This is a genomic window from Streptomyces sp. NPDC005866 (assembly GCF_040629895.1).
In the GTDB taxonomy this organism is placed as follows: Bacteria; Actinomycetota; Actinomycetes; order Streptomycetales; family Streptomycetaceae; genus Streptomyces.
Genome location: NZ_JBEXWP010000011.1, coordinates 54919 through 111333 on the forward strand (window position 1 = coordinate 54919; position 56415 = coordinate 111333).

Genomic DNA, 56415 nt, shown 5'->3' on the forward strand with positions numbered 1-56415 from the left:
GTGGCCAGGGCGACCGGGCGTCGTTCGTTCTCGTAGGTGTCCAGCAGGCCCTCTCCCGCCCAGCCGCGCAGTACGCCCGCGATCTTCCAGGCGAGGTTGTGCGCGTCCTGGATGCCCGTGTTGGATCCGAAGGCGCCGGTTGGGGGCATCTCGTGGGCCGAGTCACCGATGAGGAAGACGCGTCCCTGCCGGTAGCGGTCGGCGACCCGGTCCGCCGCGTGCCACGGGGCGCGTCCCGTGACCTCGACGTCCAGGTCCCGTACGCCGGCGGCGACCCTGATGTGGTCGGCGATGCGCGTGTCGGTGAAGGACTCGAGCGTCTGGCCGCGCTCGGGGAACCACGGGACGTGGAAGACCCAATTCTCCTCGTTGTCGACGGGCAGCAGGACCCCTTCGCCCTCGGTTCCGTTCAGGTAGCACACGAGGAACCTTTGGTCCCCCACCACCTGACGGAGGAGCTTGCTGCGGAAGGTGACGCTGACGTTGTGGAACAGGTCGCCCCCGCCGCTCTGCCCGATGCCCAGCCGCTCGCGCACGGGGCTGCGCGGCCCGTCGGCCGCCAGGAGGTAGGCCGTTCGCATCGAGTACGTCCGGCCGCTCTCCCGCTCGCGCAGTTCGCACGTCACGCCGTCCCGGTCCTCGGTGAAGGAGATCAGCTCCGTACCGAAGCACACGTCCCCGCCCAGTTGACGGGCGTGTGCCAGCAGGACCGGCTCCAGGTCGTTCTGGCTGCACGCGCACCGCCGGGTGGAGCACACGTTCGTCTCGGGGGCTCCGCCGGTGAGACGGGCCGAGAGCCATCTGCTCTCACCACCCGACAGCTTGTCCGTCTGCATGATGCCGTGATTGCCGGACAGGACGGCCGCGGCCTTTCTGATGTCCGGTTCCAGCCCGGCGGTGCGGAACAACTCCATCGTCCGCATGTTGTTCCCCCGGCCCCGGGGATGTTCGGAAGTGGCGGCCCGGCGCTCGGCGACCATATGGCTGACGCCCAGTCTTCCCAGAAACACCGACGCGGACAGTCCGACAAGCGAACCGCCCACGATCAATACCGGCACCATTTCTTTGTCGCGCGCGTCCACGGCCCGTCCTCCTCCAGTGACCCAGCGGTAGTTCGGGCAGCGATTCGCATTCTTGGCGGCCCTGGGTCCGAACCTGTCACAGGCCCCCGGGGTCGGCAATCGAGCCTTCCGCCGGACGGCGCACTCTGCTTTTCCGCTTCCATACCGTGCCGACGACATGGGTCCGCGTCAGGGTGAATCGCGTTTTCCCGTTCCGAGTGGCGTCAATGCATTCCAGCGTTGCAGCCGACCTGCGCCACCGTGGGAAGAGAAGAGGGGCCGTCGATGACTCAGATGCAGGAGCAGGAGACCGCGGACGAGACAGCACGGGCGGTGGACGCGGCATCCCGTGGTTGCCCGGAGTACCGGGCCAACCCGCACCCCCTCTACCAGCACCTGCGGGAGAACGCGCCGGTGTGCCGCATCACACCGCCCCACGGTGTGCACTCGTACCTGATCACCCGGTTCGAGGACGCGAAGGCCGCCCTTGCCGACCCGAGGATCAGCAAGGACATGTACGCGGCCATCGACGCCTACCGGTCCATCTTCGGCGACTCCTCCATCGCCCTGGACGACAACATGCTGTTCGCCGACCCGCCGAAGCACACGCGGCTGCGCCGGCTCGTCAACCGTGCCTTCGTGCCCCGCCGTATCGAGGCGCTGCGCCCACGGATCCAGGAGCTCACCGACACGCTGCTCGACAACTGCTCCACCCTGCAGGCCGTCGATCTGCTGTCGGCCTTCGCCTTCCCGCTGCCCCTGCAGGTGATCTGCGAGCTCATCGGCGTCCCCGAGGAGGAGCGGCAGGAGGTCCAGCAGTGGTGCAGCGTCGTCGCGCGGACCGGTTTCAGCAAGAAGGACAAGGATCGCCTGGCCGAGGCGGAGAACACCCTCCGGGAGTACTTCGAGGTCCTCATCGCCCGTAAGCGCAAGGCCCCCGAGGACGACTTGCTCAGCGTCCTCATCCAGACGCAGGACGAGCAGGAGTCGCTGACGGACGGTGAGTTGCTGTCCACGCTCTGGGTGCTGCTGTTCGCTGGCCACAAGACGACCGCCTACCTCATCGGCAACGCCGTCTACACCCTGCTCACCCATCCCGAGCAGCTCAGGCAGGTGATCGACTCACCCGACCTCCTCCCGAACGCGATCGAGGAGATCATCCGCTTCGAGGGCTCGGTCGAGAACGCGACCTTCCGCCACGCCCTCGAGGACATCACCATCGCGGGGACGCTCATTCCCAAGGGTTCGCTGGTACAGATCGCGGTCACCTCGGCCAACCGGGACGCCGCTGCGTTCGAGAGCCCCGACACCTTCGACATCACCCGGCCGGGCGTACAGAGCAACCACCTGGGCTTCGGTACGGGGCCGCACTACTGCCTCGGCGCACCGCTGGCGAGGATGGAGATGCAGATCGCCCTGGCCTCGCTCTTCCGCCGCTTCCCGCAACTTTCCCTGGCCCTGCCGACGGACGAGGCCAAGTGGCTCACCGTGCCCTTCCCCGCGTTCCGGGGCCTGACCGAACTGCCCGTCGTCCTGGACCCCTCCAGGGTTCTGGACGACTGGGCGTCCGGGATGGTCGACATCGCGTGACATCACGGGCGTAGCCCGCGACCCCGGCGAAGCACGCTGCCGGTACGGCCGGCGCGACGCCGGGGTCGCGGCGCACTCGGATGTCGCCCGTCCGGGCCACGCACGGGCGGCGATGTCGCGGATCTGGAGCATCGCATCGCAGGGATCCGATCCGGCCGCCGAGCCGCCCAGCCTCTGAGGCGGCGCGGCTCAGGCAGCCAGGGTCTGGCCGGCCCTGGTGGCGGCGTGACGGTCCGCTCGCAGTTGGTCCAGGAGTACGTCGGCGGCGGCGAGGGCGTGCTCCACCGACTGGGTGCCGGTCATGGCGCAGAGCGTGTGAGAGGTGTCTTCCAGCTCCCGGCTGGACTGGCCGGTGGGGTGGAGGTCATGGCGGAACCGGGCATCGGCGAAGCGGGCCAACACCGACCGCAGTTCCTTCTCCACGGGCAGCAGCACAGTGACAACCTCTCTCGAGAGGCGGGCCGCCGTACGCACCGGGCCCGCGGTATCCACCGAGCAGCACGCACTCCTCGGTGACGCCGCCGTCGCGGCGGAGCAGTACGTCCTCTCGCGAGTCGTATGCCCCCGCCTGATCGCCGTATGCGCGCACGCGTCGAGGTTCGCTCGGCAGAAGGGAACGGCGCCCGCCGGGGCGGTGCGCCGGAGCCACTGAGGGCCTGTGGCCTACGTCGGCTGCTCGGAGGAGACCGCCCGATGACCTGCGTCCGCTGCTCGGAGGAGACCGCGGAACCGCTGTCGGCGGCCCTGAGTCTGCGCCACAGCCGCTTTCCCGACCCGGGGGAGACGGCTGTGACCAGGCCGCTGGACTCTCTGGCCCGACATGCCGCCAACGATCGGTGGGCGCCGGCAAGGACCACCGTGCTGTGGCGCGGAGTTGAATGGACGTTGTGCGCGGGCGTCTCCTCGCGGATGGCGCGCTTCTCTTCGAGCTCTGCAGCGGCACGGTGCTCGAACCACTGCACCGAGTAGGCGGCCACCTCTCCCCGCTGGCTCCGTTCACGAGAATGGGGCTCTGGCACAGACCTTGGGGAGCTATTACGGCGAGTGATATTGCCGTTCGATTCGGAGGCGTCGCAGAGCTGTCGGCCGGGAGCCAGCCCGTACTCGGGGGTGCCCCGGTGCGGATGTGCGATCGGCTCCGCTCCCGGACGTGGCAACCGGGCCCGGCGCTCGCCACCGTGCCCGCGCCCCAGGCCGCTCTGGTTCAGCCCAGCGCCGCCATCAGGGCGGTGACATAGGCATCCAGCCGCTCCTCCACCACTCACGTCGTCAGCTCTGTCCTCCCCGCCTCCCGCCATGACTGCGCCACCAACCGCACTTCTTCTGAGCACGCCAGCCCGTTCCGCACCCGCCAGTACAGCCGCTCGCTCGCGGCCGCGGCCAGCACCCCGCCGGCCTCCTCATACACCTGAGGGAGCCGCAGACCCCACGCTGGGCCGTGCAGCAGCGCGAGATTGGTCGAGCAGTGCGCCACATCGAGATCCGCCGGGCCCCAGGAGGTCGCTGCCCAGTCGACGACCCCCGTGATCCGGGCACCCGCTGGCCTTGAGGGCGGCACGTCGAACAGCACGTTGCCGGGTTGGAAGTCCCGGTGCAGGAATCGCTCTTCATAGGGCGGCGCGGGCTTGCGAATCACGTCGATCGCCGCGGCCCATGCCGCCGCGTCGGCGCCCTTCGGAGTGACGACAGTGTCGGCGGTCGTCAACGTCACATACTCCCGGGGCCGCTCGGCGGGTCGCAACGCGTGGATCGCCACGAGTTGACGGGCCAGCAAGGGAACGCGCGTCTCCAATCCCTCAGCACCGGTGCGCCGCCGGATCCGTATCGCGGAGCCGTCCAGCAACACCAACCCACCGCGAGCCGGTCTTAGTCCACAGGGCACGCGCTCGTGCTGCCGGTTACTCAGAGCCAGTCCTTCCGCTTGAAGATGAGGTACAAACTGGCGCATACGATCGCCATCAGGGCGACGGCGAAGGGGTACCCGAGTGCCCAGTGCAACTCCGGCATCTCCCTGAAGTTCATGCCGTAGATCGTCCCGACCAGTGTGGGAGCGAACAGAATGGCCGCCCAAGAAGAGATCTTCTTGATCTCCTCGTTCTGTTCGAAGCCCGCCTCCGCCAACGCCCGCATCTCCGCGTTCTGTTGCTGGGTGACCAGGGTCGCGTTGACCGTGAGGATCTCGGTGAGGGCCTGACGGAAGCCGTCCACGCGTTCGCTGATGTGGGTGACGTGGTCGGCGACGTCGCGGAGGTAGCGCTGGAGTTCCTCGTCGGTCCCGTACTTGGTGAAGCCGGCCATCAGGCCGTGCAGCATGCCCACCAGGGGGCGGGTGGCGCGCTGGAACTCGACCATCTCGCGGGAGAGTTCGTAGGTACGGCGGGAGACTTCCGGGTCGCCGCGGAAGACCTCCGTCTCGATCTCGTCGATGTCGTTCTGGACGCCCTCGACGACCGGGGCGTAGCCGTCGACCACCACGTCGAGTATGGCGTAGAGGACCGCTTCCGGGCCGAGTTTCAGCAGGTCGGGGCTGTCCTCCATGCGGCGGCGTACCGCCGAGAGGTCCGGTGTCGCGCCGTGCCGGACCGTGATCACGAAGTCCGGGCCCACGAAGACGTGCAGCTCGGCGAAGTCGACCTCCTCCGGTGCGTCCAGATAACGGGCCGCGCGCAGGACCACGAAGAGCGTGTCGCCGTACCGTTCCAGCTTCGGGCGCTGGTGGGCCTCCATCGCGTCCTCGACCGCGAGCGGGTGCAGGTCGAACTCGACGGCCAGGGAGAGGAGTTCGTCCGAGGTGGGGCGGCCCAGGCCGATCCACGCCATGCCCGAGGGCTGGTCGTGCAGTTCCCGGTATGTCTCCGCGAGGGTCGCCGGCGTCGACACGCGCACACCGTCGCGGTACAGCGCCGCCTCCACGACGCTCGGCGGCTCGCCCGGCTCCGCGGCCGACGCGGAGTCCGGCTTCGGCTGCTCGGCCGTGTCCTGCTCCCGCGGCAGGGCGCGGCGCCAGACGGACCTTCTGGCACTCCTGCCGTTCCCGGAGTTCTTCGAGGCCGGGCTGGGGCGTCGCTCGGACATCGCGGCCGCCTCTCGGTGGGGCCTGCATCGGCGTGATCTGTGTGATCGTAGTGATCAGGCGTGATCAGTGGGTCTCGGAGCAGGATATACGGGGCATACAGGCCCGGCGGAGAGAATCACGACGGGATTCGGTGAGAGATACGGACAGGAACGGACAGGATCTGTCCGCGATGGGCGTTAGCGTGCCCGATATGGCGAAGACGTCACCGGGCCCGGTTCTCGGTACCCGCGCTCTCAATCGTGCCACCCTCGACCGTCAGCTGCTGCTGCGCCGCTCATCCCGGTCGGCGGAGGAGGCCGTGGCGCATCTCGTCGGCCTCCAGGCGCAGAACGTGAAGCCGCCGTACTACGCCCTCGCGGCCCGCCTCGACGGCTTCGCCCCGGAGCGGCTCTCGCGGCTGATGGCGGACCGGGAGGTCGTCCGTATCGTCACCATGCGGTCGACCATCCACACCCACACCGCCGACGACGCCCTCACCCTGCGCCCGCTCGTCCAGGCCGCCCGGGACCGCGAGCTGACCGCCTTCCGCAAAGGCCTGGCCGGCGTCGGCCTGGACCGGCTCGCCGTACTCGTCCGCGACCTGGTCGAGGCCGAGCCGCGCACCATGGCCGAGCTGCGTACGGCGCTGGGTGCCGAGTGGCCCGATGCCGACCCGCAGTCCCTGGCCGTCGCCGCTCGCTGCACCCTGCCCCTCGTCCAGGTACCCCCGCGCGGCCTGTGGGGCCGGTCCGGGCAGGTCGCCCTCACCACCGCCGAGCACTGGCTGGGCCGCCCCGCCGCACCGGCCCCGGCGCCGGACGACACCGTGCTGCGCTATCTCGCCGCCTTCGGCCCGGCCTCCGTCAAGGACATGCAGAGCTGGGCCGGACTGACGCGGATGCGTGAGGTCTTCGAACGGCTCCGGCCCCGTCTCCTCACCTTCCAAGGCGAGAACGGCGTCGAACTCTTCGACCTGCCCGACGCCCCCCGCCCCGACCCCGAGACCCCCGCCCCGCCTCGCTTCCTCCCCGAGTACGACAACCTCCTCCTCTCCCACGCCGACCGCACCCGCGTCGTCCCGCCCGAGCACCGGGGCCGCCTCTGGCAGGGCAACCAGCCTCACCGCACCCTGCTCGTCGACGGCTTTCTGGCGGGCGTGTGGAAGCCGGTGGACGACGCCCTCGTCATCGAGACCTTCCGCCCGCTGAGCGGCGCCGCCGAGCGGGCCGCCGTAGCAGAAGAGGCCGAGCACATGCTGGCCACCCTGCACCCCGGAACCTCGTACGACATCAGGTTCGGGACGGTCGTATCCCAAGCCGGTCGGTGACAGGTCAGTTCGCCCCATCCGTCGAGAAAGGGTCAGAGCACATTCAAACAGCGCCTCTGGAGTCGGGGCCATGGAACTGCGGCAGCTCACCTACTTCGTCGCCGTCGCCGAGGAGTTGCACTTCGGGAGGGCCGCCGAACGGCTGCACATCGTGCAGTCCGCGGTGAGCATAGAGATACAGCGCCTCGAGCGGGAGCTGGGAGCCGAGCTGTTCGACCGTTCGCCGCGCCGGGTCCGGCTCACGGGCGCGGGGGAGCGGCTGCTGCCCGAGGCACGGGCGGTGCCGGCGGCGGCCCAGAAGGCCCGGGCCGCCGTCGCCCCGCCGGCCGGGCTCAGGATCGGCACCAGCACGGGGCTCGGCGCGCACCTGGACCGGGTACTGGCCCGCGTTCGCCCGCCGTGCGCCGGACGTGCCCGTCGAGCTGTACTCGCTGCCGGTCGCAGAACGCCTCGCCCGGGTCGCGGGCGGGCGGCTGGACGCCGCGTTCGTACGAGCGGTCGAGCCGGTGCCCGGCGTACGGGTCCATCCGCTGTGGCCCGACCCCCTGGTCGCCGCTCTCCCCGCCACCCACCCCCTCGCCGCGCGCACGGAGCTCGGCGAACGCCGACGAGTTCGCTCTCGACCAGCCGGACCCCCTCGCCGCGCGCACGGAGCTCGGCCTCGACGAACTGGCCGGACTGCCCCTCGCGCTCACCGAGCGCCGCAACAATCCGGCCCTTGTCGACCTGGTCGACCTGGTCGTCGGTGCCTGCCGTGACGCCGGCTTGGAACCGCTGCCCGGACCGTCGCCGGATCCCTCCAGGACATCCTCGCCGGCATCGGCACCGGCCCGATGTGGACGGTCGTGTACGCCTCCCACGCGCGCGTGCTGCGCAGCCCGGCGGTGACCTTCGTACCGTTCCGGGCGCCGGGCGTGGCCCTGGCGGCCGGCCTCGTCGTGTCCGCCGTCACCCCGCCCCCGCACCTGAACGCCCTGCTGCCGGCCTGCGGCGATCACGCAAGCTGATCGCCGCGGTCGTGATCTGCCTTTTTGGTCACGGACGGCTGGCGCGATGGACCGGCCCCACCGAACGGGAAGCGCACTCGGAGGAGTTCAGGGCTGGGGTGCGGCGGGCAGGCTCACCGCCGACGAGTAGCCGTGCACGCCGCAGACATGGATAGGGGGCGCTGCGGGCTGCTCGTGGAAGCCCGCAACGCCCCCTGGTCACTCACCTGAGGGGTACTCAGGAGACCTTGGGTTACGAGTTGACCTGCGCGGTCACCAGGTCCGAGAAGGTGGTCAGCCGGCTGTAGACACCCGGGTAACCGGCCTCCGCGCACCCCTCGCCCCAGGAAGTGATCCCTGCCAGGACGCCCCCGATGAGCAGGGGACCGCCGCTGTCGCCCTGGCAGGTGTCTACGCCGCCGGAGGTGTATCCGGCGCACACCATGTCGGTCTGGACGAAGTCCGAACCGTAGGAGCTCTTGCAGCCGGAGTCGGACACGATCGGGACGGTCGCGGTCCGCAGCTGGTTGGAGGAGCTGCCGTTCTCCGAGGTGGTGCCCCAGCCGAGGATGCGGGCCGTGGTGCCGGCCGCGTACAGGCTGGTCTGGGAGGAGCTGACGTACGACGCCGGGGTGTACGACATCGCCGTCGAGAGGGTGAGGACCGACACGTCGTCGCCGTTGGTGGCGTCCGTGTAGTCCGGGTTGATCCAGATCTTGCTGACCTTGCTGACCGTGCCGTTGGTGCCGTTGAGGTACGTGCGGCCCCCGACCACGCGGACGTTGCCGGCGGACTCGCCCTCCATGCAGTGGGCGGCGGTCACCACCTTGGTGGCCGACACCAGGGTGCCGCCGCAGAACTGGCTGCCCGACGCGTCCGTGATCTGCATCATGAACGGGTACGCGGTGGTCGTGGTCGTCGTGCCGCCGACGATGGGCTGGGGGGCGGCTGACGCGGTGGGGGACGCGATCAGCGCGGTCGCTGCGGCGGCAGCCGTCGCCGCCAGGACGGCGGCGGTCTTTCTAGCGCGGTTGAGCCCGAACATGAGTCTCCTCAGTGGGGGTTGCCGGTGGGGGGTCGCGCTGGTGTGGGGGGTGCAGCACGGGGGTCGCGGGACCGACCCCCGTATGCCCGGGCGAGCGGCACATCCATAAGCTAGGACCCGGAACCCCACCCTCCCAATGAGGGAACCCCCTAGGGGGATGGGGGAGGGAAAACCCTCGGTCCGCCTCAGTTAACCGGGAGCGCTCTCACTTCGCGCGCCGCTCCGCCGCCAAACGGACTATGTCCACGCGCGATCGGATGCCCAGCTTGCGGTAGACCCGGGTCAGCGTCGCCTCCACCGTCTTGACGCTGATGAACAGCCGGGCGGCGATCTCCCGGTTGGTGGCGCCCTCCATGACCAGCGCGGCGACCTGACGCTCCATCGCGGCCAGCCCCTCCAGGGCGGCGGCGGGCTCGGCCGGCGCCCCGACCGCCGGCGCGGGCTCGGGCGCCGAGACGGCCTCGTCCACCTGACGCAGCCACGGCAGTGCCCGGCACCGCCGGAACAGCCGGGTGGCCTCGTCGTACGCCGTGGGGGAGCGCCGCTCGCGCAGCGAGGCGAGCGCGAACGCGGCCCGTGCCTCCTCCAGGCCGTAGCCCAGTTTGGCGAACCGGTCCTGGGCCGAGGTCAGCTGGGCGACGGCCGCGTCGTGTTCGCCGTGGGCCGCCCGGACGAGCGCCTCGGCCCGGTCGAGCACGGCGAGAACACTCTCCCGGCGGAGCCTGAGCGCGTGCTCCCGGGTGACGTCGATGACGTCCTGCGCCTCGGCCGGCTCACCCACCCGGACCAGCGCCTCGGCCAGGTCGCCCTGCCAGCGGCCGCGCGCCGGGTCGGTGATGCCGAGGCTCTGCTCCAGCTCCCGCACCCGGCGCAGCGAGCGCACGGTGCCCGCCGGGTCGCCTGCCACCAACTGGGCGTATCCGAGTGCGCCCAGGGCCCGGGACAGATACACCGTGTCGCCGTCCTGTTCGGCGTGGTCCACCGCCTCCCGGGCCAGCGCGAGGCCCCGGTCCACATCACCGCCGGAGGCCTCGGCCAGCGAGGTGAGCATCGCGGAGGCGGTCTCGCCGATCCCGGAGTCGTGCGCGAGGCGCAAACCCTCCTGGGCCAGATCGAGCGCCCGGCCGCAGTGCCCGGAGCGCAGCTCGGTCTCGGCCAGCCCGCGCAGGAAGTGCACCTCGCTCTCCACCTGGCCGCGCCGGCGCACCTCGCGCAGCAGCGCGGTGACCGTGGCCCGTGCCTCGGCCAGCTGGTCGCCCATCACCAGCCAGCGGAACCGGGCGCTGCCGGCCCCGTTGTGATGGCACGACACGTTCGGGTCCTGCGGCTCCGTCAGGGCGCGCTTGATGGTGGCGGGCGCGGCCGGATGGCCCATCAGGGTCTCGACCTGGGCCTGCAGGGACAGCGCGAGCAGCTCGGTGCGCCGGTCGTCGCCGCGCGCCGCGAGATCGGCGGAGTGCGCGGCCGCCTGCCGGGCCTCGGTGAAGTCGCCCCCCACGATCAGCGCCCGCCAGGCCAGCTGGTAGTGGACGAGACCGAGCAGCCGGGGGTCGTCGCCGGCGTCGGCGAGGGCGTGCGGGAAGGCCGCGTCGACCTCCGTCATGGTGTGGCCGGCGGTGTCGATCACGATGATCCAGGCCCGCACCCGGTCCGCGGGGCGGGTGGCCCGGGTGAGCACCTCGCGGGCGATGTCCTGGGCGAGGTCGACCTCGCCCGCGGTGATCGCGTCCTCGGCGGCCCGGAGCCGGCGCTCGTCCGGCGTGGGTGTGGTGTCGGCTGGGGTGTGCCGGGCGGCGAGCAGCCCGAGCTGTGCGGCGACCGAGGGCGCGCCCCGGTCCCGGGCCTGGGTCGCGGCCTCGGCGAGCCGGGCGGCCACCTCCGGGTCGGTGCCGGTGGTGGCCAGGGCCAGGTGCCGGGCCCGCTCGATCGGGTCGGAGGCTGCCGTCGACAGCGCCGCGTGCGCGGCCCGGCGCTCCTGCGCGGGCGCCTCGGCGTACAGCGCGGCGGAGATCAGGGGGTGTGCGAAGCGCACGGCGGGGCCCTCCGGCTCGGTGGCCAGCAGCCCGAGTTCGGCCGCCTGGGCGCACTCGGCCTCGACGTTCTCCCGGCCGGCCGCGTGCAGCAGGGCGGGTGTGGGCCTGGCACCGGCGCTGGCCACCAGGAGGGTGCGGCGGGCCTCGACGGACAGCATGTCGAGGCGGGTGAGGACCAGGGCGCGCAGCGAGGTCGGCACCGGCAGTGGCTCGCCGGGCCGGGGCGGGGTCGGGTTCTCGGCGAGGGCGCGGCCGAGTTCCAGGGCGAACAGCGGGTTGCCGCCGCTGGTGCGGTGGATCTCCCGGACCGCGGCCCGGGTCAGCCCGGAGTGCCCGCGGTGGTCCAGCAACTCGGAGACCTGCTTGCGGGTGAGCGGGCCGAGGCGGACGGCGACGGTGTCCGGGGGTGACGCGCGTAGGTGACGGTCGTACTCCTGGCCCTCCGTGCGGACCGCGCACAGCAGTTGGACCGGGGTGCCGCCGAGGCGGCGGGCGGCGAAGCCGAGGAGTTCGGCGCTGGCCGGATCCAGCCACTGGAGGTCGTCGGCGACGACCAGCACCGGCCCCTCGGCGGCCAGCGCGCGCAGCGCGGACAGGACCGCGAGGCGCAGGGCGAGGCCGTTGCGCTGGAGGGTGGACTCGCCGCGGCCGGTGAGCGCCGACTCCAGGGCGGTGCGCTGGGCGCCGGGCAGCCGGGGCGCGACCTCGTCGAGGACCAGTCCGAAGAGGTCGGCGAGGGCGAGGAAGGGGAGATGGGATTCGGACTCGGTGGCCGAGCAGCGCAACACGGTGCGGGCGGTGCCGGAGTATTCGGCGTCCAAGGCCCGCAGGACGGTCGATTTTCCTATTCCGGCGGGCCCGTGCAGGAGCACGCTGCCGCCCGAGGTGAGCTGTTCACGAGCGGCCGAGAACAGCTCGGCCCGGCCGATGACCAGGTCGGGGCGGCATCTGGCAGACTCCTGGAAGTCCCGTCGCACGGTCACCGCTCCCCTCGTGTGTCGTGTCCGGGCCAAATTCTAGGCAACGAACCCCGAAATTCGGCCGGACGGCGTGGTGAGGGAAATAACAGCGCTCCGGCAGCCGGAAATTCAAAGCGTATCCGCATGAATGGAATGGGTCCCCTCCGCTACGGCAACAACCCCGTCCGACGAGCCGCCGCCACCGCCTCCCCCCGGGTGTGCGCGCCCAGTTTCCGCATCGCCGAGCGCAGATACGCCTTGACCGTCTCGGGCCGCAGCCCGAGCCGCTCGGCCACCGCCGCGTTGGTCGCACCGGCCGCCACCCAGGCCAGCACATCCAGCTCCCGGGGCGCCAGTGTCCCATCGGCCGCCCGTGCCGGGGCGGCCAGCAGCCCACAGGCGGCGAGCAGTTCGGCGCGCAGCCCGGGGTCGGTGATCCGCGGGGCGAGCGCCCGCAGCGCGGCATGCGCCTCCCGCACCTGCTCCCAGGCGGCCCCCGGATCCGGTACGGCGGCGGGTTCCGGCCGTGCCGCCGCCAGCAGCCCCCTGGCCTGGTCCTGCACGACCAGCGCCTGTTCCACGTCCCGCGCCGCCGCCACCGCCGCGCCGAGCGTGCGGTCGCCCAGCGGCTGGGCGGTGCGCAGCGCGCCGTACAGCACGCCCCGCACCCGGCGCCGCACCACCACGGGCACCGCGAGCACCGAGCGGATGCCCTCGGCCGCGACCGGGATGTCGTACTCGTGGCTGATCTGCCGGGAGACGGAGTAGTCGGTGACCGCGCACGGGCGGCCCAGCGCGACCGCCTTGCCGCCCAGGCCGTTTCCCGAGGTGACCGCGAGGGACCGCAGGGCGGCCGTGTGGGCGCCGGTCAGCTCGCTGATCCGCACCTGCGGCCGGCCCGCGTCGACGAGCCCGCCGAAGGCGATCGGGAGCCCGGTGGCGCGCCGGAGTCTGGCCAGCGCACCGAGTATCTCCACCGCCCCCGCGACCTCTGCTGCCACTTGTGCCGCCCCTTCGACCCCGGACCTGTGATGTCCACACCCCCGTTCGGGGGTAGTGAGACCTGCATCACGGATTACACGATGCCAGAGAGCCGCCCGGCAATGGTCCGGTACTGAAGGAGACGCGTATGACGAGTGCGACGGAGGACTTCCGCAGGGCACGGGACTTCCTGCTGGAACACCGTGACGACTATGCCACCGCTTACGAGGGCTTCGACTGGCCGCGGCCGGAGCACTTCAACTGGGCGCTGGACTGGTTCGACGTCATCGCCGAGGGCAACGACCGCACCGCCCTGCACATCGTGGAGGAGGACGGCACCGGGACGAAGCTGTCCTTCGCCGAGCTGTCCGAGCGCTCCGACCGGGTCGCGGGCCATCTGCGGGCGCGGGGCGTCGAGCCGGAGGACCGCATCCTCGTCATGCTCGGCAACCAGGCCGAGCTGTGGGAGACCGCGCTGGCCGCGATGAAGCTGCGTGCCGTCGTCATCCCGGCCACCCCGCTGCTCGGTCCGGCCGACCTGCGCGACCGCGTCGAGCGGGGCCGGGTGAAGCATGTGATCGCGCGGCCCGAGGACGCCGCCAAGTTCGCCGAGGTGCCCGGGACGTACACCCGGATCGCGGTGGGCGGGCTGCCGCCGTCGGAGGAGGGGGCGTGGGAGCCGTACGAGGACGCGTACGCCGCCTCGGCCGACTTCGTGCCGGACGGGCCGACGCTGGCCGACGACCCGCTGATGCTCTACTTCACCTCGGGCACCACCGCACGGCCCAAGCTGGTCGAGCACACCCACACCTCGTACCCGGTCGGGCATCTGGCCACCATGTACTGGATCGGCCTCAAGCCCGGTGATGTGCACCTGAACATCTCCTCGCCGGGCTGGGCGAAGCACGCCTGGTCGAACCTGTTCGCGCCGTGGAACGCGGAGGCGACGGTCTTCATCCACAACTACAGCCGATTCGACCCGGGCCGGCTGATGGCCGAGATGGACCGGCACGGGGTGACCTCCTTCTGCGCCCCGCCGACGGTGTGGCGGATGCTGATCCAGGCGGATCTGACGCAGCTGCGTACCCCGCCCCGTGAGGTGGTGGCGGCCGGTGAGCCGCTCAATCCCGAGGTGATCGAGCAGGTGCGGCGGGCCTGGAACCTCACCATCCGGGACGGGTTCGGGCAGACGGAGACGGCCGTACAGGTCTCCAACAGCCCCGGGCAGCCGCTGAAGACCGGCTCGATGGGCCGCCCGAGTCCGGGGTACCGCATCGAGCTGCTCGACCCGGTGTCGGGGGCGCCGGGGATGACGGAGGGCGAGATCGCGCTCGACCTGTCGGCGCGGCCGGTGGGCCTGATGAGCGGGTACCACGGGGACGCCGACCGTACGGCGGAGGCGATGGCCGGCGGCTACTACCGCACCGGTGACATCGGCTCCCGGGACGAGGACGGCTACATCACCTACGTCGGCCGTGCGGACGACGTGTTCAAGGCGTCCGACTACAAGATCAGCCCGTTCGAGCTGGAGAGCGCGCTCCTTGAGCACGAGGCGGTGGCCGAGGCGGCCGTCGTCCCGGCGCCGGACGAGCTGCGGCTGGCCGTGCCCAAGGCGTACGTCGTGCTGGCGGCGGGCTGGGAGCCGGGCCCGGACACCGCGAAGGTGCTCTTCGAGCACGCCCGTCAGGTCCTCGCGCCGTACAAGCGCATCCGGCGGCTGGAGTTCGCCCCGCTGCCCAAGACCGTGTCCGGAAAGATCCGGCGGATCGAGCTGCGCGAGGCGACGGCGGCGGGCTCGGCCGGGGAGTACCGCGAGGAGGACTTCCGGTGACCTCGGCATCCGCACTCTCGTACACGCACGGCACGAGCGGCACGGCCCTGCTCGGTGACACGATCGGCGCCAACCTCGACCGGGCCGTCGCGGCCTGGCCGGACCGGGAGGCGCTCGTCGACGTGCCGTCCGGGCGACGCTGGACCTACGCCGAATTCGCCGCCGACGTCGACCGGTTGGCCTCCGCGCTGCTCGCGAGCGGGATCGCCAAGGGCGACCGGGTGGGCATCTGGGCGGTCAACTGCGCCGAGTGGGTGCTGGTGCAGTACGCCACCGCCCGGATCGGCGCGATCATGGTCAACATCAATCCGGCCTACCGGACCCACGAGGTCGAGTACGTCCTCAAACAGGCCGGGGTCTCCCTGCTGTTCGCCTCACTCAGCCACAGGACCAGCGACTACCGGGCGATGGTGGAGGAAGTGCGGGGCCGGTGCCCGCAGTTGCGGGAGGCCGTGTACATCGGGGATCCCGGCTGGGAGGCGCTGGTCGCGCGCGGGACGGCCGAGTGGGGCGCCGAACTGGCTGCCCGCACGGCGGAGTTGTCCTGCGACGACCCCATCAACATCCAGTACACCTCGGGGACCACCGGCTTCCCGAAGGGGGCCACGCTGTCCCACCACAACATCCTCAACAACGGCCATTTCGTCGGGGAGTTGGTCGGATACAGCGAGCAGGACCGGATCTGCATCCCGGTTCCCTTCTACCACTGCTTCGGCATGGTGATGGGCAACCTGGCCGCCACCTCGCACGGCGCCTGCATGGTGATCCCGGCCCCGTCCTTCGAGCCGAGGGCGACCCTGGAGGCGGTCCGGCAGGAGCGCTGCACCTCGCTGTACGGGGTACCGACGATGTTCATCGCGGAGCTGAACCTCGCCGACTTCGCGTCGTACGACCTGTCGTCGCTGCGCACCGGCATCATGGCGGGCTCGCCCTGCCCGGTCGAGGTGATGAAACGGGTGGTCGCCGAGATGCACATGGCGGAGGTCTCCATCTGCTACGGCATGACCGAGACGAGTCCGGTGTCGCTCCAGACCCGTATCGACGACGACCTGGAACACCGCACCGGCACGGCCGGCCGGGTGCTGCCGCACCTGGAGGTCAAGGTCGTCGACCCGGCCACCGGGGTCACCCAGCCCCGCGGCACGTCAGGCGAGTTGTGCACCCGGGGCTACAGCGTGATGCTCGGTTACTGGAAGGAGCCGGAGAAGACGGCGGAGGCCGTCGACCCGGGGCGCTGGATGCACACCGGCGATCTGGCGATGATGCGCGAGGACGGGTACGTCGAGATCGTCGGCCGGATCAAGGACATGATCATCCGGGGCGGCGAGAACATCTACCCGCGCGAGATTGAGGAGTTCCTCTACGCCCACCCCAAGATCCGTGACGTCCAGGTGGTCGGGGTGCCGCACGAGAGGTACGGCGAGGAGGTGCTGGCCTGTGTCATCCCCCACGACCCGGCCGAACCGCTCACCCTGGAGGAACTGCGGGCCTTCTGCGAGGGCCGGCTGGCCCACTACAAGGTGCCGAGCCGGATGCAGATCCTGGAGACCTTCCCGATGACGGTGTCGGGCAAGGTACGCAAGATCGAGCTGCGGGAGACCTACGGAGGCTGAGCCTCTTCGTTCGCCGGGCGCCGTCCGGGACACCTGAGGTGTCTCAGACGGCGCCGGTTGCGTCCAGGCCGTCCGCGGGGTCGTTGACCGGCTGCGGTGTGCCCGTGAGGTCCAGGACGAACAGCGGGATGCCGAGGGCGTCGGCGCGGTCGCGGGCGTCCTCGGTGTATCCGGCGAGGGAGAAGTAGACGCAGCCGGAGTCCTCCGTCATCGCCGTCAGCCACAGGCACTCCACGTCCCGCAGCGAGGCCGGGCGCACGGTCGGGTCCACCTGGGCGACCAGACCGGGCGCGGCCAGGCCGATGCCGGACGGCGGCTGCTGGTCGGCGCGGCGGATGTCCCGGTAGCCGAGCCACCGCAGATAGAGCGCGGCGGCGGTGACCACGTCCCGGGCGGTACGGATGGTGACCGGATGGAAAGGGGGCCGCGGCTCGGGACCCGGCGCGGGCGCGGGCGCGGACACGTTCCCGGCGACCGGGACGCGCAGTACCGCCCCGCAGGGGCAGCCCAGCTCCGGCTGCGGCCACTGGTCCCGGCGGCCGCAGGAGCCGCAGCTCACCGTCAGCCACTCCTCGTCCCAGGCGCGGTGCGCCACCGGCGTCGGCGCGGCCGTGCCGTCGAGGGACGGGGTGATCGGGGCACCGCAGGCGTAGGGGTACGACGGCGCGGTGTAGACGTGCTCGCGCCGACAGGCCGGACAGCACACCGGCACGCTCTCGGACATGGCCCCACCTCAGGCGTCGTGTCGCTTCACGGTCCCATGCTGCTCCCGCCGGGGCCCGGTTGTCCGTCCCTTGACGACGTTCATCCCCGCACCTACATTGATTTCAGATAGCAGAAGTTATTTTCCGCAATGTGGAAACCGTAAGGGATCTACCGCGGAAGCATCCGGAAGATTTCAGATCTGGAGACTGTGCTCACCGCGGGGCGCGACGGGAGCAGGCATCCGACAGCCGAAGCAGGAGTACTCGATGGCTCGAATGACCGCTGCCCGCGCGGCAGTTGAGATCCTCAAGCGCGAGGGCGTCAGCGCCGCGTTCGGGGTGCCGGGCGCGGCGATCAACCCGTTCTACGCGGCGCTGAAGGCCTCCGGCGGCATCAACCACACCCTCGCCCGCCATGTCGAGGGCGCCTCGCACATGGCCGAGGGCTACACCCGGACCCACGCCGGCAACATCGGCGTCTGTATCGGCACGTCCGGCCCGGCCGGCACCGACATGATCACCGGCCTGTACTCGGCCACCGGGGACTCCATCCCGATCCTCTGCATCACCGGCCAGGCGCCGACCGCGGTGATCCACAAGGAGGACTTCCAGGCCGTCGACATCGCCTCGATCGCCAAGCCCGTGACCAAGATGGCGGTCACCGTGCTGGAGGCGGCCCAGGTCCCCGGCGTCTTCCAGCAGGCCTTCCACCTGATGCGCTCCGGCCGCCCGGGCCCGGTCCTGATCGACCTGCCGATCGACGTCCAGCTCACCGAGATCGAGTTCGACCCGGAGACGTACGAGCCGCTCCCGGTCTACAAGCCGGCCGCGACCCGCCCCCAGATCGAGAAGGCGATCGGCCTGCTGAACGCCGCCGAGCGCCCGCTGATCGTCGCGGGCGGCGGTGTCATCAACGCGGATGCCGCCGAACTGCTGGTGGAGTTCGCGGAGCTGACGGGAACGCCGGTCGTCCCCACCCTCATGGGCTGGGGCGTGCTGCCCGACGACCACGAGCTGAACGCCGGCATGGTCGGCCTGCAGACCTCGCACCGCTACGGCAACGCGACCTTCCTGGAGTCCGACTTCGTCCTCGGCATCGGCAACCGCTGGGCCAACCGCCACACCGGCAAGCTGGACGTCTACACGGCGGGCCGGAAGTTCGTCCACGTCGACATCGAGCCGACCCAGATCGGCAAGATCTTCGCCCCCGACTACGGCATCGCCTCCGACGCCAAGGCGGCTCTGGAGCTCTTCGTCGAGGTGGCAAGGGAGTTGAAGGCCGCGGGCAGGCTGCCCGACCGCTCCGCCTGGGCCGCGGCCGCGCAGGAGAGGAAGGCGACCCTCCAGCGCCGTACGCACTTCGACGACATCCCGATCAAGCCGCAGCGCGTCTACGAGGAGATGAACAAGGCCTTCGGCCCGGAGACCCGGTATGTCTCCACGATCGGTCTCTCACAGATCGCCGGCGCCCAGATGCTGCACGTCTTCAGGCCGCGGCACTGGATCAACTGCGGCCAGGCGGGCCCTCTCGGCTGGACCATCCCGGCCGCGCTGGGCGTGGCCAAGGCCGACCCGGAGGCCTCCGTGGTGGCCCTCTCCGGCGACTACGACTTCCAGTTCATGCTGGAGGAGCTGGCGGTCGGCGCGCAGCACAAGATCCCGTACGTCCACGTCCTCGTCAACAACTCCTACCTGGGGCTGATCCGCCAGGCGCAGCGGGCGTTCGAGATCGACTTCCAGGTCAATCTCGAGTTCGAGAACATCAACTCGCCCGAGCTGGGCGTCTACGGAGTCGACCACGTCAAGGTCGCCGAGGGCCTGGGCTGCAAGGCCATCCGGGTGACCGACCCGAACGAGCTGGGCGCGGCCTTCGAGCGGGCCAAGAAGCTGGCGCAGGAGCACCAGGTGCCGGTGGTGGTGGAGGCGATCCTGGAGCGGGTCACGAACATCTCGATGTCCACGACCAACGACATCGGCAACGTCGTCGAGTTCGAGGAGATCGCGACCGAGCCCGGTCATGCGCCGACGTCGATCAGGACGCTGAAGGTCTGAGCCGGCCGAGACGAGAGCGGGCGGCCCATCCCCCGGGGATGGACCGCCCGCTTCGCGCTGTCGGTACACGGAGCCCGCCGCCCCCGTGCCGACGGGCTCCGTGTGACGTGGATATGCCCGCCCACGTGGGCGGTTGAAGCATCCTGGACGAGGTTCTGAGCCTTCTTTGAGGATCTGGGGAGCGGTTCGCCCGGGTGTATGGCTTTTCGGATCGGTTTCGTCAGCCCTCGGGGTACTCGGCCAGCCCCGGCCAGTCGTCCGGCCCGCCGCCCTGCCACTCGATGAGGTCACTCTCCTCGACCTCGATCCGGTCCAGATCGGCCATCCGCAGGATTTCGACCACGTCGTCGAGGTGCGAGGCGATCCCCAGGGTCACATCCCGCTCGGTGACCCGCCGGGAGCCGTCCAGGGCGGGAGCGTGCACGACGATGTGGGGGAACTCCGTCGGTGGGTGTGCTGTCATGCCTTCAGCGTGCTGCGGCAGGGGCGGATACGCACGCCGAAGCGCCGGACGCGGACGGTTCCGCGTCCGGCGCTCCGGCGCTCGGTGAGGCTTCTTCGGCTGTGGCCGTCCGACGGCACGAGGCTGGGCGCGACAGGTCGTTCGCGCCGCCGGACGGGGCCTGGAACGGCTGGGACCGCGGCGGGTGCGACGGAGCCGGGGCGGCCTTCCCTCTGGTCGAGAAGGGCGCTCGGTTCCTTCACCACCGCACTGGCTCGCACGCCGCCGCGGTCCTTGCCACGCCCGCGCACATCCGGCCGGCCACCCCTCATCCGGGCCGTCCGGCGGTGCGCGGGCCGTCTGTGTCAGTCCTCGCGCAGGGCGCGGACCGCCTCCTCCACGCGCTTGCCGTACTCCGGGTCGGCGGCGTGGAAGTGGGCCAGGTTCCGGGCGGCGCCGGCGCCTGGGCGCGACAGGACAGTTGTCAGCGCCGGCGCCGCCCGGAGGTCATGGGTTCGGCTCAGAACTGGGCGCCCGAGAGGCGCTCGACCGCGCGCAGCAGCGCGGAGTGGTCGAGGCCGCCGTCGCCCTGCGCGCGCAGGGAGGCGACCAGCTGAGCCACCACGGCACCGACCGGCAGGGCGGCGCCGACATTGCGGGCCGCGTCGGTCACGATGCCCATGTCCTTGTGGTGCAGGTCGATCCGGAAGCCCGGCTTGAAGTCGCGGTTGAGGAAGTTGTCCTTCTTCCGCGTCAGCACGGTCGAGCCGGCCAGGCCGCCGCCCAGCACGTCCAGCGCGGCCGTCAGGTCCACGCCGGACTTCTCCAGGAAGACCACGGCCTCCGCGCACGCCTGGATGTTCACGGCGACGATCAGCTGGTTGGCCGCCTTCACGGTCTGGCCGGAGCCGTGCGGACCGCACAGCACGATGGTCCTGCCCAGCGCCTCGAAGATCGGCTTGGCCTGGTCGAAGTCGGCCTGCTCGCCGCCGACCATGATCGACAGCACGGCCTCGATGGCGCCGGCCTCACCGCCGGAGACGGGGGCGTCGAGGACGCGGATGCCCTTGTCCTTGGCGGCGGCGGCCAGGTCGACGGAGGTCTGCGGGGTGATCGAGGACATGTCGATCAGCAGACAGCCCTGCCTGGCGTTCTCCAGGATGCCGTCCGGGCCGTAGGCGATGGCCTCGACGTGCGGCGACGCGGGCACCATCGTGATGACCACGTCGGCGTCACGCACGGCCTCGGCGATCGAGGAGGCGGCCGTGCCGCCTGCCGCGGCCAGACGGTCCAGCTTCTCCTGCTCCAGGGTGTAGCCGGTGACCTCGTAACCCGCCTTGATCAGGTTCTCGGACATGGGCGAGCCCATGATGCCGAGGCCGATCCACGCGATCGCCGGGCGGGTCGGGCGGGAGGAGGGGGGAAGGGTGCTCATGATGGGGGTGCCTCTCTCAACTGCTCTGCGAAGTCGGGGGGTTCAGCGGGCGGCGCGCGCTTCGCGCGGGAGCCACTCGAAGGCCTCGGCGCTCGGCTGGTCGCCCGGCTTGTACTCCAGGCCGACCCAGCCGTCGTAACCGGCCTTCCTCAGTTGGTCGAGCAGCTCCTCAAGAGGGAGCGAACCCGTGCCCGGGGCGCCGCGGCCCGGGTTGTCGGCGATCTGTACGTGGCCGGTCTTCGAGGTGTACCGCTCGATCACCGACGGCAGGTCCTCGCCGTTCATGGACAGGTGGTAGAGGTCCATGAGGAAGCGCGCGTTGCCGAGCCCCGTGGCCTCGTTGACCTTGTCGACCACGCCGACGCCGGCCGGTGCGCTCACCAGCGGGTACAGCGGCGACTCGGGCCGGTTGAGGGTCTCGATCAGAAGGACCGCGCCGATCCGGTCGGCCGCGCGGGCCGCGAGGGCCAGGTTCTCCAGGGCCAGCGCGTCCTGCTCGGCCGGGTCCACGCCGTCGACGCGGTTGCCGTACAGCGCGTTGAGCGCCTTGCAGCCGAGCGACTGCGCGAAGCCGGCGGCCACGTCGATGTTGGCGCGGAACTTCTCCGACTCCGCACCGGGGATCGACAGGGCGCCCCGGTCGGGGCCGGGCAGCTGCCCGGCGTAGAAGTTCAGGCCCGTCAGACGGACGCCCGCGTCCTCGATCGCGTTCTTCAGCGCGTCGAGTTCGGACCGCTCGGGGGTGGGGGAGTCGACCCAGGGCCACCACAGCTCGACCGCGCCGAAGCCGGCCGCGGCGGCGGCCGCGGGGCGCTCCAGGAGCGGGAGTTCCGTGAAGAGGATCGACAGGTTGACGTTGAAGCGCTGCTCTGCGGCTGCGCTCAATTCAAAACCTGGCATGGGGGTCGGCGCTCCCTTCCGCTGTCTCTGTTTCCATAATGTGGAAGTTTATTTCTGCTTAATGGAAGACTGCCTGTGGCCGGGGAGAGCTGTCAAGAGCGCCCGCGCAAATCCCGCGCCCTACCCTGAAGGCATGGCACGGTCCAACGACGAGGTCGCCGCTCTGCTCCAGGAGTACGCGGACCTGATCTCGATCACCGGCGGAGACGCCTTCAAGGCGCGGGTCTACGAGAAGGCCGCCCGGTCGGTCGGCGGTCACCACGACGATGTCGCCACGCTCGACCTCAAAGAGCTCCAGGAGATCCCGAACGTCGGGAAGTCGATCGCCCAGAAGGTCCTGGAGTTCTACGACAGAGGCAGCGTGTCCGCCGTGGAGGAGTTGCGGGCGAAGATCCCCGCCGGGGTACGGCGGCTGACCGCCATCCCCACCCTCGGCCCGAAGAAGGCGATGGCCGTCTACGAGGAGCTGGGCATCTCCTCGGTCGAGGAACTGGCCGAAGCCATCCACCAGGAGCGGCTGCGCGATCTCAAGGGCTTCGGGCCGAAGACCGAGGAGAACATCCGCCACGGCATCGAGCTGCTCCAGTCGGCCGGGGGCCGGGTGCAGCTCGACGTGGCCCTGGACCTGGCGGAGGGCATCGTCGACGCGCTGTCCGCGGTGACCGGCTGCGCGAAGTGCACCTACGCCGGGTCACTGCGCCGGTTCCGCGAGACGATCGGCGACATCGACATCCTCGTCGCTGCGAAGAAGTCGGCGCCGGTCATGCGGGCTTTCACCGAGCTGCCGTACGTCACCGAGGTCATCGGCCAGGGCGATACCAAGACCTCCGTCCGCACCAGCAAGGGCCTCAACGTCGACCTGCGGGTCGTACCGCCGGACTCCTGGGGCGCGGCGCTGCAGTACTTCACCGGCTCCAAGGCCCACAACATCCGCACCCGCGAACGGGCCGTGCACCAGAAGCTCAAGCTCTCCGAGTACGGGCTCTTCGACGTCGAGAGCGGCGAGAAGATCGTCTCCGAGACCGAGGAGGAGGTGTACGCCCGTCTCGGCCTGCCCTGGATCCCACCACCCCTGCGCGAGGACCGCGGCGAGATCGAGGCGGGGCTGCGGGACGAGCTGCCGGAGCTGGTCACCGAGGCCGACCTCCGCGGTGACCTGCACACCCACACCGATCTCACCGACGGGCTCGCCCCGCTGGAGGAGATGGTGGAAGCGGCCGCCCGGCGCGGCTACACCTACTACGCGATCACCGACCACGCCCCGGACCTGGCCATGCAGCGCATGACCGACGAGCGGATGCTGGCCCAGCGGGAGCGGGTGCGCGAACTCGACGGCACCTACCCCACCCGGGGCCGGCGCGGCGGGCTACGGCTGCTGCACGGCACCGAGCTGAACATCGGCCCCGACGGCGAGGTGGACTGGCCGGACGACTTCCTCGCCGGCTTCGACCTGTGCGTGGCCTCGGTCCACTCGCACTTCAACCAGAGCCGCGACGCCCTGACCCGGCGGCTCGTCCGGGCCTGCGAGAACCCGTACGTCCACATCATCGGCCACCCCACCACCCGCCTCATCGGCAAGCGGCCCGGCATCGACGCCGACCTCGACGCGGTCTTCGCCGCCTGCGCCCGCACCGGTACGGCCCTGGAGATCAACGCCCACCCGGACCGTCTCGACCTGCGCGACGAGGACATCCTGCGGGCCCGGCGGCACGGCGTGAATTTCGCCGTGAACAGCGACGCCCACGCCGTCCCCCATCTGGACGCCATGCGCTACGGCATCGGCACCGCACAGCGCGGCTGGCTCACCAAGGACGATGTGATCAACACCTGGCCCGAGCGACGGCTGCGGAGCTTCCTGCGCAAGAACGGCTGAGCCGGGAGGCCGCCCGGAGACCGGTGCCGCGCGGCAGGGCCTGTCCGGCGGACCACGCCGGCGCCCAGCAGTTCCGCCTCAACTCCAGCAAGGACCTGATCAATCCGCAGGCAACAAGTGCGCCGAATGATGCCGGTCGGTGCCGGTCGGTGCCGGCCGCAGCCGTCGTGGGCGTTCTTACGGATCGTGAGTGCGGGCGGAGGGACGCGCCGGTCGGTTAGGGTCGCCTCGTGACGGACGCAGCGGCTCCGTCACGGTGAATTGACTGGCCCGGGGTGTATCGCGGCTGCGCGGCAGTCGGCCGATGCGCCCCTGTTGTGCCCCGATGTGCCCCGCGGTGGGTGATCTGGGTAAAAGCGCAGGTCAAAGACGCGTTTTCTGGGGGCGCAATGCGATTGAGAGTGGAGTTCACGACCGAGCCCTTCGACCTCGACGAGGCACCCGCACACGCGCTGGTCGCCCGTGAGGTCATCGAGGGGGCGCAGCTGGACGCGGTGGACGTCGGGCCGTTCGGGAACACGGCGGAGGGCGGCGCCGACGCCGTGCTCACCGCCGTGGACGCGCTGCTGCGCAGGACCCTGGAGGCCGGCGCCACCCGGGTCTCGCTCCAGGTCAACGTGGTGGGGGAGGGCGGCGACAAGTGACCGGAAACGCGGACGAGCCCTTCATCACGGCAGTGAAGCCGCTGGTCGACGCCATGGGCGGGGAGATGCTCCCGCCCGACGAGGCCGGCCCCGACGACGTGGTGCTCGCCTGGGAGGGCACCGACGTGGTCGCCGTACGGCTGCCGCAGCTCGCCGACTCCCTCGACCACATCCTGGTCGCCATGGAGCGCAAGCAGGGCAAGCCGCTGGCCGACCTGGACCGCAAGGCGAAGCAGGAGGTCGTGCGGATACTGGAGGCGCGGGGCGCCTTCTCCGTGCGGCACGGCGTGGAGACCGTGGCGAGCGCGCTCGGCGTGAGCCGCTTCACCGTCTACAACTACCTCAACCGCGACAAGGAGAGCTGACCGGAGGGTTCCGCGCGGGGGTTGTTACGCGGAATTTTCAACAAAGTGTTGACGTCGGGTTTCGGAGGGCGTTAGCTGACGGCAGCCCGTTCAGCACGAAGGCCGCTTACGGCCACGGAGGCTCCCGTGACGTCGACTCCCACGCCCCCGGGTCTGGCCCGGTTCAATGTTCTGGAGGAGCACGCGGCCTTCGCCGCCCTCCACGAGGCCTGTGCCTCCACGGCGTGGGCCCGGCGGCTGCTCGCCGCCCGCCCCTACGCCACCCCCGAGGCCCTCTACTCCGCCAGCGACGCCGCCATGGCCGGGCTGAACGCGGCGGACCTGGCGGAGGCCATGGCCGGACACCCGCCGATCGGCCGTCCCAGGCCCGGCGACCCGGCCTCGGCCCGCGAGCAGTCCGGCATGGCCGGCGCCGCCGAAGGGCTCAAGGCGGAGATGCTCGAACTCAACCTGGCGTACCAGGAGAAGTTCGGCCATGTCTTCCTGATCTGTGCCACCGGCCGCAGCGGCGAGGAGATGCGGGACGCGGTCAAGGAGCGGATCGGCAACGCGGCCGAGTATGAGCGGGAGATCGTCCGCACCGAACTGGGCAAGATCAACCGCATCCGGCTCGCCCGACTCGTCGAAGAGGACGCCTGAGACCATGAGCACCAGCACCACCGCCTCCGTGTCCACCCACATCCTGGACACCTCGCTCGGCCGCCCCGCCGAGGGCGTCGCCGTCCAACTGTCCGCCCGGCAGGGCCGGTCCGCCCATTACGGGCAAGGAGGCGACTGGCAGGCGCTCGGCGGCAGCGCGACCGACACGGACGGCCGGTGCAAGGACCTGCCGGCGCTGCCGGAGGGGACCACACACGTACGGCTCGACTTCGCCGTGGAGCCGTATTTCGAGAAAAAGCAAGCCGATGCGCAGCAGGACGCCCCCGCGAATCGGGACAGCGGTGCGTTTTTCCCGGAGGTGGCGATCACTTTCGCCGTCACGCCCGGAGAGCACTATCACGTACCGCTGCTGCTCAACCCGTTCGGCTACTCCGTTTACCGAGGGAGCTAGCTAATGCCCACCATCCTGGGACAGAACCAGTACGGCAAGGCCGAGAACCGGGTCGTAAAGATCACGCGGGACGGTGCCACCCACCACATCAAGGACCTGAACGTCTCGGTCGCGCTCTCCGGCGACATGGACGAGGTCCACTACTCCGGCTCCAACGCCAACGTCCTGCCGACCGACACCACCAAGAACACGGTGTTCGCGTTCGCCAAGGAGCACGGCATCGAGTCGGCCGAGCAGTTCGGCATCCATCTGGCCCGGCACTTCGTGACCAGCCAGGAGCCGATCAAGACGGCCCGGATCCGGATCGAGGAGTACGCCTGGGAGCGCATCGAGGCCTCCGACGCCAACTCCAAGTTCATCGGCGCGGACGAGGTCAAGCACTCCTTCGTCAGGAAGGGCCAGGAGACCCGGCTGACCCAGATCACCTACGACGGCTCGTCGTGGGAGGTCATCTCCGGCCTCAAGGACCTCGTCGTGATGAACTCGACCAACTCCGAGTTCTGGGGCTACGTCAAGGACAAGTACACGACCCTCCCCGAGGCGTACGACCGCATCCTGGCCACCCAGGTCTCCGCCCGCTGGCGGTTCAACTGGACTGACGACGAGCAGAAGATGCCCAACTGGGAGGAGTCCTACGAGCAGACCAGGAAGCACATGCTCCAGGCCTTCGCCGAGACGTACTCCCTCTCGCTGCAGCAGACGCTGTACCAGATGGGCTCGCGCATCATCAACAACCGCGAAGAGATCGACGAGGTCCGCTTCTCGCTGCCGAACAAGCACCACTTCCTCGTGGACCTGGAGCCGTTCGGCCTCAAGAACGCCACCGAAGACGGTGCCGTGTACTACGCCGCCGACCGGCCCTACGGCCTGATCGAGGCGACTGTCCTCCGGGACGGCTGCGAGGCGAAGATCCCGGTGGACCTGACCAACCTCTGATCGACTCCCCACTCTCGGCACCCGCGGCCGGTGACGCCCTGCGATCCGGCCGCGGCACTCAAACCCCCGGGGTCCTGCCGTGCCCTCACCCCAAGTCCATTGAGCGAAAAGGACGAATCATGGCAGCAGCCCAGCGCATCGTCATCGAGAACTGTTCGATCGCGACCGTCGACGCCCACGACACGGAGTACGCGCACGGGTATGTCGTCATCGCCGGCAACCGCATCGAGTCGCTCGGCGCGGGCAAGGCCCCCGAGGGCCTGGAGAACGTCGTACGCCGTATCGACGCCACCGGCCACCTGGTGACCCCCGGCCTGGTCAACACCCACCACCACTACTACCAGTGGATCACCCGGGGCCTGGCCACCGACCACAACCTCTTCAACTGGCTGGTCGCGCTGTATCCGACCTGGGCGCGCATCGACGAGCCGATGGTGTACGCGGCCGCCCAGGGCTCGCTCGCGATGATGGCCCGTGGCGGTGTCACCACCGCGATGGACCATCACTACGTCTACCCGAAGGACTCCGGCGACCCCTCCGGCGCGATCATCCGCGCCGCCCGCGAGATGGGCGTCCGCTTCACCCTCGCCCGCGGCTCCATGGACCGCAGCGAGAAGGACGGCGGACTGCCCCCGGACTTCGCCGTCGAGACCCTCGAAGGCGCCCTCGCCGCCACCGAGACGACCGTCAAGGAGCACCACGACCCCTCCTTCGACGCCATGACCCAGGTGGCCGTGGCCCCCTGCTCGCCCTTCTCCGTCTCCACCGAACTCCTGCGTCAGGGAGCCGAGTTGGCACGCCGACTCGGCGTACGCCTGCACACCCACGGCTCGGAGACCGTCGAGGAGGAGCAGTTCTGCAAGGAGCTGTTCGGGATGGGCCCGACCGACTACTTCGAGTCCACCGGCTGGCTCGGCGAGGACGTGTGGATGGCGCACTGCGTCCACATGAACGACTCCGACATCGCCGCCTTCGCCCGTACGAAGACCGGTGTCGCCCACTGTCCTTCGTCCAACGCCCGTCTGGCGGCCGGCATCGCCCGCGTCCCCGAGATGCTGGCGGCCGGCGTCCCGGTCGGCCTCGGCGTCGACGGCACGGCGTCCAACGAGTCCGGCGAACTCCACACCGAGCTGCGCAACGCGCTGCTGATCAACCGCCTCGGCGCACACAAGGAGGCCGCCCTCAACGCCCGCCAGGCGCTGCGCCTCGGCACCTACGGCGGCGCCCAGGTCCTGGGCCGCGCGAGCCAGATCGGCTCGCTGGAGCCCGGCAAGCTCGCCGACCTGGTGCTCTGGAAGCTGGACACCCTCGCGCACGCCTCCATCGCCGACCCGGTGACCGCCCTGGTCTTCGGCGCGGCCGCCCCGGTCACGGCCTCCTTAGTGAACGGCCGTCAGATCGTCGAGGGCAACCGCCTGCTGCACGTCGACGAGGACGCGATCGCCCGCTCCACGCGGGCCGAGGCCCAGCGGCTGGCACACATCGCCGCGCAGTAACTTTTCTTCGCCGTACGGCACTTGCGGTACGGCATCTGAGCTCCGGCTGGGAGGGACGGCTTCCGGCCGGCAGCCGTGGACCCGAGCGGGGTCCATGGCGGCCGTCTCCTGGGCGCGTGCTTCCCAGCGCGCGCCCGGGAACGGTCACCGTCCCCCCTCGGTCCCTCCGCCACTCCCGGCTTCGCTCGAGCGGGAGGTGCCCCCATGACCGACAACGCACCACCTCCCTGAAACCCGCGCCAGAGCCGCCGTGTACCCGACCGGAGGAGAGCCGCCGTGTCCCCGCACCCTGTCGACGAGAAACTTCCGCCCCTGAAAATGGCCACCACGGGCCTTCAGCACGTGGCCGCCATGTACGCCGGTGTCGTCGCCCCGCCCCTGATCGTCGGCGCGGCCATCGGTCTGTCCGGCACCGAACTGACCTTCCTCACCGGCGCCTGCCTCTTCACCGCGGGCCTCGCCACCTTCCTCCAGACCCTCGGCGTCTGGAAGATCGGCGCCCGGCTGCCCTTCGTCAACGGCGTCACCTTCGCCGGGGTTGCCCCGATGACCGCGATCGCCGCCTCCACCCACGACAGGTCCGACGCCCTGCCGGTCATCTTCGGCGCGGTGATCGTCGCCGGCCTCCTCGGCTTCCTCGCCGCCCCCTTCTTCAGCAGGGCGGTCCGGTTCTTCCCGCCCGTCGTCACCGGTACGGTCATCACCCTCATCGGCGTCTCGCTGCTCCCGGTGGCCTTCGGCTGGGCGCAGGGCCCCGCTCCGGCGGCCGACGACTACGGTTCGGCCAAGTACCTGGGCCTGGCAGCCCTGACCCTCCTCATGGTCCTGCTCCTGCGCCGCTTCACCCGGGGCTTCGTCAAACAGATCGCCGTGCTGATCGGCCTGGTCGCCGGCACGCTCGTCGCCCTCCCGTTCGGCGTCACGGACTTCGGCCCGGTCGTGGACGCGGACGTCATCGGCTTCCCGACCCCCTTCCACTTCGGTGCCCCGCAGTTCCAGGTCGCCGCGATCCTCTCCATGTGCGTGGTGATGGTGGTCTCGATGACCGAGTCGACCGCGGACATGCTGGCGCTGGGCGAGATCGTCGAACGCCCCGCCGACGAGCGGACGATCGCGGCCGGGCTGCGCGCCGACACCCTCGGCTCCGCGATCAGCCCGCTCTTCAACGGGTTCATGTGCAGCGCCTTCGCGCAGAACATCGGCCTGGTCGCGATGACCCGCATCCGCAGCCGCTTCGTGGTCGCGGCCGGCGGCGGCTTCCTGGTGCTGATGGGCCTGTGCCCGATGGCCGCCTCGCTGATCGCCGTCGTACCCCGCCCGGTGCTCGGAGGCGCGGGCGTGGTCCTCTTCGGCTCGGTGGCGGCCAGCGGCATCCAGACGCTGGTCAAGGCCGGCCTGGAGGAGGACGAGAACGTCCTGATCGTCGCCGTGTCCCTCGCCGTCGGCATCGTCCCGATCACCGCGCCGGACTTCTACCACGCCTTCCCGGAGACCGCCCGGATCGTCCTGGACTCGGGCATCTCGACGGGCTGCGTGGCCGCCGTACTGCTCAACCTCGTCTTCAACCACCTCGGTCGGCGGCCCGCTGAAGCGACGGGCACGGTCCCCGAAGCCGCAGGGGCGGCGCCCCTCGCGTCACCTCAGTCCATCTCGTAACTGCCCCAGTGCACCGTCCACTTGCCGCCGAAGCCGACGTGAGACCGGCGGGCCGATTTGGGAATGCCGTCGGATGCCGGTAGGAAGTCACTGTGAGTCGACGGGGGAGTGCGCATGAACGAGTCGGGCCGCGTGGAGGCCTTCAGCGACGGCGTCTTCGCGATCGCGGTCACCCTTCTCGTTCTGGACATCAAGGTACCCAAGGTCGGTGAACACGACAGTCTCTGGCGGGCGGTGGGCGAGCAGTGGCCCTCGTACGCCGCCTACGCGGTGAGCTTCCTGGTCATCGGGATCATGTGGGTCAACCATCACCAGGTGTTCAGCTATGTGGCCCGGGTCGACCGGACACTGATGTTCCTGAACCTGCTGGTGCTGATGGTGGTGGCCGCGGTGCCCTGGCCGACGGCGATGCTCGCCGAGTACCTGCGCGAGGACGCGTCCTCGCACACGGCGGCGGCCGTCTACAGCCTGGTGATGGTGCTGATGGCGGCCGCCTTCCAGGCCCTGTGGTGGCATCTCACCCGTACGGGGCATCTCTTCGACGCCCGCGTCGACGCCGAGGCCGCGCGAGCGACCCGGGCCCGCTTCGCCCTCGGCTCACTGGGCTACCCGATCACGGTCGGCCTGGCCTTCGTCTCCGCGCCGGTCACCCTGGCCGCACACGGCCTGCTGGCCATCTACTACGGCTTCAACCAGGTACCGGTCCCGACCCGCCGGGACCCGGCCACGCCATGAGGCCGGCGAGCAGACCCGCGCCGACGCAGACGTAGCGGCTGGGCCTGACTCAGCCGGCGGCCCGGAACGCCTGGCAGGGGCTGAGCGCGGGGAGCCGGCCGGTCATGTACGAGCGGGGTGGGACGCCCATCAGCGCACGGAAGTCGGTCGTCATGTGCGACTGGTCGAAGTAGCCGGTGGCGGCGGCCAGTTCGGACCAGCCCGCGCTGCCCGCCCGGGCGGCGAGCGTGCGGACGCGGTCGATACGGGCGTAGTGCTTCGGGGAGACACCGATCCCGTCGGTGAACAGGTTCCGCAACTGACGTTCGCTGACGGCAAGTTCCCGGGCCACGTCCCGCACCTGTGCGGGCGCCCCGTCCAGCCGCACCGACAACGCCTCGACGCCCGCCCGCAGCAGCGCCGTCCGGGCCGGGTCCGTCTGCTCCGACAGCATCCCGGGCAGCACCTCGGTGATGTGCGGCAGCGCCTCCCGCGGGTCCAGCCACCGCACCTCACGCGCGAACCGGCGGGCCACCCCGCCCGGCAGACCGTCCAGCGGCACCACCCGGCCGACCAGCCGCGCCGCCGGAACACCCAGCAGGGGCCGGGCGGTACCCGGAGCGAGGCGCAGCTCCACACACGAGATATGGGACTTCCCCGCGTGGTAGGTCGCCCGCACCCGCGGCCCGACGGCCAGGACGTCACGCCGTCCGTCCCCCGTCACCCGCAGCACCACCTTGGTCACCGCGTCCGGCAACTGGACGAACGTTCCCTCGGGCGGCTCGGTGAAGGACATCGTCCGCACCTCGGCGACCCACGGGCGCAGTCCCTCGGGCGGGTCCGGAAGCGACTGGGCGATGGTCATCGGCACGCTTCCACGGTAAGCGACCCGCGCCAGGGTCCGGGCGGGCCGGCCGTGCCGGAATTTCCAAGAGCCGGCCACCCGGGCGGGCCGACCGTGGACCACATGATTCTGGTGACGGGTGCCACGGGCACCATCGGTAGTGACGTCGTACGACAGTTGGCCGAGCGCGGTGCGAAGGTGCGCGCGCTCACCCGCGACCCGGCGAAGGCGCGGGTGCCCGCCGGGGTGGAGGTGGTGCGCGGGGACTACGGCGACCCCGCGTCCCTGGACGCAGCGCTGGCCGGCGCGAGGGCCGCGTTCCTGCTCCGGCCGCCCGGCCCCGACGAGGGAGAGGACGCGGCGCTGGTCGCCGCGGCGCGGACCGCGGGCGTGGACCGGCTGGTGAAGCTCTCCGCCATCGCCACCGGCGATCCCGCTTCCGGCCCCTCCGCGCAGTGGCATGCCGACGGCGAGCGGGCGGTGCGGGACAGCGGGCTCGCCTGGACGGTGCTCCAGCCGTCGTCGTTCGCCTCCAACACGCTGACCTGGAGGGAAGCGCTCCGGGTGGGCCGGCCGGTGCCCAACATGACCGGGGACGGCGCGTCGGGCGTGATCGACCCGCGCGACATCGCGGAGGTGGCGGTCCGGGCCCTGCTCGACGCCGGGCACGCCGGGCGGACGTACGTCCTGACCGGTCCCGAGGCGATCACTGTGCCCGGCCAGGCCACCGTACTCGCCGAGGTCCTCGGCCGCCCGGTCCCGACCCGGGACCTGTCCCCGCACGAGACCCGCGACTTCCTCCGCACGGCCTGGGGCATGGACGAGACCCGGGCGGAAGGCGCCCTGACCGGCGTGGCGTTCATCCGCGCCGGAGGCAACGCGACGGTCACCGAGGACGTGGCCGAGGTGCTGGGCCGCCCGGCCCGGACCTTCCGCACCTGGGCCGAGGACAACAAGGAGCTTTTCGAGGCGAGTTGAGAGGTAGTCGGCCAAGGCCCGCGGTGGCCGTGGTCCGGCTCACCGGTTCCGCGGCCGCAGTACCGCCGCCGCCAGCACCAGGGTGGCCACAGCGATCCCGGTGGCCGCCCGGAACGCCAGCCGGTAGCCCTCCGCCGTGGCGGCAATCAACTCCGCGCCCCCGTCGAGCAGTCCGCCGGTGCGGCTCGCCGCCAGTGTGCTCAGTACCGCAAGGCCCAGCGAACCGCCCACCACCTGTGTGGTGCTGAACAGCCCGGACGCCAGACCCGCGTCCTCCTCGCGCGCCCCGGACATCGCGAGCCCGGTCAGCGCCGGCATCCCCGCGGCGAACCCCGCGGCGAGCAACAGCAGCGGCGGCAGCACGTCGACGACGTAGGAGGCACCGACCGGCGTCCGGCTCAACAGGGCCATCCCGGCGGCGATCAGCACCAGACCGCAGAGCAGGACCCGGTACGCGCCGCAGCGGGCGATCGTCCGCGCGGACAGGCCCAGCATCAGCAGCCCGATCGCGACCGGAGCGGGCAGAAAGGCCATGCCGGTCGCCAACTCGCCGTATCCCAGCACACGTTGGAGATAGAGCGCACCGAGGAACTGGAAGCCGTACATCGTCGCGATCATCAGCACCTGTACGGCGTTGGCACCGGCGAGCAGCCGGGAGCGCAGCAGCCGCAGGCGGAGCAGTGGGCGCCGGGCACGTGCCTGGCGGAGGGCGAAGCCCGTCGACAGGGCGACGGCCAGGGCCGTCAGGAGGAGGGTGGCGAGCGGGCCTCGGTCGCCGGCGCCGACGATGACGTAGACCGTGAGCATCAGGGCTCCGGTGACCAGCGCGGCGCCCGGGAAGTCGGCGCCCTGGCGGAGGCCGGCGCCCCGCTCCGGGGCGAGGATCCGGGCGGCCGCGAACCAGGCGGCCAGTCCCGTCGGCAGGTTGATCAGAAAGATCCAGTGCCAGCTCAGCGCCTGGGTGAGCGCCCCGCCGAGGAAGGTGCCGAGCGCCCCGCCCGCCGCACCGACCGCGCTGAACACCGCGATGGCGCGGCCCTGTTCACGCGGCTCCGGGAAGAGGGCGACCAGCATGCCGAGCACCACCGCCGAGGTCATCGCCCCGCCCGCGCCCTGCGTCGCCCGCGCCGCGATCAGCACGCCCTGCCCGGTCGCCACCGCGCACAGCACGGAGGCGACCGTGAACAGGGCGAGGCCCGTCGTGAACATCCGCTTGCGGCCCAGCAGGTCGCCGAGACGGCCCGCCAGCAGGAGCAGCCCGCCGAACGGGATCAGATACGCGTTGACGACCCAGGCCAGCCCGGGGCCGCTGAAACCCAGGTCGCGCTGGATGGCCGGCATCGCCACCGTGACGATGGTGCCGTCGAGGACCGTCATCAGCGCCCCCGCGCACAGAACGGCGAGGGACGCCCAACGGGGGTATGTTCGTGAGAGTGCCACCGGGGCCGTCGGCGTCGGTGGCGGTGTTCCGGTCGTGGTCGACATGGCCTTGGCCTCCGCAATCGCCGTAGAAACTCACCAGGCAGATGAACAGGAACCGATCGTGTACAAGGTGCACGACTTGTAACGGAGTTCATGGTGAGTGACCATGGGGGGAGACGTAAGGAGGCAGCTCGATGTCCCAGAGGAACACCGGTGTGACCGTCCAGGTGGTGAACGCGGGCACCTGCCCGGTCCGTGAGGTTCTTGACAGGGTCGCCGGCAAATGGAGCGTCCAGATCCTGGTCGCGGCCTCGCACGGCCCCATCCGCTTCACCGAGCTGGAGCGCAGTATCGAGGGCATCAGCCGCCGGATGCTGACCCTCACCCTGCGCAACCTGGAGCGCGACGGGCTGGTGACCCGCACCGTGTATCCGACGGTGCCCCCGAAGGTGGAGTACGGACTCACCCCGGTGGCCCAGGAGCTGCACGAGACTTTGCAGCGGCTGACCGACTGGGCCGAGCGCAACCGCGGCTACATCGCGCAGGCGCGGGCGGCCTACGACGCCGAGCACCAGCCCGAACTGCTCGACGCGTAGAAGGCGTTGGACGCAGAGCTTCGGCGGGACCACTCAGCCGGTGTGGCTTCGATGCCGGTGCTCGCCGACCGGATGGGCGTCGCCCTGGCCACGCCGCGCGCCGCGATCGTTGGCTTTGTCTGGCGTTCAGTCATCGATCCGCCCGCCGGTGCCCACGGACGGGATCGGTGGGCACCGGCGGGCGCTGAGCCCGTCCGGAGGCGGTGGGAATCGTCAGGCTGCGAGACCAGGAAGCGGCGCCCTGGCCGGCCGCAGCCAACTTGCGCGGTCAGTTCCGGCCGGCCGCCGGCGCGTGTGTCAGCCCGATAGGTGAGGACGGTGGAAACCGGCACCGTTCGCCCGGACCTGCTCTGTCTCGATCATGGCGGCAGCCATGAGCTCGGGATCCAGGGCGGATACGTCCGCAAGGCGTGCGGCAGCGGCATAGGAGTTGAACAGTGACTTCGTGACCCGTAGAGCGGTGGCTGGTCTTCGGAGGAGAGGATTGATCCACCCCTCGACCGCTGCGTCGAGGCTGGATGCGGGGACGACCTTCTGCAGGAGAGACAGCGAAAGGGCCTCCGCGGCGTCGAAGGATCGTCCGGTGAGGATGAGCTCGCGGGCGCAGGCGGGCCCGATTTCGCTGAGGAGGCGCGGCAGGAGGCCGCCCCAGGCTGCGGGAAGGCCGAACGCGAGCTCGGGGAGCCGAAAGGTTGCCGTGTCGGCAGCGACGCGCAGGTCGCAGGCAAGGGCGAGGGCCAGGCCCGCTCCGATCGCCTTGCCGTGAATGCGGGCGATGGTGACCGCGGGGTTGCTCGCAAGGCTCTCGCAGACGCGGCGGGCCTTGTGCCCGGAGGCGCGGACGCCTCCGCCGGCAGGGTCCAGGAGCAGGGACTCTGCGTGCTCGGTGCGGTCCCCGCCGACACAGAAGTCTTCTCCTGCCCCGGCGAGTACGACGGCCCGGATGTCCGGCTCCTGTCGGTCGAGGACGGCTTGGAGGTCGTCCAGCATGGCATCGGTGACAACGTTGCCCTGCCCAGGCATGTTGAGCTCGATGGCCAGGACGGTCCCGAGCTCACGCACACGCAACGTCTTCAGCTCGACAGGAGGCTTGAGGACGGTGGGCTTTGTCATGTGCTCACTTTCAGGGAGGTCACTCTCCGAAAGACCATCCGGGGAGCGTAAACCGGGGCAGAGGTGGGACGCAGGGTCTCGAACCGTCGAAGGAGTTCGGTCAGCAGCGTGCGGGCCTCCAGACGGGCAAGTGCAGCGCCGAGGCAGTAGTGGATGCCCCCTCCGAACGTCATGTGCGCGCCGTTGCGCAGGATGTCGAAGCGTTCCGGGTTCTCGTTGCGTCTCGGGTCGTGGGCGGCAGCGCCGTACATCACGTGGACCATCTGGTCCTGGGCGATCGGGGTGCCGGCCAGGACGCTGGGCTCGGCGGCGATGCGGGTGTTGAAGTGGACGGGCGGGTCGTAGCGCAGGGCCTCCTCGACGGCGTCGTCGACGTGATCGGGATGGTGGCGCAGCCATGCCCACTGGTCGCTGTCCTGGGAGACGAACCAGACGGCGTTGGCCATCAATGTCGCTGAGGTCTCCAGGGAGGCGATGGTGATGAACATGACCAGGTCGTAGACGGTCTGGTCGGCGGCGGCCTGATCGTCTGGATACTGCGCGTCCCAGTACCGGATCCAGCCCGATATGACGTCACTGCCTGGGGCGGCACGGCGTTCTTGGATGAGCCCGGTGAAATAGCTGCGCATGTCCAAGGTGGCCTGGGCGGAGATGGCCAGTTCGCTCTTGGTGGGGAGCAGTTCCTGGGAGTACACCTGGCGGTGGGTGAAGTCGAGGATGTGCGCGTGGTCCCGGGCGGGGATGTCGAGCCATTCGCCGACGGTCAGGACCGGGAGTTGGTCGCCGACGAGGGTGACGAAGTCTGCCTCGCCGTCGCGGCGTATTCGATCGGCCAGTTCGTCGACGATCCGGGTGACGTGGTCGGCGATGCGGGGCTCTAGCGTGGCGAGGGTGCCGTGGTCGAAGAGATTGCCGAGGCCGCGACGCTGACTCGTGTGAGCGGGCGGGTTGAGCCGGAACAGGGCTCGGCTGATCGCCTGGGTGGCGGGGGCCTGCCAGCGTGCCGTGTTCGGCTGCCGTGCTTGCCAGGCGAGGTCCGGTGCGAGCCAGGTCCTGCCGCGCAGGACCTGGTTGCACGCGTCGTAACCGGTGACCAGGTAGCCACCCCAGGGGGCGGCTACGACGTCCCCGAGGGAGCGCAGTTGGTGCCAGACAAGCTGGGGGTTGCTCCGGCCTGCGGGGGAACGCAGGCGCCGGAGAAGGGAGATGACGGATCGGCGGTCTGGGGTGGTGCCGATTATGTCGCCGACGGCGGTCACGCGTAGCTCCTTTTGACCGAGCGCTTCCGTTACCGGCGGAACCTACCCTTCCCCCCTCACTTGTCATGCGCCTGTGCGTGTTGCCCCTGTCACATGTCGTGCTTCACGCCGAGAAGATGTCGAGGAAACTCCGCCAGAGTCCTTTCCTGGTCTGCTGCTGTGGCAGGGGGGCGCTGCCCGCTGCCGCAGGGGCGGGTTGAGCAGAGCGAGCGGGCCGATGGGACGGGGATGACGAAGCCCGCCGACTGGCCGGTACAGGGCTGAACTTCGCGGGGAAGTCGAAGAGGGCGCGGTGGAAGGGACCGGGGCGCCAGCGCAGTTCGTGGGCCGGGACGGCGAGGGAGACATCGGGCAGTGCGTTGAGCAGCTGTTCGATGGCAGTGCTCGCGATGACCCGGGCCGTGCCTTTGACCGGACAGGCGTGCGCTCCTGCGCCCCAGGCCAGGTGGGCGCCCCTGGCCTGCGCGTGGCTGGCCTGCGTGAGGACGGGATCGCCGTTGGCGCCTGCGAAGCTGATGACGACCGGGCTGTTCGCCTCCGCCACGTATCCGCCGAGGTCGATGTCCTGCAACGGATAGTGCGTGGCGTAGTTGGCGATGGGCGTCATGCGTAGGAGCACGTGATCGAGGGCGTCCTCGACCTGCATGCTCGATCCGCCCTCATGTCCAAGGAGCACCAGGAGGGCGTTGGCGATGAGGTTGCGTTCGGGTTCGGCGCCGGCCCCCATCAGCATCACCAGCTGGTCGGAGAGTTCTTGGTCGGTGAGGCCGGCGGGATGCTGGATGAGCCAGGAGGTGACATCGTCGGCGGGCTCACGACGCTTGAGAGCGATCAGCTCCATGAGCGCGGCGGTGAGGTCCTCGCTGGCGCGCAGCGCGTCCTTGCCGTCGAAAATGTCAGAGAGCGCACTCGTGACGGTGTCACCGATGTCGGCCGGGCAGCCGAAGAGCTTGTTGAACAGCAGCAACGGCAACAGCTTCGCGTAGTCGTTGATCAGGTCTGCCTGGCCCTGCTCGCTGAACCTGTCGATGAGGTAGGCCGTGATCGGCTCGACGTCGCGCCGGATCCGCGTGGTGTTGAGACGGTCGAGACTCTCGGTGACAGCCGTACGGAGCCGCTGGTGCACGGCGCCGTCAGTGAACAGGCAGTTGGGCCGGAAGGCCATCATGGCCAGGACAGGGCTGTCGAGGGGAACGCGGCCGTCGTTGAGCGCGGCCCAGCGGCGAGCGTCCCGCACGAACAGCCCGGAACTCTGCAGCACGCGCAGCGCCATCTCGTGGCCTACGACCAGGGTCGCGTCTACGCCGGGAGCGAGTTCGACCGGCCCTGCAGGCGCGTGCGCCCGGATCTGGTCGTAGACCTTCTGCGGGTTGTCGGCGAAGGCGCCGTCGTACATGGGGCATCTGGCTGCGCCGGTGGCAGCCGTGTGGCGAACATCCATGTGAGTGTCCTTTGCATGCCCGAACGGTGCAGTCCGGGCCGGAAGGCGGGTCAGGCGGAGTGGTCGAGCAGATGACGGACCAGTTCGATCAAGGCGCTTGCGGACGATCGCTGGTCACGGGCATCGCAGTAGACGACGGGGGTATCCGGGAGAAGGTCCAGTGCCTCACGGATCTCCGCCTCCTCGAACCGCTGGTCGGCATGGAAGGCGTTGACGGCGATCGCGTACCGGAGTCCGTAATCGTCGATCAGGTCGATGACGGGGAACGACTCTTCCAGCCGGGCAGGATCGACCAGGAGCAGGGCTCCGAGTGCTCCGCGGGCCATGTCGTCCCACAGTTGCATGAAGCGCTGTTGTCCGGGCGTGCCGAACAGGTACAGCACCAGATCCTCGCTCAAGGTGAGCCTGCCGAAGTCCAGGGCCACGGTGGTGGTGACCTTGTCCGGCGCTCCGCGCAGGTCGTCGACGTGCACGGACGCCTGCGTCATCTTCTCCTCGGTACGTAGTGGAGTGATCTCTGACAGAGATCCGATGAAGGTGGTCTTGCCGACGGCGAAATGCCCCACGACCAAGATCTTCGCTGCGGTGGTCACCGCGCCGGAGACGTAGACGGAGCCATTCGCGCGGCGATCATCCGGTGTTGAGGTTTTCGAGTCCATGCAGAACCTTTACGAGGATCTCTCGGTCGGTGGGCAGGGCGGGGGCAGGTTCAGCGCGGCGCAGGAGGTGCCCCTGCTCGAATAAATCCGTCAGTAGTAGTCGGGCCACGCCAACTGGTAGACCCACGTGGCCGGCGACTTCGGCGACGGCCAGAAACCCGCCCGCGAGGAGGTCCCAGATGGCCGTCACCTCCGGGCTGGCCCCTAACGGCATGCTTCTGCCGGGCGCCAGGGTGACCAGCATGTGGAGGGACAAGGTGTCGTCGGACGGGATACGCCGCCCGCCGGTGATGACGTAGGCGCGGACGAACTCGCTGGTGACCGGAAGGTCCTCCCCGCCAGCCGTGGTCATGCCTCGACGCCGGTGTTCTGGCGCGGTGCCGCACTCAGCGCCGCGGCCAGTGCACCCACGGTCTTCTGCATGCGGATCGACAGCGCCTCCATGTCGACGTCCAGCGATGCCGAGACGGCCAGGTAGGAGTCGCTGCCCGCGGAACAGAGGACGATCCAGCCACCGTCGAACTCGATGAGCGTCTGCCTCCAGGTTCCCCTTCCACCGCCGCTGAAGGGGGCGATGGCTTTGCAGAGAGACTGCAAGGAACTCATTGCGGCGGCGTTCGTCTCGGCATCGTCGCGACCAATGTCGTCGGACTTTTCCATCAGGAGGCCGTCGGACGAGACGAGGATGGCGTGACGCCCTCCCCGGATACCGAGCACGTCGTTCAGCGCCCACGACAGATCGGGATTCACTGGTTCTGAGTTCCTTCCGTGTTGTCCGAGTCGTACCCGTGCGTCGCGGTGCGGGGGAATCCCAGACGCGGCGAAGATGCCGGGGCGGCGGTCCCGTCCGTCCCTGCGGAGTCCCGGCCGAGTCGGGTTCCGCGGGCGAAGGCTCCCAGACTCCGAGCTCTGTTCTCGTCCGAGGCCTCCGATGGCTCAGGCGTCGTTGCATCCGCCGGGGCGACGATGGCCACCGTGCTCCGGTCGCGCCTGCGGCGTCTGGGAAGGCCACCGGCCGTCGTCCCCACGACACGTGAGGGCATCACAACGGGGCCACCGGGTGCGGAGCGCTCGTCGGCAGCACCGTCCTGCGCGGCATCTGCTGGGTCGGGGATGTCCGCGGAAAGAAGATCACTCGGAACACGCACTACGGCACGCACACCCCCGTAGGGGGACACCGCATCAACCGAGACAAAGAACTTGTTACGCTCGGCCAGAGTCCCGCAGAGAGCGAACCCGAACTGGGGCGGATCGCCAAGACTCGTGATGTCCACAGGTCCAGTCGCGGACAGCAGCGCCGCCGCCCGACTCTTGGTCTCCTGGTCCATTCCCAGGCCTGCATCATCGACGATCAGGCAAATGCCCGTGGGTACCTGCTGGATGTTGACTTCCACAGGCGTGCCCGGGGCGCTGTATTTCGTTGCATTGTCCAGCAACTCAGCCAAGGCCATGGCGATCGGTTCGACCGCTGTGCTCGTGATGAACGCATTGACCTGCGAGTTCACCCTGACCCGGCCGAAGTCCCGGATCCGCCCCTGAGCATTGCGGGCTACGTCGTACACGGAGGCAGGGTCGTCACGCCGGCCCAACCACCCACCGCAGAGCAGCGAGATGCCCTTGGCGCGGCGGCTGAACTGGTTGCCAAGGTGATCCGCCTGCATCAGGTCCGCGAGGACTTCGCTGTCCGCGCCGTACTTGTTCTGCAGCGCATCCAGGAGCGCCAGAAGCTCCTCGGCGAGTCCCGACTGTATGCCCATCGCCGACTTCAGAGTCGCCTTGGTCGCGGACGCGGCATCCTTGCGTACCTCCTCGAGCTCGTCGGCGTGTCGGGCGTTCAGAGAGGCATGGGACGTGTCAAGCTTGGCGAGATAACTCTCCTTCGACGCAAGGTTGCCCTCCAGGCCTTTGATGTTCGCGCGGAGCTGGATGTTGGTTCTCCGCGCCCGCCACACTGCGAGAACCGCAGCGGCGAGCACACCTAGCGAGATCCACAGGAGTGGATCATCGATGAATGACGTCATGAGACTCTCTTCACGTCGCCTCGCGTGAGGAGCTGTAGGCGAGTCCCTCGGCGTTCCCCGGCCTGATGGGGCCGAAGAGCGAGCCGACGGACCACCAGCTACTCCTTCGCGATGGGGCCCTAGAGACTGTCCCCCGTACGCGTACGCGACGCGCCGTCAGCCTACTGAAACGTGGGATGATCTTATCATTCGTCACACAGCCAACAGCCCTACTCGCTAGGCCACTTGGAGACCTTCACAAAGGTCACGCAGTGGGGCTCACGGCCATGGATCTTTTGAGCGTCGGCGACGTCAGACCGTCGCACGGAAGCCCGTGTATGCGGCCGGGGCGTCGAGGATCGCCGTGGCCATGGTGCCGTGACCGTGACCGTGACCGTGACCGCGGCCTCGCGCACGCGGATGCGAGCGTACGCGACGACCAGCGCCGGCTCGGCCCTTCTCGCCCATCTCCGCAACGGTCATTGTCGGCGTACGGACTTGTCTCCCCAGCCCGTGGGTTCGGCGTAGTCGAGGTGCACCGCCTGGTTCAGATGGCCCCGCACATCGGACGGCATCCTGACACGCCCGTCACACCCGGCGTGGCGATGCCAGCAGATAGCGGGTTCTGGTCCGCGGCTCCGTGTACTCGCCGGTCTGCCACCCCGCCCGCTCCAGGGTGGCCGCGCACGCCCTCAGGGGCTCGCCCTCCGGTGCGTACACGGCGACCGCCTGCGGCTGCGGGGTCGCACGCACCCGGTAGCCGGCGGCAGCCGGCCCCTCGGGCCGGTGCCCGGCCGCCTCCAGGGCGAGCGCGGCGGCCCGCACCAGATGCGTACGCTCCCAGCCGCACGGCCGGTCCGTGGCGCCGTCGGGATTGGTCATCCGGCGCAACTCAAGGAGCCCCTGCCAGGCGCTGTGCACCTCACGCACGCGCGCGGGCCCGTCATCGGCGGCCTCCTCACCGCCGACCCGCGCGGCGAACACCCGGTCGGGCTCGGCCGGGGCCACTGCCTGGGGCTGCGGAGCCGCCTCCCGTATCCGATGCCCCGCCGGCGTCAGAAAGTGGTCGTGCGGCGGGCGCGGGTGCCGGAAGGCGAGCCCCCGCTTCACCAGCGCCGCCAACTGCGCCTCCGTGCCCCGCAGCCGCCCGGTGACCGGATCGGCGGCGTCGATGAGCCGCCGCTGCGCGGCGGTGGGCGGTCGGGTCACGGTGTGCTCCTCTCGGGCGTCGATCCGTACGGGCGCGTATCGATCCGTGCTTCGAAGGCTACGACCGTGCACTGACACTCGACCGGACGAAGATCACGGGCCGCCGATCGCGGCTACTGGCTCGGCTCGCCCGGCCGGATGTTCCATCCCGCGATCACCGGCCGTGCGTGCTCCGTGCTCAGCCGGCACAGTGTCCCGGTCGCCAGTTGGAAGAGGGCCCCGTCGGACGGTGGCAGGCCGAGGCGGCGGGCGGTCAGGACGCGCAGGAAGTGGCCGTGGGCCACCAGCAGCACGACCCCTTCCGTATCGGCGAGGGCCGCGTCGACCTTGGACAGCATCCGGTCGGCCCGCTCCCCGACCTGTTCGGGGGTCTCCCCGGGGTGCTCCGGCGGACCGGGTGCGACCCCGTCGGTGAAGAGGAACCAGCCGGGCCGGGTGCGCTGGATCTCCGCGGTGGTCACGCCCTCGTAGCCGCCGTAGTCCCATTCCCGCAGGTCCGCGTCGACCCGGGCATCGGGCACGCCGATCAGCTCGGCTGTTTCGCGCGCCCGTTGCAGCGGGCTGACGAAGGCGGCGCCGATGCGATGCGAGCGGATCAACGGCACCAGCCGCCGCGTCTCCTCCCGCCCGTGCTCGGTGAGGGGCACGTCGGTCCGACCGGTATGCCGTCCGGACCGCGACCACTCGGTCTCACCGTGCCGGACGAGAAAGACATCAGCCATACGTCAGAGGCTAAGAGCCCAGCGTTCCAGTTCGGCGAACTCACGCGCCCGCAGGCCGTGGCGTGGATCGACCGGAAGGAGTAGCGCCGGCCCGTCCTGCTGCTCGGCGACATGGCGGACGTCGAGCTCGGTGACCATGTCGTCCACCCACACGAACGGCCGCCCCGCCGCCCACGCCACGACGGTCCGCGTCTTCCAGTACAGCCCCTCCGGATCCTTGGCGAACAGCTCGGGCCACTCGATGACGGGCAGCTCGGGCAGCCCGATGACCGGACCGATCATCTCGTTGGCCTGATGCGTCCACGTGGTGGCCCGCGCCAGTTCGTACGGAAGCGCGAGCAGCCGTGCCCCGTGACCCGGGTGCAGCCGCACCCGCAGCCCGCGGCGCAACTCGCGGGAGCCGGGTTTCTGACGGGCGGACCAGTTCGCCGGACGCAGCCTGCGGGTCACGTACCCGCGATGCCACAACAGCCTGGCCCGGAACGGGTTGAGGGGTCCGTCGACGTCGAGGAGAAGCAGTGGACGCTGGGTCATGGGGATGGCTTACCCGGCCCGGGCACGGACCTACTGCCGGTACCCGCTCAGGAACCGCCCGATCCGGCCGATCGCCGTCTCCAGGTCGTCCGCGTACGGGAGGGTGAGGATGCGGAAGTGGTCGGGGGTGGGCCAGTTGAACCCGGTGCCCTGGACGACCTGGATCTTCTCCCGGAGGAGCAGGTCCAGGACGAACTTCTCGTCGTCGTGGATCCGGTGGACCTTGGGGTCGATGCGCGGGAACGCGTACAGGGCGCCCCTGGGCTTGACGCAGCTCACGCCGGGGATCTCGTTGAGCTTCTCCCAGGCCACCGTGCGCTGCTCGTGCAACCGGCCGCCCGGGGCGACGAGTCCGCGGATGGACTGGCGGCCGCCGAGCGCGGCCTGGATGGCGTACTGGGCGGGCGCGTTGGCGCACAGTCGCATGGAGGCCAGCATGGTCAGGCCCTCCAGGTAGTCCTTCGCGTGCTGCCTGGGGCCGCTGACCACCAGCCAGCCCGAGCGGAAGCCGGCTACCCGGTAGGTCTTCGACAGGCCACAGAAGGTGAGGACGACCAGGTCGGGGGCGAGGGCCGCGGCCGAGTGGTGGACGGCGTCGTCGTACAGGATCTGGTCGTAGATCTCGTCCGCGAAGACCATCAGGCCGTGCCGGCGGGCCAGGTCGAGGATGCCCTCGACGATCTCCTTCGGGTAGACGGCGCCAGTGGGGTTGTTGGGGTTGATGAGGACGACGGCCTTGGTACGGTCCGTGATCTTCGACTCCATGTCGGCCAGGTCCGGGTACCAGTCCGCCTGTTCGTCGCAGAGGTAGTGCACCGCCTTGCCGCCGGCGAGGGTGGTCACCGCCGTCCAGAGGGGGAAGTCCGGGGCTGGGATCAGGATCTCGTCGCCGTCCTCCACCAGCGCCTGTACGGCCATGGAGACCAGCTCCGAGACGCCGTTGCCGAGGAAGACATCGTCGACGCCGACCTCCAGGCCCAGCGCCTGGTAGCGCTGGGCCACGGCCCGGCGGGCGGAGAGGATGCCGCGCGAGTCCGTGTAGCCGTGTGCCTGGGGGAGCATTCGGATCATGTCCTGGAGGATCTCCTCCGGCGCCTCGAAGCCGAACAGCGCGGGGTTGCCGGTGTTCAGGCGCAGCACACTGTGGCCCGCCTCCTCCAGCGCGTTGGCGTGCTCGATCACCGGTCCGCGGATCTCGTAACAGACCTCGCTGAGCTTGTTGGACTGCCGGAACTCCATGCGCCCCTCCGGAAACTCGTGTTGCTTGGTTTTACCAAGTAGAAGCTTGGAAAGTCCAACATCTTGTCTAGACTGCGTCGCATGTCACCTCGCCGAAGCTACGACCAGTACTGTTCCGCAGCCCGTGCCCTCGACGTCGTGGGCGACCGCTGGACCCTGCTGATCGTCCGGGAGCTGCTCGCCGGTCCCCGCCGCTACACGGACCTGCACGCGGATCTGCCGGGGGTCAGCACGGACGTCCTCGCCTCGCGGCTGAAGGACATGGAGCGCGACGGGGTCACGACCAGGCGGCGGCTGCCCCCGCCGGCTGCGGCGTACGTCTACGAACTCACCGGGCGCGGGCGGGAGTTGCTACCGGTGCTCCAGGCTTTGGGGAGCTGGGGTGAGCCCGAGCTGGGCGAGCGCCGGCCCACCGACGCGGTACGCGCCCACTGGTTCGCGCTGCCGCTGCTGCGGGCCCTGGACGGCGAGGGGCTCGTGGAAGTCCACCTCGAGGAAGGGGACTTCCATCTGTACGCCGGCGCGGAGGACGGCCCGGTGTACGGCGCCGGCCACGCACCGCGCGAACCCGACGCGCGGTTCGTCCTAGACGCCGGGACGTGCGCGGCCCTGGCGCGGGGGGAGTTGAGCCTGGCGGACGCCGTACGGGCCGGGCGGGCGACGGTGACCGGGGACGGCGCGCTGGCCAAGGGGCTGCGAAACGCCTGAAAACGGCCACCGGGCCCGCCGCGAACGGGGGCCCGGTCGCCGGGGTCGGCCGGATCAGGCGCCCGGCGGCACCCGGTACGGCCGCCCGGATCCCCGCGTCAGCGCGTACCCGCCGATACCGGCCAGCGCGGCCAGCACTCCGCCGACCCCGGTCCACACCCAACGGTCGGTCCACCAGCCGGAGGACCAGCCGTCGTTGGGCTCGATGCTGGACAGCACGGCCGACTTCGTGTCCGAACCACCCGCGTTCGTAGCGGACTTGACGGCTATGCCCGGCACAAGCGGCTTGGCCAGCGAACCGTCCACTGCCGCCGAACCGCCGATGTCCTTCGAGTCCGCCTCGACCTCGGCGCTCACCGGCTGACCGAGGTCCGCGGAGCCGAGATCCACCACCGTCAACCGGATGTAGTACGTGCCGGGCAGCGGGTCGTTGGCCCACGGCTCCGACCAGGCCCGGACGGTACGCGTGACACAGGCCAGCTCCACGGACGCGGCGCCCTGCGCGGCCGTGCGGGTCTGCGCGCCGTACTGGCAGGACTGGCGGCGCCGCAGACCGTCGTACACGTCGATCTGCCAGGTCTGCGCCGCGTGCGAGCCGGGCAGTTTCACGGTCGCCTTGACGTCGGGGCGCTGGCCGGCGTCGGCGGGGAACGACCAGTACAGGTAATCACCCGTCGAGCCGCTGGCGGTCGCCCGCTGTCCCTGGTCGATCTCCGTCGCCGTACGGAAGGACGTGCCCGCCTGGGTGGGCGCCCCGCTGTCCTCCGAGGCACTGGGGGACGGTGAGGCGTCGTCGGCGGCCGCCGTTCCCGCGGCCAGTCCCACCGCCAGCAGGGCGGCGCTCAACACTCGTGTGATCGACATCAGTTGCTCCTCCAGACCGCTACCCGCCAGCGCGACACCCAGCCCCACACCAGACCGGCGAGGAAGCCGGTCAGCACCAGCGCCCCGAGCAGCCACCAGCCCCGGCCGAGGCCGAAGGAGGCGACGTCGGACGCCTTCGACGGCCCGTCCGCCACGTCGACCGTCAGTTCCACGGGCAGGCCCGGGCTTGTCTTCACACCGGAAGCGGCCGAGAAGGAGTTGGTCACCTGGAGACAGACGGTCTTCGGGGTCGTGTCCTGGTCGTCGCTCTCGGCCCTCGGGTAACGCAGGCCGGTCGAGACGACATCCGTACGGCCCGTGCCCGACGCCTCGCCGCGCACGATCTCGCGTCCGTGCACGGTCACCGCCCGCAGCAGCAGCCCGTAGTCCGGGTTGACGGCCCGGTCCGCGGCGACGCTGACCGAAGCCCGCAGCTCCTGGCCGGGGTTGACGTCGACCTTGTACCAGCGCTGCTGCCCGAACACCTCGCGGTCGGTGTACAGCCCGGACTTCAGCGCGGGCGCCGAGGAGCACTGGTCCGTGCCCTCCGTGGCCACCGGCGTCACCACCGGATCGGCGGCCCGGTCCACCAACTGCCCGACCCGGTCGGTCAGTTGGTCCTTGTGCTGCACGGAGGTGTACGTGCCACCGGTGGCGTCCGCGATGCAGCTCAGCTGGTCCCGGGTCTTGGCGTCCGGCACCAGGCCGAGCGTGTCGATGGTCAGCCCGATGCCCTTGGCGGCGATCTCCCGGGCCACCTCGCACGGGTCCAGCGGCTGGCAGGTGTCCTCGCCGTCGCTGATCAGGACGATACGGCGGGTACCGTCACCGCCTTCGAGGTCGCCGGCCGCCTTGAGCAGCGCGGGGCCGATCGGGGTCCACCCGGTCGGCGTGAGTGTGGCGACGGCGGTCTTCGCCTCGGTGCGGTCCAGCGTGCTGACCGGGTAGAGCTGCGCGGTGTCCTTGCAGCCCTCCTTGCGGTCGTTTCCGCGGTAGTTGGCGCCGAGCGTGCGGATACCGAGCTGGACCCCCTCGGGCGTCGCGTCCAGCACCTCGTTGAAGGCCTGCTTGGCCGCGGCCATCCGCGTCCCGCCGTCGATGTCCGCCGCCCGCATGGAGCCGCTGACGTCGAGCACGAGCTCCACCTTGGGAGCGGCCTGGTCGGTCTCGTCGGCGACCGCTCCGCCGGGGAACGCGATCCCGGCCGCCAGGGCGGCGAGCAGAGCGCAGACGCCTGCCGCCAACCGTTGTGTTCTGATCATCGGCGGATCCTATTGATCAGAGGCGCCGGGCTCCAAAACGAGGTCCGGACATCGAAACGAGAGCGGCCGGCAGGCCAACGGCGGGTGGCGAACGGGCAGGTGAGCGCTCACCGCGTGCCGGCCAGCGGATTCGGCAGGGCGGCCCACTGGTCCCCGGGCACCTCCGGCGTAAGCCGCATCAGCGTCAACGCCTTCGCCGGCAGCGGGCCTTCGAGGAGGGCCGTCAGGTCGGGGGCGGCGGGAAGGTCACGTACGGCCGTCTCCAGAGCCGTCGCCAGGGCCGGACCCGACCCCGCCGTGCCCGCCAGGGCGCCCGCGATCAGCGAGCCGAACAGCTTGCGGCGCAGAGTCGTTTCGTCGTCCGTGACCAGGCGGCCCCTCAGCTCGGGCGGGGTGATGCCGTGCCGGATCAGACGGGCGGGGCTGAGGCGGATGTCGGCCAGGTCGCGGTAGACCAGCCGCAGCGGGGCGCCGGTCTCGGACAGCACCACCAGGAGGTTCTGGCCGTGCGCCTCCAGGGCCACGCCCAGGTCCAGCAGCCGCAGCCCCACCGTCAGGACAAGACGGGTGAACTCGGCCAGCCAGGAGTGCGATTCGGGGAGGACGGTGGTGGCCAGGGCGGCCACCGGGAGGACCTGCTCGCCCGGCGCCGCGTACATCTCGGGCGACTCGCGCAACACGGCTGCCAGGTCGGGGGATTCGGCGGTCGCCGCGCCCAGGGTGCGGGTGATGTGCAGGAGCCCGTCCGTGCGGGACGCCAGGTCCGCGGCGAAGGACGACAGCGTCACCGCCGCGCCGATCGAGTACGTCGAGATGTCCCGCACCGACGAGGTCAGCCGGGCGCTGAGCGCGGTCTTCACATGCGGCCCGTCGGGGAGGGCCAGGGTGCGCAGGGACATCAGCGGGTGCGCCGCACGCCAGGGCTCGCCGGGACCCTCCTTGAGGACATGGGCGGTCTGCCAGGGGTGCACCGGGATCAACAGCCGCCCCGCGTGCCGGAGTTCGTCCGGCCAGTCGCCGGCCAGCAGACAGTCCCCGGCCGCCACCGGGACCGTCTCCAGCCGAACCACCGGCCGGTGCTCCGGCCCGTACGCGAGCTGCTCGGCCGCCGAGAAACCGGGCCGGGAACGGCAGTTGGGGTGGAAGGGATGCCCGTCGACCACCCGCTGTTCCCACTCCCAGTCCCGCCCGGGCCACTCCTTCGGGGAAAGATCCCGGTCCGCCCGCGAGAGCGCCAACGAGGCCGCGCTGTGCCCGAGTTCGGCCGCGAACCCGGCCGAGTGCGGCCACCCGAGATCGGTCATCAGCCGCGCCGGATCGTCGTACGACACCCCGTCCAGCCGTACGGCGGTCACATACGCGTCGGTGGCGTACGGATCCGCGTGCGGGCCGTGCAGCGCGCGCCCGTCGGCCAGCCACAGGGCCAGGCTGTGCGCTCCCCGCACCCTGCGCGCCACCCACGGCAGCGGCTCGTGCGCCAGCGCCCGCCACAGCCGGGTCAGCACCGCCGCCCGCGCACCGGGCAGCTCGGCCGTGTACCCGGACACCAGGTCCGGCCGCGCCTCGGCCAGCTCCGTGGCGAGCTGGGTCTCGATGGGGGAGGGACGGTGCACGTGGGGGCTCCTCGGGAACGGGTGCGACAGCCATCATCGCTGTTGACGAGAGACATACTGATCGAGATCGGACTGTGTGGACGTAGAGAGCGAATGGAACGCGTGGACCTCATGCACCCCAGTGACGCCGTGGGAGAGCGCGCCGACGCGTACGCTGCCGCGCCCCTGCTCAACTGCCTGCTGCGGGAGGTGGCCGAGCCGCTCACGGACGCCGGGCAAGGGGAGCCGCGGGTCTACCGGCTGCCCGGCGGCGGACGCCTGCTGCGGGTGCGCGGTGAGCGCCGGCCCACCGCGCCGGAGGTGTACGCGGCCGGCCGCTGGCACCGCATCGGCCAGGCCGAGTTGGTGAAACTGGTCGCCGAGGAGCTGCGCGGGCACACCGGGCTGTCCAACGCCGACCTGCCGGCCGAGATGATCGACAGCCGGGACGCGGTCGCCGCGCTGCTCACGGCCCGCGCCCGGGCGACGGCACCCGACGACCCGTATCTGCGCTCGGAGCAGTCCCTCATCACCGGGCATCCCTACCACCCCGCCCCCAAGGCACGCGGCGGTGGCCCGGTCACCGCCTGGTTGCCGTACGCGCCCGAGGCGCACGCCCGGTTTCCGCTGGTGCTGCTCGGGGTGCGCGAGGACGAGGTGGCGGAGGAGGGCGACACGTCGACGCTGGACGCGCTGGCCGCCGTACCGCAGGGGTACCGGCTGCTGCCGGTCCACCCCTGGCAGCTGGACCTGGTCGCCCATGACCTGGCCCCGGCCTTCGCGGACGGACGGCTGCTGCGCCTCGGCGAGACGGCGTTCACGACCTGGCCGACGGCCGCGATCCGCACGGTGTACGAGCCGGTGCGCGATCTCTTCCTGAAGTTCAGCCTGGACGTCCGGATCACCAACGACATCCGCCGGCTGTGGGCGCACGACCTGCGGAAGCTGCGCCGCACGGACACGGCCGTGACCGCCGCGTTCGCGGCGATGGACGGACCCGCGGCCTGGCTCGGCGACCGCGGCTACCGCACCGCCCGCTTCGCCTTCGAGGAACTCGCGGTCCTGGTGCGGGACGGGTTGCGCGGCTCGCTGCTGCCGGGGGCGACCCCGCTGCTCGCCGCCGGCCTGGTGGAGGGCTTCGACGGCAGCCCCCTGGCCTCGGCGGCGGACCCGGAGGCCTGGTGGGAGGCGTACCTGTGTGCGGTCGTACCGCCGGCCCTCACGGCCTTCGCCGACCACGGCGTCGTACTCGAAGCGCATCTGCAGAACACCCTGGTCGCCGTCGACGCGGACGGTACGCCGGTGCAGGCGCTGTACCGGGACGCCGAGGGCGTCAAGCTGCTGGCCGACGTGGAGCGTGCCGCCGGGTGGGAGCGGCTGGTGTACTGCCTGGTCGTCAACCATCTGAGCGAGGTCGCCGCCGCGCTCGCCGAGCGCCACGCCGGGTTCGATCCCTGGCCCGCGGCGCGGCGGGAGCTGGCACGGCATCCGCTCCCGGAGGTGGCCGGGCTGCTGTCGTCGCCGACCCTGCCGGGCAAGACGAACCTGCTGCTGCGCTGGACCGGGGCGGACGGCGCCGACGCGCGCTACCTCCCGTTGCCCAACCCCTTGGCCTGAATCCGTGGCGGTCGACGGGCGGTCCGGCGGACTCGCTCAGGATCGCAGCGCCCGTTCCCCCGCTGGTGAGGGAGCCCAGGCCAACGGCCATGGCCGAAGCACACGTTGTCGTCATCACGGGGGGCTGTACCGGCATCGGTGCCGCCACCGCCCGGTCGCTGCGGGCCGCCGGGTACCAGGTCGTCATCGGCGGGGCGGCGGCCCGAGCCGCTGCGGCGACTGGCCGACGAGACCGGCGCCCTGACGCACCCCGGCGACCTCTCGGACCCGTCGGCGATCCGGGGCCTGATCGACACCGCGGTCGCCCGCTACGGCAGGCTCGACGGACTGGTCCTCAACGCGGGCATCGGCCGCAGCGGCGCGGTCGGGGACCTCTTCGACGAGACCTGGAACGAGGTGCTGCGCACCAACCTGACCGGCCCGTTCCTGACCCCCCGCGCGGCCCTCCCGGACCTGCTCAAGGCTCGCGGCGCGGTCGTCGCGGTCGCCTCCGTCGCGGCGCTGCGCAGCGGGTGGGGCAATGCCGCGTACGCCACCTCCAAGGCCGCGCTCCTCCAGCTGTGCCGCTCGGTGGCCGTCGACTACGGAAGACAGGGGGTGCGGGCGATCCGGGTGATCGCCTTGGGGCCGAGGCTGACCCACGCAGAGCCTTGAAGGTGACCTTGAGCAGGGCGTTGGCGCGCTCGGCCACGCCGCGGATGGCGGCGTTGAACGTGCGCTGCTCTTCGGTGACTTCGCCGCCCTGGGGCTTCTTGACGGGGTGTCGGAGGACCCGCGCCGGCGCGGGTCCGCATCCGCGCCAAGATGGCCCGCGCGGCTCGAGCTGGCCACCGTCCTGGGCAACGACCGAGTCGACCAGGCCCACGGACTGGCAGCCACGGCCGGGCGCTTCGCCGGCGACGACCTGCTCTCGATCCTGGGGCACATCGCGGACAGCAAGCCCGCCGACGAGGTCGTCCGCGCTGACGAGGCCCACTCCGTCCAGAACGGAACCATCGGCTGGCAGGCCCTGGACCAGTAGGCAACGGCTTCACGGAAGTCGACGCACGAGTCCCCGGTCAGTCGCCGACAAACCACAGATACCGGTGGGACCCCCGCTCGACGACCTGGCACAACTCGCGAGCCTGCCCGACCCAGTCACCGCCGCAAGCGGCCAAGTACGGGGCCTAGGAAGAACTAGGTGGACGACCAGCCGGGCCGACAGGGACAGGGCGTGAGGCGGGCTTGCCGCCCGATCGATCGGAAGCGATCGGGCCCGGGGGGTTAGCACATCCCACCCGCCTCACTGTGGAGTTAGAGATCAACTCCAGCGTGGTCGAACAGCTTCATGATCCCCGCCCACAGGACTTTCGCCCCGAGCGCGATGACCAACCGAGAAGCCGCCTTACGTAACCACCCAGATCTCACCTGGCCGGTGTCCGTAGTGACCATCCCTGCCACCTCATCTCATCGGACCGGGACCTACGCGGACGACGTAGGCCCCCCCGGGGCGCACGGTATCCGCTCGTCCAAAGGTCCCGGTCCCGCCTTGAGATGAGGCCCCTTCAGGGTAGCGGCGTCGCTCTGCATCCGTCATCCCCTGATTGCCGAACTCACCTGTACACCGGTTCACTTGAGTGCCCTCGGTGTCCGGACGGTAGCTCTGTGCAGCGTGACGTCTAGGCAGGACCATCACCAACGCAACGCGTTTTCCAACTGTGTTGGTGTCCCTCGGGGTTCCGTACAGGTGCGTTCACCTGGGTTCACGGGCGGCTGACTCCTGGAGCTGTGCGGCCGTCTGGTCTTGCCTGAACGTCGGCGAACGGTGGTGAATGAGACGGAAACTGACGGCCAGCCGGTGACCCGGCGGCTCATCTTCACGGGCCCCCACGGTGGGCACATCTGGCGTACGTCCCTGAACGAGGACCATTGGAAGCCCGCGCTCGCGAAGGCGGGCGTCATCCCCAAGGCGAAGAGCCGTGAGCACGCCGCCGCGCGGGAGTACGGCATGCACGCCCTGCGGCACTTCTACGCGTCCGTGCTCCTGGATGCGGGAGAGAGCATCAAGGCACTCGCGGAGTACCTCGGGCACTACGATCCGGGGCTGACGCTGAAGGTGTACGCGCACCTCATGCCGAGCAGCCGGGACCGGGCTCGGAAAGCTCTCGGCAGGGCACTCAAGCCACAAGATCCCATGGGCTGAGGTTCCAGAGAGGTTCCAGGGCACGAAAATGCCTCCCATCCGCGCCGTTCGCGCAGGTGGGAGGCATGATCACAGACCCTACTTCTTCTTGCCCTGGGTGTTGTCGGGGATCTTGGTGAGCTGGGTTTTTGCTGTTCAGAGGCAGTGGGCTCGGGCGCCTGGTGGTCGTCGTTGGTCGTCATTGGCCACTGTCGAGCGACCTCGGACGGCCCAGGGACGGCCCAGCGTGGACGGCTCACCAGGCCGTGGATCCCCGTTGATCGGCCAGACATTCGGCCGACTGGGGTGCCTCCGGGCCGCCTTTGGTTCGGGGCTCCGGCCTGACTCCCTTTCAACGGACGACGAGGCTAGATGACCCCCATCCCGCGCTTGGCGAGGCGTTGAAACTCTCGTGTGTAAGTTTCGATAAGTTCCTTGGCGTCCTGATAGAGCTCGCGTATCGCAGCGTGCACGTCGGGCAGAAGCAGGTCAGCGGTGCGGGACTGGTGTAGTCGTACTTCATCGTCAACGTAGTCGGCCTTGCGGCGCACGATCCCGGGCATCTCCCACAGCCGGAGCGGATCGGTAACCATGGATGTCCAGCGTGGTGCGGTCCGGGACATCTGGGGAGCCAAATCGCGCCACGGCTCGACCGGCGTCCGGCCGGTGAGGGCCGGGAGCAACTGGACTCTCGCCTCGACGAATGGTGCACAGAACGTCGTCAGCTCATCCTGAAGGCCATCCACCTTTGCGATCAACGCTGCCTGGACGCTGTGACGCCCTGTGAGGCGACCTACCGTGACTGTGGCTGCTGCTCCAGCAACTGCGCCGCCCAGGCCGATCAACGCCACCGGTATCTCTGACTGAGCCACCCGCCCCCCTTAACGCGTGCTGCTGCAATCAGAATGATTGTTGTAGTGGTGTAGGTGTGACTAGACCTCTGTGCAGAGCAGTGGCATGGGCTGTAGCCGTCGTGGTGGGCCCTCACGCAGATCGGGGCAAGTACCAGAAGGCCGGAGGAACGCCTCCTGACCTGCCGTGAAGGCCTCCAAGATCAACACGCTATTACAACGTGATCACTGGCAAACGGCTGCTTCCGGCGGCATCCGCCTGCACATGCAAGAAGACCCCGCACTCAGCTAACGTGCTGATGGCGGGGTCTTTGGGCACTTCCTGCGAAGTGCCCCCGGCAGGATTCGAACCTGCGCACACGGCTCCGGAGGCCCTTTGGGCCTGTGGCGTCGCCGCTGGTCACAGTGTCGTTTCTGCGTACTCGACGACTGCCTGTCCACGGATAGTCCACGGGCGCTGATGCCTATCCGCATGTGCCGGACCGGTGCTGCGGGAGGAGTCCGGGCGGGGGCTGCTGCTGGTGGCGGTACTCGCGCAGAGGTGGGTCGTAGGGGAGTGCGAGCTCGGCGGGATCGTGAGGTGCAAGTTCACCTGGTGGACGGGGAAGCCACCCCTACGCGCGCGTGACGCCGACACGCCAGGCGTCGGTTCCCGGTTCAACGTTTTTTCGTTATATGAGGTGCCTTTGACGGCGAGTCGGTCATAACGGTGCATTGCGGACGTCAACATGAATACGTCCGACCCAGGCAGGCGCATTGGGCACCTGCCGTGAAAGGAGTACGGAATGCGGGTTTCCCGTTTTGCCGCCGCGCTGGGCGTCGCGGCCGCCATCCTGGTGGGCGGCGCCACTGGTGCCAGCGCCGCCGCCGCGCCTTCGGTGGTACCTCATGCCACGCACGACCGTGGTCACGACCACGGTGACGACCACAGGCGCGGCGACCGCGACCGCCGCTGGGGTCACGACCGCCGCGACCACGACGGCCGCTGGGGTCACGACCGCCGCGACCGCGACGGCCGCTGGGGTCACGACCGCGACGACCGCGACGGCCGCTGGGGTCACGACCGCGACGACCGGGACGGTCGCTGGGGTCACGACCGCGACGACCGGGACGGTCGCTGGGGTCACGACCGATACGACCACCGCTGACCGTCCTTGGGGGTGCCCTTCCGCCGTTGGGGAGGGCACCCCTTCCGCGTGCTCCGCATACCCCGCCTAGACACCCGCGGCCGGCCGAGATCCACGAACCGCTCGACTCCGACCGCAGGGATCTGGGGGCGTCGCGGTTGGAACGTGGTTGGAGGGCGGGCCGGTAGTTGGTATCGGTGGGTTTTGGGTGCTGAGGCGTTCGAGTTGACGGCGTTGGCCGTCAGGACGTGCTGGACGTGGGCTTTGACCGTGCCTCGGTAGCGATAGCGGCGCATCTCGTGGCCGTTGACGATCTCGTTCACGGTGCCCTCGACGCCCGAGTGGTAGGCGTGGAGACGATGCGCCGGCGAGATCGCCAGGAGTGCAAAGGAAGTTCTCCCTGCTACTGACCACACGATTCGGCAACGCAATTGCGGTCAACACGTGGAACACCTCCACATGGAAGCCCCCGTTGGCCAAGGCCGAGTCATCCCGCCACGCGCCGATGGGGCGAAGAACTGGAAGTGGGAGGCGGCGCCGAAGGACGGTTTCCACATGCTGCGGCATGCCCACGCCTCCATCACGCTGGAGGCGGGAGAGTCCGTAGTGACCGTGGCGCGGTGGCTCGGGCACTCTTCGCCAGCGATCACGCCCGGTTACTATGCTCACTTCATGCCGGAGGCCGGAAGTAAGGGGCGGACGGCCACTGACGGGCTGCTGGGGAGGCAGGGTGATCTGGATGCCGGTCGAAACTCCCCAGATTCTCCCCAGGGCTGCTGACGGGCAATTTCCGCTGCTTGGCACCCCCGGGGGTCGGCTGTGGATTGCAAGGCTGAAGAGGGAGGTGGCCTGAGGAAATGCTGAGAGAGGTCGCTGCGACCCGCTACATCGAGCCCCTGCGATCCGGCGGATCCGTCCCCGGCATCGTAGAGGCCGACGACCTGGGCACCTACGTCGTCAAGTTCACCGGATCCGCGCAGGGCCGCAAGGCGCTGGTCGCCGAGGTGATCGTGGGGGAGCTGGCGCGGGCGCTCGGGTTGCGGTTCCCCGAGTTGGTGCTTGTGCACTTCGACCCGGCGATCGCCGGGCACGAGCCGCACCAGGAGGTACGCGAGCTGCACGCGGCCAGCGGCGGGGTCAACCTCGGGATGGACTTCCTGCCAGGGGCGAAGGACTTCACCCCGGAGATCGCCGAGGTCTTCCCGGTGCACCCGCTGGAGGCCGGCCGCATCGTCTGGCTGGACGCGCTCACCGTCAACGTCGACCGGACGGTCCACAGCTCCAACCTCATGGTCTGGCCGACGTTCGGCACCGCGCCCCCGCACCTGTGGCTCATCGACCACGGCGCCGCCCTCGTCTTCCACCACCGCTGGGACACCTCGGCACCCGGGAAGGCGTACGACTTCCGCCACCACGCCCTCGGCCGGTACGGGCCCGACACCCGGGCCGCCGACGCCGAACTCGCGCC

51 protein-coding genes and 4 pseudogenes (2 of these 55 cut by a window edge) are annotated in these 56415 nt (G+C 70.3%); 25 read left to right on the forward strand and 30 right to left on the reverse strand.

The genetic code is table 11. The features are described from left to right. Nucleotides 1-1061, reverse strand: the 5' portion of a protein-coding gene (locus tag ABZ396_RS18135) for an FAD-dependent monooxygenase (RefSeq protein ID WP_358924073.1). Its footprint begins 559 nt before the window's first position; only the first 1061 of its 1620 coding nucleotides appear in the window; the start codon lies at nt 1059-1061; the stop codon falls past the left edge of the window. A gap of 285 nt (nt 1062-1346) precedes the next feature. On the opposite strand from ABZ396_RS18135, the gene ABZ396_RS18140 reads away from it, so the two are divergent. Then, nucleotides 1347-2651 (forward strand): cytochrome P450, encoded by a 1305-nt coding sequence (locus ABZ396_RS18140; protein ID WP_358924050.1) that lies wholly within the window; start codon nt 1347-1349, stop codon nt 2649-2651. Nucleotides 2652-2840: 189 nt separating this feature from the next. Here the strand turns inward: ABZ396_RS18140 and ABZ396_RS18145 are convergent, their stop codons facing one another. The 3 genes from ABZ396_RS18145 to ABZ396_RS18155 all read right to left on the reverse strand — a co-directional run bounded on the left by ABZ396_RS18145 (nt 2841) and on the right by ABZ396_RS18155 (nt 5726). Continuing rightward, nucleotides 2841-3086: a DUF5133 domain-containing protein gene (locus ABZ396_RS18145; RefSeq protein WP_358924052.1), complete on the reverse strand. Its 246-nt coding sequence runs from the start codon at nt 3084-3086 to the stop codon at nt 2841-2843. Nucleotides 3087-3912: 826 nt separating this feature from the next. Then, nucleotides 3913-4599, reverse strand: coding sequence for a phosphotransferase (locus ABZ396_RS18150; RefSeq protein ID WP_358924054.1), 687 nt, complete (start codon nt 4597-4599; stop codon nt 3913-3915). Then, entirely contained in the window at nt 4554-5726 is a 1173-nt protein-coding gene (locus ABZ396_RS18155; protein ID WP_358924056.1) for a magnesium and cobalt transport protein CorA, read from the reverse strand. Before ABZ396_RS18155 ends, ABZ396_RS18150 begins: the two co-directional genes overlap by 46 nt. Before the next feature lie 191 nt (nt 5727-5917). Here ABZ396_RS18155 and ABZ396_RS18160 point away from each other — a divergent pair, with 191 nt between their 5' ends. Both ABZ396_RS18160 and ABZ396_RS18165 read left to right on the forward strand, forming a co-directional pair. Next, complete coding sequence (locus tag ABZ396_RS18160; RefSeq protein ID WP_358924058.1) at nt 5918-7033, forward strand: winged helix DNA-binding domain-containing protein; 1116 nt, start codon at nt 5918-5920, stop codon at nt 7031-7033. A gap of 70 nt (nt 7034-7103) precedes the next feature. Further along, nucleotides 7104-8040 (forward strand): annotated as a pseudogene (locus ABZ396_RS18165) (LysR substrate-binding domain-containing protein). Between the two features lie 232 nt (nt 8041-8272). Here ABZ396_RS18165 and ABZ396_RS18170 read toward each other — a convergent pair. The 3 genes from ABZ396_RS18170 to ABZ396_RS18180 all read right to left on the reverse strand — a co-directional run bounded on the left by ABZ396_RS18170 (nt 8273) and on the right by ABZ396_RS18180 (nt 13057). After that, nucleotides 8273-9064, reverse strand: a complete 792-nt coding sequence (locus ABZ396_RS18170) for a serine protease (RefSeq protein ID WP_358924060.1) — start codon at nt 9062-9064, stop codon at nt 8273-8275. Nucleotides 9065-9269: 205 nt separating this feature from the next. Continuing rightward, the gene (locus ABZ396_RS18175; protein WP_358924062.1) at nt 9270-12080 is read right to left on the reverse strand and encodes an AAA family ATPase; all 2811 of its coding nucleotides are present in this window, start codon (nt 12078-12080) and stop codon (nt 9270-9272) included. A gap of 143 nt (nt 12081-12223) precedes the next feature. Next, nucleotides 12224-13057, reverse strand: a complete 834-nt coding sequence (locus ABZ396_RS18180; protein WP_358924063.1) for a helix-turn-helix transcriptional regulator — start codon at nt 13055-13057, stop codon at nt 12224-12226. Nucleotides 13058-13185: 128 nt separating this feature from the next. Here ABZ396_RS18180 and ABZ396_RS18185 point away from each other — a divergent pair, with 128 nt between their 5' ends. Both ABZ396_RS18185 and ABZ396_RS18190 read left to right on the forward strand, forming a co-directional pair. Next, nucleotides 13186-14868, forward strand: a complete 1683-nt coding sequence (locus ABZ396_RS18185; RefSeq protein WP_358924065.1) for an AMP-binding protein — start codon at nt 13186-13188, stop codon at nt 14866-14868. After that, a complete protein-coding gene (locus tag ABZ396_RS18190; protein WP_358924066.1) occupies nt 14865-16481 on the forward strand; it encodes an AMP-binding protein in 1617 nt (538 codons plus the stop codon). Before ABZ396_RS18185 ends, ABZ396_RS18190 begins: the two co-directional genes overlap by 4 nt. Nucleotides 16482-16524: 43 nt before the next feature. Here the strand turns inward: ABZ396_RS18190 and ABZ396_RS18195 are convergent, their stop codons facing one another. Beyond that, nucleotides 16525-17205 carry a hypothetical protein gene (locus ABZ396_RS18195; RefSeq protein WP_358924067.1) on the reverse strand — a complete coding sequence of 227 codons (681 nt, stop codon included), beginning with the start codon at nt 17203-17205 and terminating at the stop codon, nt 16525-16527. Nucleotides 17206-17452: 247 nt separating this feature from the next. Here ABZ396_RS18195 and gcl point away from each other — a divergent pair, with 247 nt between their 5' ends. Continuing rightward, entirely contained in the window at nt 17453-19237 is a 1785-nt protein-coding gene (gene gcl, locus ABZ396_RS18200; RefSeq protein ID WP_358924068.1) for a glyoxylate carboligase, read from the forward strand. 220 nt (nt 19238-19457) lie between these two features. Here the strand turns inward: gcl and ABZ396_RS18205 are convergent, their stop codons facing one another. From ABZ396_RS18205 to ABZ396_RS18215, 3 genes are all read right to left on the reverse strand, one after another. Then, the gene (locus ABZ396_RS18205) at nt 19458-19700 is read right to left on the reverse strand and encodes a hypothetical protein (RefSeq protein ID WP_358924070.1); all 243 of its coding nucleotides are present in this window, start codon (nt 19698-19700) and stop codon (nt 19458-19460) included. Between the two features lie 499 nt (nt 19701-20199). Beyond that, nucleotides 20200-21114: a 2-hydroxy-3-oxopropionate reductase gene (locus ABZ396_RS18210; protein ID WP_358924794.1), complete on the reverse strand. Its 915-nt coding sequence runs from the start codon at nt 21112-21114 to the stop codon at nt 20200-20202. Between the two features lie 42 nt (nt 21115-21156). Continuing rightward, the gene (locus ABZ396_RS18215) at nt 21157-22014 is read right to left on the reverse strand and encodes a TIM barrel protein (RefSeq protein WP_358924796.1); all 858 of its coding nucleotides are present in this window, start codon (nt 22012-22014) and stop codon (nt 21157-21159) included. 133 nt (nt 22015-22147) lie between these two features. Here ABZ396_RS18215 and polX point away from each other — a divergent pair, with 133 nt between their 5' ends. The 9 genes from polX to ABZ396_RS18260 all read left to right on the forward strand — a co-directional run bounded on the left by polX (nt 22148) and on the right by ABZ396_RS18260 (nt 30770). After that, complete coding sequence (polX, locus tag ABZ396_RS18220; RefSeq protein ID WP_358924798.1) at nt 22148-23887, forward strand: DNA polymerase/3'-5' exonuclease PolX; 1740 nt, start codon at nt 22148-22150, stop codon at nt 23885-23887. A 389-nt stretch (nt 23888-24276) separates the two neighbouring features. Further along, the gene (locus ABZ396_RS18225; RefSeq protein WP_358924800.1) at nt 24277-24531 is read left to right on the forward strand and encodes a hypothetical protein; all 255 of its coding nucleotides are present in this window, start codon (nt 24277-24279) and stop codon (nt 24529-24531) included. Then, a complete protein-coding gene (locus tag ABZ396_RS18230; protein WP_358924802.1) occupies nt 24528-24896 on the forward strand; it encodes a helix-turn-helix domain-containing protein in 369 nt (122 codons plus the stop codon). Before ABZ396_RS18225 ends, ABZ396_RS18230 begins: the two co-directional genes overlap by 4 nt. 126 nt (nt 24897-25022) lie before the next feature. Beyond that, a complete protein-coding gene (uraD, locus tag ABZ396_RS18235) occupies nt 25023-25535 on the forward strand; it encodes a 2-oxo-4-hydroxy-4-carboxy-5-ureidoimidazoline decarboxylase (RefSeq protein WP_358924804.1) in 513 nt (170 codons plus the stop codon). 4 nt (nt 25536-25539) lie between these two features. Beyond that, nucleotides 25540-25947, forward strand: a complete 408-nt coding sequence (gene uraH / locus ABZ396_RS18240; RefSeq protein WP_358924806.1) for a hydroxyisourate hydrolase — start codon at nt 25540-25542, stop codon at nt 25945-25947. Nucleotides 25948-25950: 3 nt separating this feature from the next. Further along, entirely contained in the window at nt 25951-26883 is a 933-nt protein-coding gene (pucL, locus tag ABZ396_RS18245; RefSeq protein WP_358924808.1) for a factor-independent urate hydroxylase, read from the forward strand. Nucleotides 26884-27002: 119 nt separating this feature from the next. Beyond that, entirely contained in the window at nt 27003-28379 is a 1377-nt protein-coding gene (locus ABZ396_RS18250) for an 8-oxoguanine deaminase (RefSeq protein ID WP_358924810.1), read from the forward strand. A gap of 276 nt (nt 28380-28655) precedes the next feature. Continuing rightward, nucleotides 28656-30035, forward strand: a complete 1380-nt coding sequence (locus tag ABZ396_RS18255; protein WP_358924812.1) for a nucleobase:cation symporter-2 family protein — start codon at nt 28656-28658, stop codon at nt 30033-30035. 114 nt (nt 30036-30149) lie between these two features. Continuing rightward, nucleotides 30150-30770, forward strand: a complete 621-nt coding sequence (locus ABZ396_RS18260) for a TMEM175 family protein (RefSeq protein WP_358924814.1) — start codon at nt 30150-30152, stop codon at nt 30768-30770. Nucleotides 30771-30819: 49 nt separating this feature from the next. Here the strand turns inward: ABZ396_RS18260 and ABZ396_RS18265 are convergent, their stop codons facing one another. Further along, nucleotides 30820-31614: a helix-turn-helix domain-containing protein gene (locus tag ABZ396_RS18265; protein WP_358924883.1), complete on the reverse strand. Its 795-nt coding sequence runs from the start codon at nt 31612-31614 to the stop codon at nt 30820-30822. A gap of 93 nt (nt 31615-31707) precedes the next feature. On the opposite strand from ABZ396_RS18265, the gene ABZ396_RS18270 reads away from it, so the two are divergent. Continuing rightward, nucleotides 31708-32571, forward strand: coding sequence for an NAD(P)H-binding protein (locus tag ABZ396_RS18270; protein WP_358924816.1), 864 nt, complete (start codon nt 31708-31710; stop codon nt 32569-32571). A 39-nt stretch (nt 32572-32610) separates the two neighbouring features. On the opposite strand, the gene ABZ396_RS18275 is transcribed toward ABZ396_RS18270, so the two are convergent. After that, the gene (locus tag ABZ396_RS18275; RefSeq protein ID WP_358924818.1) at nt 32611-34056 is read right to left on the reverse strand and encodes an MFS transporter; all 1446 of its coding nucleotides are present in this window, start codon (nt 34054-34056) and stop codon (nt 32611-32613) included. A gap of 131 nt (nt 34057-34187) precedes the next feature. On the opposite strand from ABZ396_RS18275, the gene ABZ396_RS18280 reads away from it, so the two are divergent. Continuing rightward, nucleotides 34188-34589 carry a helix-turn-helix domain-containing protein gene (locus ABZ396_RS18280; RefSeq protein ID WP_358924820.1) on the forward strand — a complete coding sequence of 134 codons (402 nt, stop codon included), beginning with the start codon at nt 34188-34190 and terminating at the stop codon, nt 34587-34589. Nucleotides 34590-34886: 297 nt separating this feature from the next. On the opposite strand, the gene ABZ396_RS18285 is transcribed toward ABZ396_RS18280, so the two are convergent. The 11 genes from ABZ396_RS18285 to ABZ396_RS18335 all read right to left on the reverse strand — a co-directional run bounded on the left by ABZ396_RS18285 (nt 34887) and on the right by ABZ396_RS18335 (nt 44765). Then, nucleotides 34887-35702 carry an enoyl-CoA hydratase/isomerase family protein gene (locus ABZ396_RS18285; RefSeq protein ID WP_358924822.1) on the reverse strand — a complete coding sequence of 272 codons (816 nt, stop codon included), beginning with the start codon at nt 35700-35702 and terminating at the stop codon, nt 34887-34889. Continuing rightward, a complete protein-coding gene (locus tag ABZ396_RS18290; protein WP_358924824.1) occupies nt 35699-36961 on the reverse strand; it encodes a cytochrome P450 in 1263 nt (420 codons plus the stop codon). The genes ABZ396_RS18285 and ABZ396_RS18290 overlap by 4 nt, the downstream gene beginning before the upstream one ends. A 103-nt stretch (nt 36962-37064) precedes the next feature. After that, nucleotides 37065-38402, reverse strand: a complete 1338-nt coding sequence (locus ABZ396_RS18295; protein WP_358924826.1) for a cytochrome P450 — start codon at nt 38400-38402, stop codon at nt 37065-37067. A 50-nt stretch (nt 38403-38452) separates the two neighbouring features. Further along, entirely contained in the window at nt 38453-39061 is a 609-nt protein-coding gene (locus tag ABZ396_RS18300) for an ATP/GTP-binding protein (protein WP_358924828.1), read from the reverse strand. After that, nucleotides 39033-39413 (reverse strand): DUF742 domain-containing protein, encoded by a 381-nt coding sequence (locus tag ABZ396_RS18305; RefSeq protein ID WP_358924830.1) that lies wholly within the window; start codon nt 39411-39413, stop codon nt 39033-39035. Before ABZ396_RS18305 ends, ABZ396_RS18300 begins: the two co-directional genes overlap by 29 nt. Beyond that, nucleotides 39410-39811: a roadblock/LC7 domain-containing protein gene (locus ABZ396_RS18310; protein ID WP_358924832.1), complete on the reverse strand. Its 402-nt coding sequence runs from the start codon at nt 39809-39811 to the stop codon at nt 39410-39412. Before ABZ396_RS18310 ends, ABZ396_RS18305 begins: the two co-directional genes overlap by 4 nt. Continuing rightward, entirely contained in the window at nt 39808-41082 is a 1275-nt protein-coding gene (locus ABZ396_RS18315) for an ATP-binding protein (RefSeq protein WP_358924834.1), read from the reverse strand. The genes ABZ396_RS18310 and ABZ396_RS18315 overlap by 4 nt, the downstream gene beginning before the upstream one ends. A gap of 567 nt (nt 41083-41649) precedes the next feature. Further along, entirely contained in the window at nt 41650-42270 is a 621-nt protein-coding gene (locus tag ABZ396_RS18320) for a hypothetical protein (protein WP_358924836.1), read from the reverse strand. Between the two features lie 113 nt (nt 42271-42383). Further along, nucleotides 42384-42992: a histidine phosphatase family protein gene (locus ABZ396_RS18325; RefSeq protein WP_358924838.1), complete on the reverse strand. Its 609-nt coding sequence runs from the start codon at nt 42990-42992 to the stop codon at nt 42384-42386. A gap of 3 nt (nt 42993-42995) precedes the next feature. Then, the gene (locus ABZ396_RS18330; protein WP_358924840.1) at nt 42996-43526 is read right to left on the reverse strand and encodes a hypothetical protein; all 531 of its coding nucleotides are present in this window, start codon (nt 43524-43526) and stop codon (nt 42996-42998) included. Between the two features lie 30 nt (nt 43527-43556). After that, nucleotides 43557-44765: a pyridoxal phosphate-dependent aminotransferase gene (locus ABZ396_RS18335; protein WP_358924842.1), complete on the reverse strand. Its 1209-nt coding sequence runs from the start codon at nt 44763-44765 to the stop codon at nt 43557-43559. A gap of 81 nt (nt 44766-44846) precedes the next feature. Between ABZ396_RS18335 and ABZ396_RS18340 the strand changes: the two genes are divergently transcribed. Then, complete coding sequence (locus tag ABZ396_RS18340; protein ID WP_358924844.1) at nt 44847-45473, forward strand: winged helix-turn-helix transcriptional regulator; 627 nt, start codon at nt 44847-44849, stop codon at nt 45471-45473. Nucleotides 45474-45527: 54 nt separating this feature from the next. Here ABZ396_RS18340 and ABZ396_RS18345 read toward each other — a convergent pair whose 3' ends face one another. From ABZ396_RS18345 to ABZ396_RS18355, 3 genes are all read right to left on the reverse strand, one after another. Continuing rightward, nucleotides 45528-46337 (reverse strand): hypothetical protein, encoded by an 810-nt coding sequence (locus ABZ396_RS18345; protein WP_358924846.1) that lies wholly within the window; start codon nt 46335-46337, stop codon nt 45528-45530. Next, a complete protein-coding gene (locus ABZ396_RS18350; RefSeq protein WP_358924848.1) occupies nt 46337-47599 on the reverse strand; it encodes a VWA domain-containing protein in 1263 nt (420 codons plus the stop codon). Before ABZ396_RS18350 ends, ABZ396_RS18345 begins: the two co-directional genes overlap by 1 nt. Before the next feature lie 107 nt (nt 47600-47706). Further along, a complete protein-coding gene (locus ABZ396_RS18355) occupies nt 47707-49212 on the reverse strand; it encodes an IucA/IucC family protein (RefSeq protein WP_358924850.1) in 1506 nt (501 codons plus the stop codon). Nucleotides 49213-49305: 93 nt separating this feature from the next. On the opposite strand from ABZ396_RS18355, the gene ABZ396_RS18360 reads away from it, so the two are divergent. Together ABZ396_RS18360 and ABZ396_RS18365 are read left to right on the forward strand one after the other, a co-directional pair. After that, on the forward strand, nt 49306-50808 hold the full coding sequence (locus tag ABZ396_RS18360) for an IucA/IucC family protein (RefSeq protein ID WP_358924852.1): 1503 nt from the start codon (nt 49306-49308) through the stop codon (nt 50806-50808). Nucleotides 50809-50897: 89 nt separating this feature from the next. Further along, nucleotides 50898-51414, forward strand: a pseudogene (locus ABZ396_RS18365) (SDR family oxidoreductase); the annotation flags it as partial. Here ABZ396_RS18365 and ABZ396_RS18370 read toward each other — a convergent pair. Next, nucleotides 51390-51574 (reverse strand): annotated as a pseudogene (locus ABZ396_RS18370) (transposase family protein); the annotation flags it as partial. The pseudogenes ABZ396_RS18365 and ABZ396_RS18370 overlap by 25 nt on opposite strands. Here ABZ396_RS18370 and ABZ396_RS18375 point away from each other — a divergent pair. Both ABZ396_RS18375 and ABZ396_RS18380 read left to right on the forward strand, forming a co-directional pair. After that, nucleotides 51569-51829, forward strand: coding sequence for a hypothetical protein (locus tag ABZ396_RS18375; protein WP_358924886.1), 261 nt, complete (start codon nt 51569-51571; stop codon nt 51827-51829). The pseudogene ABZ396_RS18370 and the gene ABZ396_RS18375 overlap by 6 nt on opposite strands. 804 nt (nt 51830-52633) lie before the next feature. Beyond that, nucleotides 52634-52990, forward strand: a pseudogene (locus ABZ396_RS18380) (tyrosine-type recombinase/integrase); the annotation flags it as partial. 347 nt (nt 52991-53337) lie between these two features. Here the strand turns inward: ABZ396_RS18380 and ABZ396_RS18385 are convergent. Continuing rightward, on the reverse strand, nt 53338-53841 hold the full coding sequence (locus ABZ396_RS18385; protein ID WP_358924854.1) for a hypothetical protein: 504 nt from the start codon (nt 53839-53841) through the stop codon (nt 53338-53340). A gap of 764 nt (nt 53842-54605) precedes the next feature. Here ABZ396_RS18385 and ABZ396_RS18390 point away from each other — a divergent pair. After that, the gene (locus ABZ396_RS18390) at nt 54606-54968 is read left to right on the forward strand and encodes a hypothetical protein (protein ID WP_358924855.1); all 363 of its coding nucleotides are present in this window, start codon (nt 54606-54608) and stop codon (nt 54966-54968) included. On the opposite strand, the gene ABZ396_RS18395 is transcribed toward ABZ396_RS18390, so the two are convergent. After that, nucleotides 54944-55363: a transposase gene (locus tag ABZ396_RS18395; protein ID WP_358924857.1), complete on the reverse strand. Its 420-nt coding sequence runs from the start codon at nt 55361-55363 to the stop codon at nt 54944-54946. The genes ABZ396_RS18390 and ABZ396_RS18395 overlap by 25 nt on opposite strands. A 139-nt stretch (nt 55364-55502) precedes the next feature. On the opposite strand from ABZ396_RS18395, the gene ABZ396_RS18400 reads away from it, so the two are divergent. Further along, nucleotides 55503-55727 (forward strand): integrase, encoded by a 225-nt coding sequence (locus ABZ396_RS18400; RefSeq protein ID WP_358924884.1) that lies wholly within the window; start codon nt 55503-55505, stop codon nt 55725-55727. Between the two features lie 77 nt (nt 55728-55804). Continuing rightward, nucleotides 55805-56415, forward strand: the 5' portion of a protein-coding gene (locus ABZ396_RS18405) for a HipA family kinase (protein WP_358924859.1). 295 nt of this gene lie beyond the right edge of the window; only the first 611 of its 906 coding nucleotides appear in the window; it begins with the start codon at nt 55805-55807; the stop codon falls past the right edge of the window.

What these genes read in the sequence shown, in the direction of transcription:
- ABZ396_RS18140 (WP_358924050.1), top strand. Translation starts at nt 1,347, where the DNA reads ATGACTCAGATGCAGGAGCAGGAGACCGCGGACGAGACAGCACGGGCG.
- ABZ396_RS18150 (WP_358924054.1), bottom strand. Translation starts at nt 4,599, where the DNA reads ATGCGCCAGTTTGTACCTCATCTTCAAGCGGAAGGACTGGCTCTGAGT.
- ABZ396_RS18155 (WP_358924056.1), bottom strand. Translation starts at nt 5,726, where the DNA reads ATGTCCGAGCGACGCCCCAGCCCGGCCTCGAAGAACTCCGGGAACGGC.
- ABZ396_RS18160 (WP_358924058.1), top strand. Translation starts at nt 5,918, where the DNA reads ATGGCGAAGACGTCACCGGGCCCGGTTCTCGGTACCCGCGCTCTCAAT.
- ABZ396_RS18170 (WP_358924060.1), bottom strand. Translation starts at nt 9,064, where the DNA reads ATGTTCGGGCTCAACCGCGCTAGAAAGACCGCCGCCGTCCTGGCGGCG.
- ABZ396_RS18185 (WP_358924065.1), top strand. Translation starts at nt 13,186, where the DNA reads ATGACGAGTGCGACGGAGGACTTCCGCAGGGCACGGGACTTCCTGCTG.
- ABZ396_RS18195 (WP_358924067.1), bottom strand. Translation starts at nt 17,205, where the DNA reads ATGTCCGAGAGCGTGCCGGTGTGCTGTCCGGCCTGTCGGCGCGAGCAC.
- gcl (WP_358924068.1), top strand. Translation starts at nt 17,453, where the DNA reads ATGGCTCGAATGACCGCTGCCCGCGCGGCAGTTGAGATCCTCAAGCGC.
- ABZ396_RS18205 (WP_358924070.1), bottom strand. Translation starts at nt 19,700, where the DNA reads ATGACAGCACACCCACCGACGGAGTTCCCCCACATCGTCGTGCACGCT.
- ABZ396_RS18210 (WP_358924794.1), bottom strand. Translation starts at nt 21,114, where the DNA reads ATGAGCACCCTTCCCCCCTCCTCCCGCCCGACCCGCCCGGCGATCGCG.
- ABZ396_RS18215 (WP_358924796.1), bottom strand. Translation starts at nt 22,014, where the DNA reads ATGCCAGGTTTTGAATTGAGCGCAGCCGCAGAGCAGCGCTTCAACGTC.
- polX (WP_358924798.1), top strand. Translation starts at nt 22,148, where the DNA reads ATGGCACGGTCCAACGACGAGGTCGCCGCTCTGCTCCAGGAGTACGCG.
- ABZ396_RS18225 (WP_358924800.1), top strand. Translation starts at nt 24,277, where the DNA reads ATGCGATTGAGAGTGGAGTTCACGACCGAGCCCTTCGACCTCGACGAG.
- uraH (WP_358924806.1), top strand. Translation starts at nt 25,540, where the DNA reads ATGAGCACCAGCACCACCGCCTCCGTGTCCACCCACATCCTGGACACC.
- pucL (WP_358924808.1), top strand. Translation starts at nt 25,951, where the DNA reads ATGCCCACCATCCTGGGACAGAACCAGTACGGCAAGGCCGAGAACCGG.
- ABZ396_RS18250 (WP_358924810.1), top strand. Translation starts at nt 27,003, where the DNA reads ATGGCAGCAGCCCAGCGCATCGTCATCGAGAACTGTTCGATCGCGACC.
- ABZ396_RS18260 (WP_358924814.1), top strand. Translation starts at nt 30,150, where the DNA reads ATGAACGAGTCGGGCCGCGTGGAGGCCTTCAGCGACGGCGTCTTCGCG.
- ABZ396_RS18265 (WP_358924883.1), bottom strand. Translation starts at nt 31,614, where the DNA reads ATGACCATCGCCCAGTCGCTTCCGGACCCGCCCGAGGGACTGCGCCCG.
- ABZ396_RS18275 (WP_358924818.1), bottom strand. Translation starts at nt 34,056, where the DNA reads ATGTCGACCACGACCGGAACACCGCCACCGACGCCGACGGCCCCGGTG.
- ABZ396_RS18280 (WP_358924820.1), top strand. Translation starts at nt 34,188, where the DNA reads ATGTCCCAGAGGAACACCGGTGTGACCGTCCAGGTGGTGAACGCGGGC.
- ABZ396_RS18285 (WP_358924822.1), bottom strand. Translation starts at nt 35,702, where the DNA reads ATGACAAAGCCCACCGTCCTCAAGCCTCCTGTCGAGCTGAAGACGTTG.
- ABZ396_RS18295 (WP_358924826.1), bottom strand. Translation starts at nt 38,402, where the DNA reads ATGGATGTTCGCCACACGGCTGCCACCGGCGCAGCCAGATGCCCCATG.
- ABZ396_RS18300 (WP_358924828.1), bottom strand. Translation starts at nt 39,061, where the DNA reads ATGGACTCGAAAACCTCAACACCGGATGATCGCCGCGCGAATGGCTCC.
- ABZ396_RS18305 (WP_358924830.1), bottom strand. Translation starts at nt 39,413, where the DNA reads ATGACCACGGCTGGCGGGGAGGACCTTCCGGTCACCAGCGAGTTCGTC.
- ABZ396_RS18315 (WP_358924834.1), bottom strand. Translation starts at nt 41,082, where the DNA reads ATGACGTCATTCATCGATGATCCACTCCTGTGGATCTCGCTAGGTGTG.
- ABZ396_RS18325 (WP_358924838.1), bottom strand. Translation starts at nt 42,992, where the DNA reads ATGGCTGATGTCTTTCTCGTCCGGCACGGTGAGACCGAGTGGTCGCGG.
- ABZ396_RS18330 (WP_358924840.1), bottom strand. Translation starts at nt 43,526, where the DNA reads ATGACCCAGCGTCCACTGCTTCTCCTCGACGTCGACGGACCCCTCAAC.
- ABZ396_RS18335 (WP_358924842.1), bottom strand. Translation starts at nt 44,765, where the DNA reads ATGGAGTTCCGGCAGTCCAACAAGCTCAGCGAGGTCTGTTACGAGATC.
- ABZ396_RS18340 (WP_358924844.1), top strand. Translation starts at nt 44,847, where the DNA reads ATGTCACCTCGCCGAAGCTACGACCAGTACTGTTCCGCAGCCCGTGCC.
- ABZ396_RS18345 (WP_358924846.1), bottom strand. Translation starts at nt 46,337, where the DNA reads ATGTCGATCACACGAGTGTTGAGCGCCGCCCTGCTGGCGGTGGGACTG.
- ABZ396_RS18350 (WP_358924848.1), bottom strand. Translation starts at nt 47,599, where the DNA reads ATGATCAGAACACAACGGTTGGCGGCAGGCGTCTGCGCTCTGCTCGCC.
- ABZ396_RS18360 (WP_358924852.1), top strand. Translation starts at nt 49,306, where the DNA reads ATGGAACGCGTGGACCTCATGCACCCCAGTGACGCCGTGGGAGAGCGC.
- ABZ396_RS18390 (WP_358924855.1), top strand. Translation starts at nt 54,606, where the DNA reads ATGCGGGTTTCCCGTTTTGCCGCCGCGCTGGGCGTCGCGGCCGCCATC.
- ABZ396_RS18400 (WP_358924884.1), top strand. Translation starts at nt 55,503, where the DNA reads ATGCTGCGGCATGCCCACGCCTCCATCACGCTGGAGGCGGGAGAGTCC.